This is a genomic window from Pseudomonas sp. AK106 (genome assembly GCF_053903055.1).
Genome location: NZ_CP096426.1, coordinates 57,672 through 115,000, shown reverse-complemented (window position 1 = coordinate 115,000; position 57,329 = coordinate 57,672). Strand labels below are relative to the sequence as shown.

51 protein-coding genes and 1 pseudogene (1 of these 52 only partly in view) are annotated in these 57,329 nt (G+C 59.3%); 34 read left to right on the top strand and 18 right to left on the bottom strand.

Going from position 1 to position 57,329, the window contains the following annotated elements:
- Nucleotides 1–230, bottom strand: the 5' portion of a protein-coding gene (locus M1E04_RS00540) for a CaiB/BaiF CoA transferase family protein (protein WP_369320015.1). It extends 991 nt beyond the left edge of the window; 230 of the gene's 1,221 nt are visible here — the first part of the coding sequence; its start codon is at nt 228–230; the stop codon falls past the left edge of the window.
- A 10-nt stretch (nt 231–240) separates the two neighbouring features.
- Nucleotides 241–1,422 carry an acyl-CoA dehydrogenase gene (locus M1E04_RS00535; protein WP_192130531.1) on the bottom strand — a complete coding sequence of 394 codons (1,182 nt, stop codon included), beginning with the start codon at nt 1,420–1,422 and terminating at the stop codon, nt 241–243.
- 173 nt (nt 1,423–1,595) lie between these two features.
- On the opposite strand from M1E04_RS00535, the gene M1E04_RS00530 reads away from it, so the two are divergent.
- The 10 genes from M1E04_RS00530 (at nt 1,596) to M1E04_RS00485 (ending at nt 11,452) form a co-directional block, all read left to right on the top strand.
- The gene (locus tag M1E04_RS00530) at nt 1,596–2,492 is read left to right on the top strand and encodes a LysR family transcriptional regulator (RefSeq protein WP_410929788.1); all 897 of its coding nucleotides are present in this window, start codon (nt 1,596–1,598) and stop codon (nt 2,490–2,492) included.
- Nucleotides 2,493–2,917: 425 nt separating this feature from the next.
- Nucleotides 2,918–4,039: a Re/Si-specific NAD(P)(+) transhydrogenase subunit alpha gene (locus M1E04_RS00525; RefSeq protein ID WP_456292215.1), complete on the top strand. Its 1,122-nt coding sequence runs from the start codon at nt 2,918–2,920 to the stop codon at nt 4,037–4,039.
- Nucleotides 4,040–4,050: 11 nt separating this feature from the next.
- The gene (locus M1E04_RS00520) at nt 4,051–4,371 is read left to right on the top strand and encodes an NAD(P) transhydrogenase subunit alpha (protein ID WP_065987890.1); all 321 of its coding nucleotides are present in this window, start codon (nt 4,051–4,053) and stop codon (nt 4,369–4,371) included.
- Complete coding sequence (locus M1E04_RS00515) at nt 4,371–5,816, top strand: NAD(P)(+) transhydrogenase (Re/Si-specific) subunit beta (protein ID WP_456292214.1); 1,446 nt, start codon at nt 4,371–4,373, stop codon at nt 5,814–5,816. The genes M1E04_RS00520 and M1E04_RS00515 overlap by 1 nt, the downstream gene beginning before the upstream one ends.
- A 186-nt stretch (nt 5,817–6,002) precedes the next feature.
- Nucleotides 6,003–7,496, top strand: coding sequence for an acetyl-CoA hydrolase/transferase family protein (locus M1E04_RS00510; protein ID WP_192130535.1), 1,494 nt, complete (start codon nt 6,003–6,005; stop codon nt 7,494–7,496).
- 319 nt (nt 7,497–7,815) lie between these two features.
- A complete protein-coding gene (locus tag M1E04_RS00505) occupies nt 7,816–8,031 on the top strand; it encodes a DUF1127 domain-containing protein (protein WP_093466716.1) in 216 nt (71 codons plus the stop codon).
- Nucleotides 8,032–8,396: 365 nt separating this feature from the next.
- Complete coding sequence (locus M1E04_RS00500; RefSeq protein ID WP_133774179.1) at nt 8,397–8,714, top strand: DUF2388 domain-containing protein; 318 nt, start codon at nt 8,397–8,399, stop codon at nt 8,712–8,714.
- A gap of 116 nt (nt 8,715–8,830) precedes the next feature.
- Nucleotides 8,831–9,136, top strand: coding sequence for a DUF2388 domain-containing protein (locus M1E04_RS00495; RefSeq protein WP_192130536.1), 306 nt, complete (start codon nt 8,831–8,833; stop codon nt 9,134–9,136).
- A gap of 37 nt (nt 9,137–9,173) precedes the next feature.
- The gene (locus tag M1E04_RS00490) at nt 9,174–9,494 is read left to right on the top strand and encodes a DUF2388 domain-containing protein (RefSeq protein ID WP_065987895.1); all 321 of its coding nucleotides are present in this window, start codon (nt 9,174–9,176) and stop codon (nt 9,492–9,494) included.
- On the top strand, nt 9,491–11,452 hold the full coding sequence (locus tag M1E04_RS00485; RefSeq protein WP_456292213.1) for a DUF7844 domain-containing protein: 1,962 nt from the start codon (nt 9,491–9,493) through the stop codon (nt 11,450–11,452). Before M1E04_RS00490 ends, M1E04_RS00485 begins: the two co-directional genes overlap by 4 nt.
- A 30-nt stretch (nt 11,453–11,482) precedes the next feature.
- Here M1E04_RS00485 and M1E04_RS00480 read toward each other — a convergent pair whose 3' ends face one another.
- Entirely contained in the window at nt 11,483–11,884 is a 402-nt protein-coding gene (locus M1E04_RS00480; RefSeq protein WP_456292212.1) for a GFA family protein, read from the bottom strand.
- Between the two features lie 321 nt (nt 11,885–12,205).
- Here M1E04_RS00480 and M1E04_RS00475 point away from each other — a divergent pair, with 321 nt between their 5' ends.
- The 9 genes from M1E04_RS00475 to M1E04_RS00435 all read left to right on the top strand — a co-directional run bounded on the left by M1E04_RS00475 (nt 12,206) and on the right by M1E04_RS00435 (nt 22,537).
- Nucleotides 12,206–13,513, top strand: a complete 1,308-nt coding sequence (locus M1E04_RS00475; RefSeq protein WP_065987898.1) for a CitMHS family transporter — start codon at nt 12,206–12,208, stop codon at nt 13,511–13,513.
- 66 nt (nt 13,514–13,579) lie between these two features.
- The gene (locus M1E04_RS00470; RefSeq protein ID WP_065987900.1) at nt 13,580–14,347 is read left to right on the top strand and encodes a TerC family protein; all 768 of its coding nucleotides are present in this window, start codon (nt 13,580–13,582) and stop codon (nt 14,345–14,347) included.
- 260 nt (nt 14,348–14,607) lie between these two features.
- A complete protein-coding gene (locus tag M1E04_RS00465; protein WP_065987902.1) occupies nt 14,608–16,251 on the top strand; it encodes a Na/Pi cotransporter family protein in 1,644 nt (547 codons plus the stop codon).
- Nucleotides 16,252–16,318: 67 nt separating this feature from the next.
- Entirely contained in the window at nt 16,319–17,701 is a 1,383-nt protein-coding gene (locus M1E04_RS00460) for a M16 family metallopeptidase (protein WP_296307511.1), read from the top strand.
- Between the two features lie 104 nt (nt 17,702–17,805).
- Nucleotides 17,806–18,981 (top strand): DUF5924 family protein, encoded by a 1,176-nt coding sequence (locus M1E04_RS00455; protein ID WP_410929780.1) that lies wholly within the window; start codon nt 17,806–17,808, stop codon nt 18,979–18,981.
- A 10-nt stretch (nt 18,982–18,991) separates the two neighbouring features.
- Nucleotides 18,992–20,161 carry an MlaE family lipid ABC transporter permease subunit gene (locus M1E04_RS00450; protein WP_456292211.1) on the top strand — a complete coding sequence of 390 codons (1,170 nt, stop codon included), beginning with the start codon at nt 18,992–18,994 and terminating at the stop codon, nt 20,159–20,161.
- The gene (locus tag M1E04_RS00445; RefSeq protein ID WP_065987911.1) at nt 20,158–20,964 is read left to right on the top strand and encodes an ABC transporter ATP-binding protein; all 807 of its coding nucleotides are present in this window, start codon (nt 20,158–20,160) and stop codon (nt 20,962–20,964) included. Before M1E04_RS00450 ends, M1E04_RS00445 begins: the two co-directional genes overlap by 4 nt.
- The gene (locus M1E04_RS00440; protein ID WP_369320030.1) at nt 20,964–21,902 is read left to right on the top strand and encodes an MlaD family protein; all 939 of its coding nucleotides are present in this window, start codon (nt 20,964–20,966) and stop codon (nt 21,900–21,902) included. The genes M1E04_RS00445 and M1E04_RS00440 overlap by 1 nt, the downstream gene beginning before the upstream one ends.
- Nucleotides 21,899–22,537 (top strand): ABC-type transport auxiliary lipoprotein family protein, encoded by a 639-nt coding sequence (locus M1E04_RS00435; RefSeq protein WP_456292210.1) that lies wholly within the window; start codon nt 21,899–21,901, stop codon nt 22,535–22,537. Before M1E04_RS00440 ends, M1E04_RS00435 begins: the two co-directional genes overlap by 4 nt.
- Here M1E04_RS00435 and M1E04_RS00430 read toward each other — a convergent pair.
- From M1E04_RS00430 to M1E04_RS00405, 6 genes are all read right to left on the bottom strand, one after another.
- A complete protein-coding gene (locus tag M1E04_RS00430; RefSeq protein ID WP_065987917.1) occupies nt 22,510–23,748 on the bottom strand; it encodes a nucleoside recognition domain-containing protein in 1,239 nt (412 codons plus the stop codon). The two genes, M1E04_RS00435 and M1E04_RS00430, sit on opposite strands and share 28 nt — an antisense overlap.
- Before the next feature lie 97 nt (nt 23,749–23,845).
- Entirely contained in the window at nt 23,846–25,177 is a 1,332-nt protein-coding gene (gene gltP / locus M1E04_RS00425; protein WP_065987919.1) for a glutamate/aspartate:proton symporter GltP, read from the bottom strand.
- Between the two features lie 698 nt (nt 25,178–25,875).
- On the bottom strand, nt 25,876–26,343 hold the full coding sequence (locus tag M1E04_RS00420) for an inhibitor of vertebrate lysozyme family protein (RefSeq protein WP_456292209.1): 468 nt from the start codon (nt 26,341–26,343) through the stop codon (nt 25,876–25,878).
- 2 nt (nt 26,344–26,345) lie between these two features.
- Nucleotides 26,346–26,510, bottom strand: coding sequence for a DUF1328 domain-containing protein (locus tag M1E04_RS00415; RefSeq protein WP_002555679.1), 165 nt, complete (start codon nt 26,508–26,510; stop codon nt 26,346–26,348).
- Between the two features lie 88 nt (nt 26,511–26,598).
- Nucleotides 26,599–26,883, bottom strand: a complete 285-nt coding sequence (locus tag M1E04_RS00410) for a hypothetical protein (protein WP_296312170.1) — start codon at nt 26,881–26,883, stop codon at nt 26,599–26,601.
- Between the two features lie 272 nt (nt 26,884–27,155).
- Nucleotides 27,156–28,010 (bottom strand): BON domain-containing protein, encoded by an 855-nt coding sequence (locus M1E04_RS00405; protein ID WP_456292208.1) that lies wholly within the window; start codon nt 28,008–28,010, stop codon nt 27,156–27,158.
- A gap of 255 nt (nt 28,011–28,265) precedes the next feature.
- Between M1E04_RS00405 and algB the strand changes: the two genes are divergently transcribed.
- From algB to M1E04_RS00390, 3 genes and pseudogenes are all read left to right on the top strand, one after another.
- Entirely contained in the window at nt 28,266–29,612 is a 1,347-nt protein-coding gene (algB, locus tag M1E04_RS00400) for a sigma-54-dependent response regulator transcription factor AlgB (protein WP_065987926.1), read from the top strand.
- Between the two features lie 10 nt (nt 29,613–29,622).
- Nucleotides 29,623–31,024: pseudogene (locus tag M1E04_RS00395) on the top strand (KinB sensor domain-containing domain); the annotation flags it as partial.
- A 20-nt stretch (nt 31,025–31,044) separates the two neighbouring features.
- Entirely contained in the window at nt 31,045–31,410 is a 366-nt protein-coding gene (locus M1E04_RS00390) for a sensor histidine kinase (protein WP_407073261.1), read from the top strand.
- Nucleotides 31,411–31,425: 15 nt separating this feature from the next.
- On the opposite strand, the gene M1E04_RS00385 is transcribed toward M1E04_RS00390, so the two are convergent.
- The 6 genes from M1E04_RS00385 to M1E04_RS00360 all read right to left on the bottom strand — a co-directional run bounded on the left by M1E04_RS00385 (nt 31,426) and on the right by M1E04_RS00360 (nt 38,427).
- A complete protein-coding gene (locus tag M1E04_RS00385; protein WP_369320021.1) occupies nt 31,426–33,045 on the bottom strand; it encodes an EAL domain-containing protein in 1,620 nt (539 codons plus the stop codon).
- Between the two features lie 91 nt (nt 33,046–33,136).
- Nucleotides 33,137–33,913 (bottom strand): N-acetylmuramoyl-L-alanine amidase, encoded by a 777-nt coding sequence (locus tag M1E04_RS00380; protein ID WP_296306787.1) that lies wholly within the window; start codon nt 33,911–33,913, stop codon nt 33,137–33,139.
- A 100-nt stretch (nt 33,914–34,013) separates the two neighbouring features.
- Entirely contained in the window at nt 34,014–36,089 is a 2,076-nt protein-coding gene (locus tag M1E04_RS00375; protein WP_456292207.1) for a diguanylate cyclase, read from the bottom strand.
- Complete coding sequence (locus M1E04_RS00370; protein ID WP_369320023.1) at nt 36,086–36,967, bottom strand: endonuclease/exonuclease/phosphatase family protein; 882 nt, start codon at nt 36,965–36,967, stop codon at nt 36,086–36,088. Before M1E04_RS00370 ends, M1E04_RS00375 begins: the two co-directional genes overlap by 4 nt.
- Before the next feature lie 9 nt (nt 36,968–36,976).
- Entirely contained in the window at nt 36,977–37,618 is a 642-nt protein-coding gene (locus tag M1E04_RS00365) for a thiol:disulfide interchange protein DsbA/DsbL (RefSeq protein WP_037017094.1), read from the bottom strand.
- A 191-nt stretch (nt 37,619–37,809) separates the two neighbouring features.
- The gene (locus M1E04_RS00360; protein WP_456292206.1) at nt 37,810–38,427 is read right to left on the bottom strand and encodes a c-type cytochrome; all 618 of its coding nucleotides are present in this window, start codon (nt 38,425–38,427) and stop codon (nt 37,810–37,812) included.
- Nucleotides 38,428–38,660: 233 nt separating this feature from the next.
- Here M1E04_RS00360 and yihA point away from each other — a divergent pair, with 233 nt between their 5' ends.
- A complete protein-coding gene (gene yihA / locus M1E04_RS00355; RefSeq protein WP_065987940.1) occupies nt 38,661–39,296 on the top strand; it encodes a ribosome biogenesis GTP-binding protein YihA/YsxC in 636 nt (211 codons plus the stop codon).
- Nucleotides 39,297–39,535: 239 nt separating this feature from the next.
- On the opposite strand, the gene polA is transcribed toward yihA, so the two are convergent.
- The gene (gene polA / locus M1E04_RS00350) at nt 39,536–42,301 is read right to left on the bottom strand and encodes a DNA polymerase I (RefSeq protein WP_456292205.1); all 2,766 of its coding nucleotides are present in this window, start codon (nt 42,299–42,301) and stop codon (nt 39,536–39,538) included.
- Nucleotides 42,302–42,375: 74 nt separating this feature from the next.
- On the opposite strand from polA, the gene M1E04_RS00345 reads away from it, so the two are divergent.
- Nucleotides 42,376–42,666: a DUF2782 domain-containing protein gene (locus tag M1E04_RS00345; protein ID WP_065987944.1), complete on the top strand. Its 291-nt coding sequence runs from the start codon at nt 42,376–42,378 to the stop codon at nt 42,664–42,666.
- 34 nt (nt 42,667–42,700) lie between these two features.
- On the top strand, nt 42,701–43,651 hold the full coding sequence (locus M1E04_RS00340) for a homoserine kinase (protein WP_296306802.1): 951 nt from the start codon (nt 42,701–42,703) through the stop codon (nt 43,649–43,651).
- 93 nt (nt 43,652–43,744) lie between these two features.
- On the opposite strand, the gene znuA is transcribed toward M1E04_RS00340, so the two are convergent.
- Entirely contained in the window at nt 43,745–44,674 is a 930-nt protein-coding gene (gene znuA / locus M1E04_RS00335; RefSeq protein WP_456292204.1) for a zinc ABC transporter substrate-binding protein ZnuA, read from the bottom strand.
- A gap of 57 nt (nt 44,675–44,731) precedes the next feature.
- On the opposite strand from znuA, the gene M1E04_RS00330 reads away from it, so the two are divergent.
- The 9 genes from M1E04_RS00330 (at nt 44,732) to M1E04_RS00290 (ending at nt 54,912) form a co-directional block, all read left to right on the top strand.
- The gene (locus M1E04_RS00330) at nt 44,732–45,214 is read left to right on the top strand and encodes a Fur family transcriptional regulator (protein WP_074892445.1); all 483 of its coding nucleotides are present in this window, start codon (nt 44,732–44,734) and stop codon (nt 45,212–45,214) included.
- Nucleotides 45,214–46,008, top strand: coding sequence for a zinc ABC transporter ATP-binding protein ZnuC (znuC, locus tag M1E04_RS00325; RefSeq protein WP_065987952.1), 795 nt, complete (start codon nt 45,214–45,216; stop codon nt 46,006–46,008). The genes M1E04_RS00330 and znuC overlap by 1 nt, the downstream gene beginning before the upstream one ends.
- On the top strand, nt 46,001–46,783 hold the full coding sequence (znuB, locus tag M1E04_RS00320; protein ID WP_065987954.1) for a zinc ABC transporter permease subunit ZnuB: 783 nt from the start codon (nt 46,001–46,003) through the stop codon (nt 46,781–46,783). The genes znuC and znuB overlap by 8 nt, the downstream gene beginning before the upstream one ends.
- 157 nt (nt 46,784–46,940) lie before the next feature.
- Nucleotides 46,941–47,654, top strand: a complete 714-nt coding sequence (locus M1E04_RS00315; RefSeq protein WP_296306809.1) for a PA5502 family lipoprotein — start codon at nt 46,941–46,943, stop codon at nt 47,652–47,654.
- A 389-nt stretch (nt 47,655–48,043) separates the two neighbouring features.
- Nucleotides 48,044–52,750 carry an RHS repeat-associated core domain-containing protein gene (locus M1E04_RS00310; RefSeq protein ID WP_456292203.1) on the top strand — a complete coding sequence of 1,569 codons (4,707 nt, stop codon included), beginning with the start codon at nt 48,044–48,046 and terminating at the stop codon, nt 52,748–52,750.
- A complete protein-coding gene (locus M1E04_RS00305) occupies nt 52,750–53,217 on the top strand; it encodes a hypothetical protein (RefSeq protein WP_192130558.1) in 468 nt (155 codons plus the stop codon). The genes M1E04_RS00310 and M1E04_RS00305 overlap by 1 nt, the downstream gene beginning before the upstream one ends.
- A 135-nt stretch (nt 53,218–53,352) precedes the next feature.
- Nucleotides 53,353–53,808, top strand: coding sequence for a hypothetical protein (locus tag M1E04_RS00300; RefSeq protein ID WP_192130559.1), 456 nt, complete (start codon nt 53,353–53,355; stop codon nt 53,806–53,808).
- 87 nt (nt 53,809–53,895) lie between these two features.
- Complete coding sequence (locus M1E04_RS00295) at nt 53,896–54,327, top strand: hypothetical protein (RefSeq protein WP_192130560.1); 432 nt, start codon at nt 53,896–53,898, stop codon at nt 54,325–54,327.
- A 165-nt stretch (nt 54,328–54,492) separates the two neighbouring features.
- The gene (locus M1E04_RS00290) at nt 54,493–54,912 is read left to right on the top strand and encodes a hypothetical protein (RefSeq protein ID WP_192130561.1); all 420 of its coding nucleotides are present in this window, start codon (nt 54,493–54,495) and stop codon (nt 54,910–54,912) included.
- A gap of 242 nt (nt 54,913–55,154) precedes the next feature.
- On the opposite strand, the gene katE is transcribed toward M1E04_RS00290, so the two are convergent.
- Nucleotides 55,155–57,314 carry a catalase HPII gene (gene katE, locus M1E04_RS00285; protein ID WP_456292202.1) on the bottom strand — a complete coding sequence of 720 codons (2,160 nt, stop codon included), beginning with the start codon at nt 57,312–57,314 and terminating at the stop codon, nt 55,155–55,157.
- Between the last annotated feature and the right edge of the window lie 15 nt (nt 57,315–57,329).

Sequence of the window (57,329 nt, the reverse complement as noted above, 5' to 3'; positions counted from 1 at the left end):
GTGACGGACTGTTTGTTACGGTTGGCAGACAGGTAGTAGGCAGCTTCGGACGTGTTTTCTCCGCGCGGATCCTTCAGAAAGGGCGGTCCCCAGGCGCGCGTGTCGTCGCCATTGCCCGGGCGCTCGACCTTGATCACCTCCGCACCCAGGTCAGCAAGAATCTGTCCTGCCCACGGGCCGGCGAGCACCCTAGACAAGTCCAGCACACGCAAATGCGATAAAGCGCCCATTGCAGGCTCCTTAATAGAAGGCCTGGATGCCGGTCTGCGCGCGCCCCAGGATGAGCGCATGGACATCATGAGTACCTTCGTAGGTATTGACCACTTCCAGGTTGACCAGATGCCTGGCGATACCGAACTCATCAGAAATGCCGTTGCCGCCCAGCATGTCACGGGCCATACGCGCGATGTCCAGCGACTTGCCGCAGGAGTTGCGTTTCATGATGGAGGTGATTTCCACGGCTGCGGTGCCCTCGTCCTTCATCCGGCCAAGACGCAGGCAGCCTTGAAGCGCCAACGTGATCTCGGTCTGCATGTCTGCGAGCTTTTTCTGAATCAGCTGATTAGCTGCGAGCGGACGGCCGAACTGTTGGCGGTCCAGCGTGTATTGACGCGCGGTGTGCCAGCAAAACTCGGCAGCCCCCAAGGCGCCCCAAGAGATGCCGTAGCGGGCGGAGTTCAGGCACGTGAAAGGCCCTTTTAGACCACGGACGTCCGGGAAGATGTTCTCTTCCGGCACGAACACGTTGTCCATCACGATCTCGCCGGTGATCGAAGCGCGAAGGCCGACTTTGCCGTGAATCGCTGGAGCAGTCAGGCCTTGCCAGCCTTTTTCCAATACGAAGCCGCGGATGTCCCCAGCGTCATCTTTGCCCCAGACAACGAACACGTCGGCGATCGGGCTATTGGTGATCCACATTTTGCTACCGGTCAGTCGATAGCCGCCTTCGACGGTCCGCGCGCGGGTGATCATCGCGCCCGGATCCGAACCATGATTGGGTTCGGTGAGGCCGAAGCAACCGATCCATTCACCGGAGGCGAGTTTTGGCAGGTACTTCTGTTTTTGCGCTTCAGTGCCGAATTCGTTGATAGGCACCATGACCAGGGAGGACTGCACGCTCATCATCGAGCGGTAGCCGGAATCAACGCGCTCGACCTCGCGAGCGATCAAGCCGTAACACACGTAGTTCAGACCGCTACCGCCGTACTGCTCCGGGATCGTGGCTCCGAGAAGACCTATCTCACCCATCTCGCGGAAGATCGCTGGATCTGTCTTTTCATGCCGGAAGGCCTCAAGCACACGCGGCGCCAGTTTGTCGCTGGCGAACTGCTCGGCGCTGTCGCGGACCATGCGCTCTTCTTCGGTGAGTTGCTGGTCCAGCAACAGGGGATCGATCCAACTGAAACTTGCCTTGCCGCTCATGATTCTCTCCTCACCCAATGCGCTTCCGGACCTGCCGGAAAAGTAATGGAGCGAGCCTAGGCCTGAACCCTTCAAAGGAGCAAACGACGATTTCGCATCATCTTGTGCTAATTTCTCACTCCGAAGCACACCAATTAGCAGTCTGTCCGCCCTTCCGTGTGAGGCAAAGGTACATGCGCCGTAAAATCCCTAGCACCGCTGCGTTGGTAAGCTTCGAGGCAGCGGCGCGGCACGAAAGCTTCACCAAGGCGGCCGAAGAGCTTTCGCTGACCCAGAGCGCGATCTGCCGACAGATCGCCAGCCTGGAAGAGTTCTTGAATGTCGGCCTGTTCCGGCGCTCGCGACGGGGCGTAAAGCTCACAGAGGCAGGCCTTTCCTACAGCCGACGCATTGCGACGCAACTCGATGCCGTTGAACGCGACACCCTGTCAGTGATGGGTCATCAGGGCGTCAATGTGATCGAACTCGCGGTGGTACCCACATTCGGCACGCAGTGGCTGCTGCCGCGCCTGAAGGATTTTCAGAAGAAACACCCTGACGTCACTATTAACCTGACCAACCGCACGCGCCCCTTTTTGTTCGCGGACACCGAATTCGACGCGGCGATCTATTTTGGGGATGCTGACTGGTCCGGTACCGAATCCCACAGACTGATGGGCGAAAACCCGATGCCAGTCTGCAGCCCCGTGCTGCTTGGAGGACGCCACAGCATCAGCGCTCAAGAACTGGCTGAGATGCCGCTGCTGCAACAGACCACTCGGCCGTACGCCTGGAGGCAATGGTTCAACTCGCTGGACATGGGCGTGGCCCGCGACATGACAGGCCCCCGTTACGAGCTATTCTCAATGCTCGCGCAGGCCGCCATGCACGACATGGGTGTGGCGCTCATCCCGCCGTTTCTTATTCAGCATGAACTGGCCGAGAAGCGCCTGGTGATTGCCAACCCGCACCATCTCTCGAGCACCAAGGCGTACTACTTGATGATTCCGGAGCGCAAAACGGAATCGGCGTCCCTGAAAGCGTTTCGCGACTGGCTGATTCAACAGGCCGACACTTACTCGCTGCCTTAAACGCTCATCTGCGTCTTGAAGATTTCATGTAGTGCTCACACCTCAAAACCTACAGATATCCTGATTTGTCGCATTTACTACACACCTCTCAGCTCAGACCCTAACGCCCCAATAGTCATACGAATAGAGCCCTCCAGCCTGTTTTTAGGTCATTTGATAACCTCGTCGTCGGAAGCTATCTGCGGACTCAAAATTCATAAAAGATCATTAGCATCAGACACTTGTGCGACTTAGTGCGTCAAACGGTCACAGGGTGACTTGTAGTACATTTTTCGTTCAGTTACAGAAACCCTTGAAGGCCTCTGACATCCCCTGCAAAATGCCGCGCCCGGCTGCTTTAACGGGCGTAGTGATCGCAATTCCAGCCCCCGGGCCCTAGCGCGCTGGCCTCATTAAAGACAATAAGATCACGCAGGAGATTTGACGTGCACATTGGAGTCCCCCTCGAAACCCAGCTTGGTGAAACCCGGGTCGCCGCCACTCCCGAGACCATCAAAAAGCTCATCGCCCAAGGCCACACAGTAACTGTTCAGAACGGCGCGGGCATTGCGGCGAGCGTGACCGACAGTGCCTATGAGGCAGCAGGCGCCTTGGTGGGCAGCGCCGCCGATGCATTCGGTGCCGAACTCATTCTCAAGGTCTGCGCTCCCAGCGACGCTGAACTCCCGCTGATCAAAAACGGCGCAGTAGTTGTCGGGATGCTCAATCCTTTCAATAACGACATGATCACCAGGCTGGCCGAGCGCGGGATCACCGCCTTTGCCCTCGAAGCGGCGCCACGCACCTCGCGCGCGCAAAGCCTCGACGTGCTGTCTTCCCAAGCCAACATTGCCGGCTATAAGGCTGTCCTGTTGGCAGCGCATCACTACCCACGCTTCATGCCCATGCTGATGACAGCGGCCGGTACGGTGAAAGCAGCGCGGGTGCTGATTCTCGGCGCGGGCGTTGCGGGGCTCCAGGCCATCGCCACTGCCAAACGTCTGGGTGCGGTCATTGAGGCTTCCGACGTACGTCCGGCCGTCAAGGAGCAGATCGAGTCGCTAGGGGCCAAGTTCGTCGACGTGCCGTACGAGACAGACGAAGAGCGCGAGGCTGCCGTGGGCGTCGGCGGTTACGCCCGCCCGATGCCGGCCAGTTGGATGCAGCGTCAGGCAGTGGCCGTGCATGAGCGCGCCAGGCAGGCGGACATCGTGATCACCACGGCGCTGATTCCCGGTCGCAAAGCGCCGGTGCTGTTGAGTGCTGAAACGGTCGCGCAGATGAAACCCGGCTCGGTGGTGATTGATCTGGCTGCAGCGCAGGGCGGCAACTGCCCGCTGACAGTGGCCGACCAAGTGGTAGTCGAGCACGGCGTAACCATCGTCGGCCACACGAACCTGCCTGCCATGGTCGCGGCGGATGCGTCTGCTCTGTATGCACGCAACCTGCTGGACTTCATGAAGCTGCTCTTCAACCAGGAAGGACAGTTCCAGATCAACCTCGAAGACGACATCGTTGCCGCGTGCCTTATGTGCCGCTATGGCCAAGTCATCCGCAAGAACGGCTGAGGATAAAAATAATGGAAGAGTTCATCTCACCCGGTATCTACAACCTGATCATTTTCGTGCTGGCCATTTATGTCGGCTACCACGTGGTCTGGAACGTGACGCCTGCGCTGCATACCCCGTTGATGGCGGTTACTAACGCTATCTCGGCCATCGTCATCGTCGGCGCCATGCTGGCCGCAGCGCTGACAGTAACGCCACTGGGCAAAACCATGGGCACGCTGGCCGTCGCGCTGGCCGCCGTTAACGTCTTCGGCGGTTTTCTGGTCACCCGGCGGATGCTGGAGATGTTCAAAAAGAAAGCGCCCAAGGCAAAAGACGAGGTAGCCAAGTAATGAGCATGAACCTCGTCACATTGCTGTACCTGGTCTCGGCCATCTGCTTCATCCAGGCGCTGAAGGGCTTGTCTCACCCGACCACGTCGCGTCGAGGCAACCTGTTCGGCATGCTCGGCATGGGGCTGGCTGTTCTCACCACGATCGGGCTGGTTTTCAAACTGGCCGCGTTGTCCACCGACGGTGCCAGCGCAGGCATCGGCTACATCCTTATCGGTCTGCTGGTCGGTGGCACTGCCGGTTCGATAATGGCCAAGCGCGTCGAGATGACCAAGATGCCGGAGCTGGTCGCCTTCATGCACAGCATGATTGGTCTGGCAGCCGTGTTCATTGCCATAGCTGCCGTGGTCGAGCCACAGTCGCTGGGCATCGTTCACCACCTGGGCGATCCGATTCCTGCGGGCAACCGCCTTGAGCTGTTTCTTGGCGCGGCAATCGGCGCGATCACTTTCTCGGGTTCGGTTATCGCCTTTGGCAAGTTGTCGGGCAAGTACAAGTTCCGCTTGTTCCAGGGCGCACCGGTGCAGTTTGCCGGTCAGCACAAGCTCAATCTGATTCTGGGTCTGGCGACGCTACTGTTCGGTATCACGTTCATGCTGACCGGCAGCCTGTTCGCGTTCAGCATCATGCTGATCCTGGCTTTCGTAATTGGCGTGCTGCTGATTATCCCGATTGGGGGCGCAGATATGCCTGTCGTGGTGTCAATGCTCAACAGTTACTCAGGCTGGGCAGCAGCGGGTATCGGCTTCTCGCTGAACAACTCGATGCTGATCATCGCCGGCTCGCTGGTTGGCTCCTCCGGCGCGATTCTGTCGTACATCATGTGCAAGGCGATGAACCGCTCGTTCTTCAACGTGATCGGTGGCGGCTTTGGTGGCGCAGCAGATACCGGTGCCGCGAGCGGCACCAAGGAAGCCCGCCCGGTCAAATCGGGATCGGCTGACGACGCGACCTTCCTGCTGACCAACGCTGATACCGTGATCATCGTGCCGGGCTACGGGCTGGCAGTCGCTCGAGCCCAACACGCGCTTAAAGAGCTGACCGAAAAGCTGACCCACGCGGGCGTCACGGTGAAGTACGCGATCCATCCGGTGGCCGGTCGGATGCCGGGGCACATGAACGTACTGCTGGCGGAGGCCGAGGTGCCTTACGATCAGGTGTTCGAGATGGAGGACATCAACTCCGAATTCGGTCAGGCGGATGTCGTCCTGGTGCTTGGCGCCAACGATGTGGTCAATCCGGCGGCCAAGAACGATCCAAAGTCGCCGATTGCCGGCATGCCGATCCTTGAGGCGTACAAGGCCAAGACCATCATCGTCAACAAGCGCTCCATGGCCAGCGGCTATGCAGGCCTGGATAACGAACTGTTCTATCTGGACAAAACCATGATGGTTTTTGGTGACGCCAAAAAGGTTATCGAGGACATGGTCAAAGCGATCGAATAACCGCTGCAAACCGCAATAAAACAACCCTCGGCGCAGGCAGTGGTCGAGGGTTTTTTACAGCCTGGGTAAAAGTGTTTCTCGCGCAGAGGCGCTAATTAGAGCCTTTATTGCGACCTTGGTAGCGGGACGAACAAGCTTCAACTCTCTAGACTTCGCTCACGCATCTTTGTCATGAGATCAAACAACATGCACCGTGAACGAATCCGTCTGCCCTCGCTGATGAGCAAGATAATGAGCGCGGCCGACGCCGCCTCCTTGATCAAGGACGGCATGACCGTCGGCATGAGCGGCTTCACCCGCGCCGGCGAAGCCAAGGCCGTGCCCCAGGCGCTGGCTGAACGCGCCAAGACAGTTCCGCTGAAGATCAGCCTGATGACGGGCGCCAGCCTGGGCAACGATCTGGACAAGCAACTCACCGAAGCCGGCGTGCTCTCCCGGCGCATGCCGTTTCAGGTCGACAGCACCCTGCGCAAGGCCATCAACGACGGCACCGTGATGTTCATCGACCAGCATCTGTCGGACACCGTCGAGCAGTTGCGCAATCGCCAGATCAAGGCCGTGGATATCGCCGTGATTGAATGTGTGGCGATCACCGAGGAAGGGCACCTGGTGCTCAGCACGTCCGTAGGCAACTCGGCGAGCTTCGCCATCCTTGCCGAACACGTGATCATCGAGATCAACCTCGCCCAGCCTCTGGAGCTCGAGGGACTGCATGACATCTATATACCCACTTACCGACCAACACGCCTGCCGATCCCGGTGCTGAAGACGGACACCCGAATCGGCAGCCAGGCCGTGAAGATCGATCCGGCCAAGATCGTGGGGATCGTGATCAGCAATCAACCGGACTCGCCGTCGACGGTATTGCCGGCAGACACCGACACTCAGGCTATCGCGGGCCACTTGGTCGAGTTTTTCAAGAACGAAGTGCGGCTGAACCGCCTGACCAATCAGCTGATGCCGCTGCAGGCCGGGGTAGGCACGATCGCCAATGCCGTCATGACAGGGCTGATCGATTCGCCCTTTCATGGCATGACCATGTATTCGGAAGTGCTGCAGGACTCAACGTTCGACCTGTTCGAGGCGGGCAAGCTGGATTTTGCTTCGGGCTGCTCCATGACGCTGTCGGAACGTAAGCATGCTGCGGTCTATGAAAACCTCGAGCAGTACAGATCCAGACTGTTATTGCGGCCTCAGGAAATCTCGAACCATCCAGAGGTTGTCCGCCGCTTGGGCATTATTGGTATCAACACCGCCCTGGAGTTCGACCTGTACGGCAACGTCAACTCCACACACGTGGGTGGCACGCGGATGATGAACGGGATCGGGGGTTCGGGGGATTTCGCGCGTAACGCCCATCTCGCCATTTTCGTGACCAAGTCCATCGCCAAAGCCGGGGCGATCTCAAGTGTGGTGCCTATGGTCAGCCATGTAGACCACACCGAGCACGACGTGGACATTCTGGTGACTGAGATCGGACTGGCAGACCTGCGCGGCCTGGCGCCCCGCGAACGCGCCCGGGTCATCATCGACAACTGTGTGCACCCGGCCTATCGCGAGGCGCTGAATGACTACTTCCGCCGCGCCTGCGCAATTGGCGGTCACACTCCGCACGTTCTGCGCGACGCACTCAGTTGGCACCTGAACCTGGAAGAAACCGGCCGCATGTTGGCGATCTGAACACACAGTTTCAACGTGGCGGCGACCTTTCGTCGTCACAGTTCGCGAACTGAACGCAAATCCGGCAAAAACTGTACTGCTGTACGGGTGATTTGGCTGATGTAAAACCGCAAATCATCCGTGCGAGTATCCAAAAAGCACACTTCTGGTGCAGACCCGTACAGTTGCCCCACTTCCGAACAAAACAGTGGTCTTTAACAGTTAACTGGAGCAGCACAATACAAATGAACTGTGTCTAGCGAGAGAAGGGCAATGAGAGGAATATTGTCACCAATCAAGTCACTCTCTAATCCCGCCACAAGCGGAAGGAAGAAGCATCATGGAACGCACCGTCAGTTCCGAACTGTTCTACGAAGACACCGCAAAAACCGCACAAGCCTCGTTGCCGCTGCGCATGTTCGCCAACCTGATGCTCTGGCAGCGTCGCCTGTCCAGCCGTCATCAGCTGGCTCGTCTGGATGCACGCTTGCTGGCTGACGCCGGTATCAGCGAATCCCAGCGTTACGAAGAGCTGAGCAAGCCGTTCTGGCGCTAATCTAGCGTCTGCTGGTCGCAGGCTACGTGCCTCTCACCAGCATCCTGAATTGTTCAAACAAAACCCGTCAGCAGGTTACTGCTGACGGGTTTTGTCGCTTCAGGCCGGGAGAAATAGCAAGGCAACCCCAACCAGTACAGTTTCCACAACCTTTTCAAAACACCCATACAGCCTAATAGTTACGGGCGATTTAGGCAGGTATTGGCTGTATCGCGGCAACTGGCATAAGGCCGGGATGGTTCGCGCGCCCGCTTATAAGCTAATCTTGCGCCACCTTGAGCACGCACTCGCGAGACAGCTATCGCTGAGCTTCCGATTTAAGCGTCAGTGGTTTTCGAATCCCGTTATTTTGGAGTGCCTACATGATGTCCCGCGTTCGTCTGTTAAGTGCCGCTTTCCTGATCGTTGCCGCCACTGGAGCCCAGGCTTCCAGTTTCGTGGTCACCACCGACACCATTGTCCGTGCGCTCGATGCTTCGTCCAATGCCACGTCAAAAATTTCCTCCTCCTTTCATGACGACAAGATCGTCCTGGCCGCCCGCGACGACGCTGCAAGCTTCGTTGCCAGCGAAGGCGAGATCCGTGGCGTGAAGCTTCAGGGCGCCTTGCAACACATCCGCGAGGTTGCACCGGGCCTGCAAGCGTCGGATGCGCAACTGGCGCAGGCGATTCTTGCCATCTGATTCAGTACCGCGACAGATTTATCCAGCCCACGCCCGGGCCTTTGCACTAGCTCTGGCCCGGGTGTTGCGCTAGCCTTGCAACCCATACCGCAGACCCCGAACAGCCCTGAATAGCCATGCATCCGTTGTCTCGCCCAGTGCTTGCCGTCATCGCCACCTTGAGTATTTCCACTCAGGTTCTGGCGTTTGACGTGACCACACAGAGCCTGGTCAAAACCGGATACGCCACCAGCCAGGTGACGACAGGGCCGTTCGATAGCAAGTTGATAATTGCCGCCCAGGATGATGCTGCAGTGTTTGTCGCCAGTGACGGCCAACTGCGAGGAGCACGACTGGAATCGGCGCTGGCGTACCTGCGTCAATCCCATCCAAAACTTCATGCAAGCGACCTTGAACTGGCGCAGGCAATCCTCGTCCAATAGTCACTTTTTTGTAACTTCCGTATTTTGGAGACGTTCCATGCGTACCCCGTTGATCGCTGCCGCCCTCGGCCTGCTCTTGCTGACTGACATGGCACAGGCGCAAACCCTCAAGGCCACCAGTAACATCGTCGTTCGCGCCCTCGGCCGCAGCATCGATTTCACCTCCGACACCACCTCATCCGTGCGCAACTGGAAACTCGTGCTTGAAGCCCGTGACGACGCCGCCAGCTACGTCGCCAGCAACGGTGATATCCATGGCGCACTGCTGGACGCAGCCTTCATGACATTGCGCGATCGTTTGCCTGAAGCGCGCAACGCCAGCGATCAGGACCTCGCCGAGGCCATCCTCGCACTGTGAAACACCTCGCTGTCTGGCTGCTGACGTCGGCGCTCACGCTGATCTGCACGAGCGCCTTCGCCGACCTCAGCCTGTCGCTGCATACCGACGGGCTCAGTCCTGCTCAACAAAAGGCCAGCCAGACATTGCTCGACGAAGCCATGGCGCACCTGCCGCCACTGTTTGTCAGCAAGCTTGATAGAAAGGTCGAAGTGCATTGGACCGACGACATGCCGTCCAATGCCTACGGTCGTGCAGACGGCCCTTACCGTCTGGACCTGAATCAGCACCTGCTCGCAGGCCTGACCGACGGCAGCGCTGCAACGACCCGAACCAACCGTCCTCATGGCACCGTGCGCGAAGAAATGCTCGCCACGGTGCTGCATGAGCTGACCCACATTTATGATCACGCGCAGCTCTGGTCCACTGAAGACCGCAAGCTGATTGTCGCGTGTACCCGGCAGGGCAAGAGCGTGGGCAAAGTCGGCCTGCGTGACAGTTGCCGGGGGCAGACCGACCGACGCTTCACGTTGAGTGATGATCCGCGCCTTCTGGATCTGGCGGGATGGCCGCAATACGTCGGCCGCCGCGGTGACAGGGAAGAGCGCAATGGCCAGGTCGCGCGCAGCCCCGACATCTACGAAATCAGCAGCCCGCTGGAATTCGTTGCGGTGAACATGGAGTATTTCCTCCTCGATCCCGCCTACGCCTGTCGCCGTCCGGCGCTGTACGACTATTACAAGGCTCGTTTCGACTGGGCGCCCGCGACGAAGGATCAGTGTCCGACGTCCTATCCTTACCTCAACGCCGGAAACGACTTCGCCCGACAGCCGTTGGGCAAGCTCGACCCCGAGCGGGTGTACGAAGTCGATTACCTGCTGGCCGAGGCCAACCAGAATCTGGCGAGCCGTTGGGGCCATAGCATGTTGCGGCTGGTGATCTGCAAGCCCGGTCGCCCGCGTGGCCCCGACTGCCGACTCGACCTTGATCAGCATTTGGTGCTGTCGTATCGCGCTTTTGTCAACGACCTGCAACTGTCCAGCTGGAGCGGCCTGACCGGCAAGTATCCGTCGCGCCTGTTTGTCCTGCCGCTGGGTCAGGTGATCGATGAGTACACCAAGACCGAACTGCGCGGCCTGGCCTCGGTCCCGCTGAAACTGTCCCGTGAAGAGATCAACGGTCTGGTTCAGCACGCTGCGGAGATGCACTGGGCCTATGACGGGGATTACTGGTTCCTGTCCAATAACTGCGCGGTGGAAAACCTGAAGTTGCTGCGCAGTGGCACTAACGATCCGCGGCTTGTCGGGCTGGACAGCATCATGCCCAACGGACTTCTGGAAGTGCTGAAGGGCAGGGGGCTGGCGGAGACCAGCGTGCTGGACGATCCCAAGAAAGCGCTGCGCATGGGCTACCGCTTCGACTCGTACCGCGACCGTTATCAGGCGATGTTCGATGTGCTGCGCAAGACCACCAGCGTCAAGCAAACCACAGTGGAAGACTGGCTGGCTCTGACACCGCAAGAGCGACGCCCTTACTTTGCGCAGGCCGATTTGCGCACCAGCGCTGCAATGTTGCTGTTGGAGCAGGCCGGGCTGCGTCGTCAATTATTGCTGGCGCAGGATGAGGTCAAGCAGCGATACCTCAGTGCCGTGGAGCAGAAGGACAACGGCGTGTCCAAAGCGACCGGCACGCTGCAGGATATTCTGGCCAACAGCGGATTTTTGAGTCGCCCCGCAGAATTGCTCGGCAGCGGCGGCTACGGTCTGCCGCAGGAAGGCGAGTGGGAGCGTCTGGAAAACGAGAGCAGCCAGCGGCAGAAACAGCTGCAACGGCTCAGCGGCGATCTAGACACAGAGGTGAGGGCGCTGCTTGATCCCGACCGCGCCGCCGAGATTGCAGCGACCGAAGACAACCTCAAGCAGGTCGGCGAGCACCTGCGGGCATTGCACAAGGCAGCGGGCGGGCTGGAGCTGCCTTGATCGTTGCGCAGCGGCACGGCCCGCAATGATTCAGGCAGTTTCCCCGGGCTCACCCGGCAAATGCTCGTCCAAGTGCAGCCAGGGCAGGCGGCCGTGGGTCCAGATGTGTCGATCGGCAGGCGTCAGCTCCGGATGATCAAGAGTCGCGATGGTCACGTCCATGGTCTCCGGACTGTTGCGGCTGAACAGTGCGATCTGCGCCCCACAGTTATTGCAGAAATACCTCACACACGTCGCACCTGAATCATAAGTAGTGGGACTGCCCGCCAGCCATTTGAAGGCTTCGACCGGCACGCTGGTCCACGTCATCACGATGCCGCCTGACGTGCGCCGACAAATCGAACAGTGGCAGTGGGCAACGTCATCCACGGGGCCATCGAGTTGGTAACGCAGATTGCCGCAATGGCATCCACCGGTATGCAATTCACTCATGAGCATTCTCCAGGTTATGTAGGGGTCTGACCGCATCCGAGGTCGATAACTCAAATTCCCGATCGTCAACTCGCGAAGTGCAGCGAAAGCTGGCTGAAAGCTTCCCCGTTTAGCATCACCTCACCGCCGGCGACAGACCGGTCGGCCAGGACGAACGCGCTTGACGTTCTCCGGCCCATCTACAACAACAATTAGGTGATTCCCGATGCTTGCATGTGCCCTGCAGTACCCCCTCCGTAATCCCCGACTCCACGCGCTGCTCGTTTTGAGCTGATCGATTCGTCTCGTCTGTTCCCCGCCGCGTAACGCTGGAGTATTGCTATGTTGACCTTCCTCGGCTTCGCCATGGTCGTCGCCTTCATGTACCTGATCATGAGCAAGCGCCTGTCAGCGCTGATTGCCTTGATCATCGTTCCTATCGTATTTGCCCTGTTCGGAGGCTTCGCCTCGGAAATCGGCCCAATGATGCTTGCGGGCATCACCAAGCTTGCGCCAACGGGCGTGATGCTGATGTTCGCCATCCTTTATTTCGCACTGATGATCGACTCCGGGCTGTTCGACCCGGCCGTGCGCAAGATCCTCAAGCTGGTGAAGGGCGACCCGGTAAAGGTGTCGGTCGGTACGGCGGTGCTGGCGCTGGTTGTCTCGCTGGACGGTGACGGCGCCACGACGTACATGATCTGCGTGGCCGCCATGTTGCCGCTGTACAGCCGTCTGGGCATGAGCCCGCGCATCATGGCCGGCTTGATCATTCTGGCCGGCGGCGTGATGAACATGACGCCATGGGGCGGCCCGACCGCGCGTGCGGCGAGCGCCCTGCATGTCGATCCATCCGACATCTTCGTGCCAATGATTCCGGCAATGCTGGCGGGCGTCGTGGCAATCCTGGTGATCGCCTACTTCTACGGCAAACGCGAGCGTGCGCGCCTGGGTGAACTGCACCTGCCCGGTGACGAAGTCGACCACAGCGACATCAGCGTTTCGCAGTTTCCCGAAGCCCGTCGTCCCAAGCTGATCTGGTTCAACGCTGCTCTGACGCTGGTATTGATGGTCGCGCTGATCATGGGCTTGCTGCCACTGCCGGTGCTATTCATGATCGCATTCAGTATCGCCATGATCGTCAACTACCCGTGCCTGCAAGCGCAGAAAGACCGCGTAGCGGCCCACGCCGGCAGCGTGCTGGCGGTGGTCGGACTGATTTTTGCTGCGGGGATCTTTACCGGTATCCTGTCCGGCACCGGAATGGTCGACGCGATGTCGAAGAGCCTGCTGGCAGTGATCCCGGACGCGATGGGCCCTTACCTGGCCGTGATCACTGCCGTTGTCAGCATGCCGTTCACCTTCTTCATGTCCAATGATGCGTTCTACTACGGCGTGCTGCCGGTCCTCGCCGAAGCTGCTTCGCATTACGGCATCAGCCCGGTGGAAATGGCACGTGCCTCGATCGTCGGCCAGCCCGTCCACCTGTTGAGTCCGCTGGTGCCGTCGACGTATCTGCTGGTGGCACTGGCGGGCATCGAGTTCGGTGATCACCAGCGCTTTACCCTCAAATGGGCCGTGCTGGTGTGCGTGTGCATTCTGATCGCTGCGCTGCTGATGGGGATTTTCCCGTTCTTCAGCAGTCTATAACGCAACTCAACGCTCCCTCTGGCGCCGCCGCGCCAGCGGGAATACGAACGCTTAAAGGAATACGTAATGGAATGGCTGACCAACCCTGAGATCTGGGTTGCTTTCTTCACGCTGACTGCCCTGGAAATCGTGCTGGGCATCGACAACATCATCATGATCTCGATCTTGGTCAGCCGCATGCCCAAGGCGATGCAGCCGCGCACCCGTATCTTCGGTCTGGCGCTGGCGATGGTGACGCGGATTCTGCTGCTGCTGTCGATCACCTGGGTCATGCGCCTCACCGACGACCTGTTCGTGGTATGGGGGCAGGGCATTTCCGGACGCGACCTGATCCTGTTCTTCGGTGGTCTGTTTCTGTTGTGGAAGAGCTCGCAGGAGATCTATCACGGCATGGAAGGCGAGGAAGAGTCGCTGGACGAGCCGAAAGGCAAGGGCGGCATGTTCCTGTACACCATCCTTCAGATTGCAATCATCGACATCGTATTCTCGCTGGATTCGGTCATCACCGCTGTCGGTATGGTGTCCCATGTACCGGTGATGGTCGCGGCGATCATCGTGGCGGTACTGATCATGATGCTGTGCGCGGGCGTCATCAGCGACTTCATCGAGAAGCACCCATCGCTGAAGATGCTGGCGCTGTCGTTCCTGATCGTCGTGGGTACCGTGCTGATTGCCGAGTCGTTCGATGTGCATGTGCCGAAGGGCTACGTCTACTTCGCCATGGCGTTCTCGCTGGCGGTCGAAGCGATCAACATCAAGATGCGCACGTCGATGGCGAAGAAGCGCAAGATGCAGGACCCGGTGAAACTTCACAAAGACGTGCCGGGTCAATAACGTCCGCCGCACAGACGTCAAAGCAACGGGGCTGTGAATGCCCCGTTTTTTATTGGCAAGGCGTGAAGGTGCTGCGTCCAAACACCTGATTTATTACAGATTTGTTTCAAGAAATAATCCGCTGTGCCATGCTGGCATTAAGGCCACAGGCCGACTAAAGCTTAGTTGAGCGCGCTGTTGATGCACCTCAAGCGCTTACGCTCGCTACACGCTGGACCTTTTAACTTTGCCCGATGGGCAACCTACAGGGGGCTCTCCATATGCTGACCCTGCTCGATTTGCTTTCCGCCGTCGCGCTATTGATCTGGGGCACACACATCGTTCGGACCGGCATTCTGCGCGTCTATGGCTCGCAGCTGCGCCGGGTCATTGGCCAGAACATGTCCAAACGCCCGCTGGCCTTTGTCGCGGGGATTTTGGTCACCGCCGTGGTGCAAAGCAGTAACGCCACTGCGATGCTGGTGACGTCCTTTGTCGGCCAGGGCTTGATGGGCCTGACGCCAGCGCTGGCCATTATGCTCGGTGCCGACGTCGGTACTGCGGTGATGTCGCGAATCCTGACATTCGACCTGTCGTGGCTGTCGCCACTGCTCATTTTTCTGGGCGTGGTCTTCTTTCTGTCGCGCAAACAAACCCGTGTGGGCCAACTGGGCCGTGTCGGCATCGGGCTGGGCCTGATCATTCTCGCCTTGCAGTTGATCGTCACTGCCGCCGCGCCGATTACCCAGGCCGCCGGGGTGAAAGTGCTTTTCGCGTCACTGACGGGCGACCTTCTGCTGGACGCACTGGTCGGGGCCATGTTCGCGCTGATCTCGTATTCAAGCCTTGCGGCGGTGCTGCTGACCGCGACGCTTGCAGGCGCGGAGATCATCAGCCTGCCGGTGGCAATCGGCCTGGTGATCGGCGCCAACATCGGCAGCGGCCTGTTGGCATTTCTCAGCACCAGCATGCAAAACGTGGCCGGCCGGCAAGTGGCGCTGGGCAGCCTGTTGTACAAGCTGATCGGCCTGTTGCTGATCACTCCGGTGTTGACCCCGCTGGTGGCCTGGATGGACACGCTGAACGTCAGCCCGTCGAGCCTGGTCATCAGCTTCCACGTGATTTACAACTCGCTGCGTTGCCTGATCATGCTGCCGACGGTAGGACCGATGGGGCGCCTGTGCGCGTCGATTCTGCCGCAGCAGGCCGAGATCAACGGTCAGACCAAGCCTCGCCATCTGGACCTGACCGCACTCGCCACGCCGAGCCTGGCGCTGGCCAATGCCGTGCGCGAAACCCTGCGCATGGGCGATCTGATCGACAGCATGCTCAATGCCATGCAAGAGGTGCTGCGTGGCAACCAGACGGCGGTCACTCAGGAAGTGCGTCGGCTCAACGATGATGTCGAGGTGCTCTACAACGCCATCAAGTTGTACCTGGCGCAGATGCCCCGCGACGACCTCAGCGATCAGGACAATCGCCGCTGGGCCGAGATCATCGAGCTTGCGATCAACCTGGAGCTGGCCAGCGGGCTGATCGAGCGCATGCTGCGCAAGGTCCAGCAGCAGAAGACGTCGCAGCGCCGGTCGTTTTCCGACGTCGGCCTGGAAGAACTGTCCGGGCTGCACGAGCAACTGATGGCAAATCTGCGTCTTGGCCTGTCGGTCTTCCTCAGCGGCGACCCGGAAAGCGCGCGCCAGTTGTTGCGCGAGAAACGTCGTTTCAGGGCACAGGAGCGGCGCCTGGCCCACGCCCATGTCAGCAGGCTGCAACGCAAGATCGTGCAGAGCATCGAGACCAGTTCCCTGCACCTGGAGCTGATTTCCGACATGAAACGCTTGAACTCGCTGTTCTGCAGCAGCGCCTACGCGGTCCTTGAAACCACTGACACAGGCGCCTTGTCCAGCGAGGGCAACGCGGATTAATCGTGGTGAACGCAGGGGCCGCTGCGAAGTCTGTTACACATACCGGCCCGCAAGGAAGCCCGTTTTTATGCGTTGCCTGCTGTTCGTTTGTCTGGTTCTGACATCCCTTTCTTCCATGGCCCTTGACCGGTTTCAGGTCGAGGGCTATGTGCTGCCCAACGGTTTGCAGTTGCTGCTAAAGCCTGCGGACAAAGGTCACGTCTCTATTCGTCTCGTTGTGGGTATTGGCTTCGATGACTTCAAATGCGAAGACAAAGAGTTGCCGCACTTGCTTGAGCATCTGCTTTTCAGCGGGATCGACAACAGCGGTGAGGGCGGCCTTGAGCAGCAGATGCAGGCACTGGGCGGCGAGTGGAACGCGTTCACCAGCAACACCGACACCACGTTTGTCATCGAGGCGCCGGCGCAAAACCAGCGCAAGGTGCTCGATCTTCTTCTCAATCTGCTGACCCACACGCAAATCAATCAGGCCAATCTGGACACTGCCAAGCGCATCGTCGCCCGTGAAGACGGTGGCCATTATTCGCATTTGCAACGCTGGCTGGACAAACGCGATCTGGGCCACAGCGCTAGCAGCCAGCTTGCCGTGGAGCTCGGCCTCAAATGCCCGGAGCGGGCCGAGGTTGATCACCTCACGCTGGAGCAAGTCGAGCATATCCACGACAACTGGTACGCCTCCAACAACATGACGCTGATCATCGTGGGCGAACTCGACAAGTTGCTGCCGGCGTATCTGGAACGCACCTTCGGCCAGCTTAATGCGGTCGATCCAACCGAACATCCGCCGCTTCGCTCGATGACCGAAAAGGCCGAGCCTGAGCGGACGCTGATCCGCGGCGCGTTGGGCGATGGCGCGAAGCTGCATCTGCTGTTCCCCGAGCCGGACATGGGCGAGCAGCACGATGAAACCTGGGATCTGGTGAAGGCTTATCTGGACTGGGCGCTGTACAGCGAACTGCGTCTGGACAAGGGTTATTCCTACGGTCCATGGGCTGATCGCGAAGCGTTCGGGGATACCGGTTTTCTCAGCCTCAACGCCGACCTGAACCGCGAAGACGTCGATTCGGCCACCGCCGCCGTGCGTTCGATGCTCCAGCGGCTGCGCAAGGAAGGCATGGACCCGGCGACCTTTGCGCGGCTGCAGCAGGCATCCATTGCCAGGCAGGCCTGGGCGGTTCAGGGCAATAGCGCGCTGGCCGACTACTACTGGGGTGCGTTGAATGATTACGACGATGGTCGTTTCCAGGACCCGGCCAGGCGGACCCGTGGTGTAAGCCTGGATCTGGCCAATCAGGCGATGCGTCAACTGCTGGCGCAACCCGGGTATCTTCGCGTTGAAGAGCCACTGCTCAGCTACGATGAGCTGTACGCTGTCGGATGCCTGCTGACAGCGCTGGTGGCGCTGCTGATTCTTTGGCGGTGGCGGGTTTACAAGAAGCGGCCTTTATAAGCGAGGCGCGTGGCGTTAAAAATTTCGTCGCGGTGGGCGCCGTCCAATTTTGGTTATTTTTATTCACCCAGATCCAGACCCATACCTAAGAGCGACGCGCCACGATGCCGGACATTAACGCAATCATTCACCACTCGCTGGTCCAGCGCGTGCTGGAGTTCATCAAGCGCTACCCCGGGCTGATTGCGTTCTTCGGGTTCTGTTCAGGCATTGGCAGCTTCATTCTGGTGGATCGACAGGCGAAGCTGGCCACATGGATTGCGGTCATTCTGCTGGTGAGCTGGATCTGGCTGATGGTGGAAAACAGCGCCGTCGCCCTGTTCGCGAAGATGTTCAAGCGAGAGATACCGCAGCCGCTGTTGCGCTACGCCACCCAGATGATCCACCAGGAAAGCCTGTTTTTCGTGCTGCCGTTCTTTTTCGTGACGACCACGTGGTACAGCGGACAGCTGGCGTTCACGGGGCTGCTCGGGGCTGCAGGACTGATTTCGATCATCGACCCGCTGTACTACAAATGGCTGGCCCCGCGCCGCTGGGCGTTCATGGCGCTGCATACCCTGACGCTGTTTGCCGCATTGCTCACGGCGCTGCCGATCATCGTTCACCTGACCACCGCCGAGAGCTACAAACTGGCGCTGGGCATTGCGATGCTGCTGTCGTTCCCGAGCCTGGCGTCGGGTTATCCGATCAACAGCTGGAAACGCGGCGTTGGCCTGGTGGCGATGACGCTGGCGATCGGAGGGGTAGGCTGGATGGCACGATTCTGGGTACCGCCGGCGACGCTCTGGCTGACCGAGGCGGCGATCAGCACGCGCTTCGATAACCAGAATCGGACCCCCGGCGAGAGTATTCAGGAAATCGGCGTCAACCAGCTGCGCAGTGCCGGTCTCTACGCCTACACATCGATCAACGCCCCGCGCGGCCTGAACGAGCGGATTTATCACGTGTGGCGCCACAACGGCGAGGAAGTGGAGCGTATTGCTCTAGACATCAAGGGCGGCCGTGAGGAAGGTTATCGGGCCTGGACGCACAAGCAGAATTTCCCGCCGGACGTGCTCGGCAAATGGCAGGTGAGGGTGCTCACTGAGGACGGGCAGATGATCGGTGTGCTGCGCTTTGACGTCACTGAGCGCGACCAGCCGGCCGTCACTCGCAACAAGATCAAGCCCGCAGGCCTGAAGCCAGGCACCGACGCTGCGGCTCCGGATGACTCGGACGCGAAAAAACCCGCGGACAGCGCGCCAGCCGAGAGCCCGTCTGCCCCGGCCAACACCAACTAAGCTCGTCGCTATGACCCCACTGACCACGCAGGCTTCCTCCGCGCCCAAGGATCCAGGGCGCGTGTTGATGGACACTTCGAGCAATCCGGCTCAGTTGCGGATCGCCGGAGACTGGACGCTCGCGCATTACCGCGAACTCAAGCGCCAGACCGACGCATTAAGCGCCGGATTCGGCCCAACCACCCTCGTGGACATGGATGAGCTCGGCGCGCTAGACACCGCTGGCGCGTCGTTGCTGGTAGAGCTGCTCGGCGTGCAGCGCCTGCGTTTGCTGGCCGTGCAAGCGCCCAACCTGCCGGAATCCAGCCGCGCGCTGATGCAGACCATCCAGAGCGCACTGGCTGACTACTGCCAGCCCGTCCGAGAGCCCGAAGCGGCCGTGGGCATGCAGCTGCTGGCGCGAATTGGCGCGGCGGTGGAGGTGATCTGGAAGGATACGCTGCAACTGCTCGGCTTCATCGGGCTCATCCTGCAGACCTTCGCTTCTACGCTGTTTCGCCCTCGGCGCTGGCGCACCACATCCGTTATCGCCCACATCGAGCAAATCGGTCTGGACGCAGCACCCATTGTGGCGCTGCTGACGTTCATGGTTGGCGCCGTGGTGGCCTTTCTCGGCGCCACGGTGCTAAAGGCTTTTGGCGCGACGATTTTCACCGTTGACCTGATCGGCTTCTCATTCCTGCGGGAATTCGCCGTGTTGCTGACCGCCATCCTGCTCGCCGGTCGTACGGCCAGCGCATTCACCGCGCAGATCGGCTCGATGAAAGCCAACGAGGAGCTGGATGCGCTGCAAACCCTGGGGCTGAGTCCTACAGAACTGCTGGTGCTGCCCCGCGTGCTTGCGTTGCTTATCTCACTGCCCATGCTGACCTTTCTCGCGATGATCTGCGGCATTGTTGGTGGTGGCGTGGTCTGCGCTCTGTCGCTGGGCATCTCGCCAGCGATGTTTTTGTCGCTGATGCAGGCCGATATCGGCGTGCAGCACTTCCTCGTGGGTATCGCCAAAGCGCCGATATTTGCGTTCTTCATCGCCGCCATTGGGTGCCTGGAAGGCTTCAAGGTCGAGGGCAGCGCCGAATCGGTCGGGGCTCACACGACCTCGAGCGTGGTGCAGTCCATTTTCGTGGTCATCGTGCTGGACGCCTTAATCGCGATGTTCTGCATGGAGATTGGCTGGTGACCCGCCGCTGCGTACAACCCGTCGAGACGGTGATTGAGGTTCGCGGCCTGAGCAATCGCTTCGGCCCGCAAGTGGTGCACGAGAACCTCGATCTGGATCTGTATCGCGGAGAGATCCTTGGCGTGGTGGGCGGCTCCGGCGCCGGCAAGTCGGTGTTACTGCGCAGCATTGTCGGGCTGCAAAGGCCTGCCGCAGGAAGCGTCCGTGTGCTGGGTCAGGATTTGCTGAATCTGCCCGACAACGCGCGCTCACAGGTTGAACGACGTTTCGGTGTCCTGTTCCAGAAAGGCGCGCTGTTCTCTTCGCTGACCATTACGGAGAACGTCGCGCTGCCGCTCATCGAACACGCCGGGCTGAGCCGGGAGGAAGCCGAGCATCTGGCCGGGATCAAAATGGCGCTGGCCGGACTGCCGCTGTCAGCGGCTCATAAATACCCCGCGTCGCTCTCCGGTGGCATGATCAAGCGCGCGGCGCTGGCGCGAGCACTGGCGCTGGATCCGGACATTCTGTTTCTGGACGAACCCACTGCCGGGCTCGATCCGATCGGCGCCGGCGCGTTTGACCAGTTGATCCTGACGCTGCGCGACGCCTTGGGACTGAGCGTGTTCATGGTCACCCACGACCTCGACACGCTTTATACAATCACCGACCGCGTCGCCGTGCTGGCGCAGAAGCGTGTACTGGTCGCGGACAGCATCGACAGGGTGTCTGCGACCAAAGACCCGTGGATTCACGAATACTTCCATGGCCCGCGCGGCCGCTCGGCCTATTCAGCGGCCACTTACCCACACGAGGTCTCATGATGGAAACCCGCGCCCATCACGTTCTGATCGGTCTGTTCACGGTCATCGTGGTCGCCGCCGCACTGCTGTTCGGTCTGTGGCTGGCGAAATCCAGCGTCGACTCGGCCTTCAAGGACTATCAGGTTGTCTTCAACGAGGCGGTGACCGGTTTGTCTCGCGGCAGTCCGGTGCAGTACAGCGGTATCAAGGTCGGTGACGTCGTGCAGTTGCGCCTCGATCCCCAGGACCCGCGCCGGGTGCTGGCACAGATCCGTGTTGCCGGGGAAACCCCGATCAAGCGTGACACCTACGCAAAACTGGCACTGGCCGGCATCACCGGTACATCGCTCATCCAGCTCAGCGGTGGCACACCGCAAAGCGAGGCGTTGAAAGGCGAGGGCGGCAACCTGCCAGTGATCATCGCCTCGCCGTCGCCCATCTCCCGCCTGTTGAACGACAGCGACGACTTGCTCAGCGGCACCAACACATTGCTGCATAACGCCAACGCGATGTTTTCTTCGAATAACGTGGAGACGCTGTCGCGCACGTTGCAGCATCTGGAGCAAACCACTGGAGCGATCTCCGATCAGCGCGACGACATTCGTCAGGCCTTAAAGCAGATGACGCTCCTGAGCAAGCAGGCCGGCGCGACCCTGGAGCAAACCTCTACGCTGATGCGCAACGCCAACCAGCTGCTGACCAGCGATGGCAGGCAAACCATCGCCAGCGCACAAGAGGCGATGAAGTCCCTCGAACAGAGCAGCAATACCATCAATGTGTTGCTCAAGAACAACCAGAATTCGGTGAACGAGGGGCTGCAAGGGCTGGGCGAACTGGGCCCGGCAATCCGCGAGCTGCGTGAGACCCTCAGCTCACTGAAAACCATCTCGCGCAGCCTGAATGCCAACCCGAGCGGCTACTTGCTGGGCAACGAGAAGAATAAGGAGTTCGAGCCATGAGGCGTGTCGGTCAATCCATTACTCGGCTGTTGTTGGCGGCAACGCTGTTGTCGCTCGGCGCCTGCTCGATCCTCCCCGAGCAAGCGCCTTCAGACGTCTACCGGTTGCCAACGGCATTGCCTGCGAGCAAAGGGACGTCGCCCGTGTCGTGGTCCTTGCGGGTGGTACGGCCCAAGTCCAGCGAGACACTGGACAGCCCGCGCATCGCCGTCATCCCCCAGGGCAATGTGATCAGCAGCTACAAGGGCGCGCGCTGGAGTGATCCGGCGCCGGTCCTGCTGCGCAACCGTCTGACCGATGCTTTCTATCGCGATGGGCGAGTGCAGTCGATCAGCACTGATGACAGCAATCTGCAGGCTGATTATGAATTGGGCGCGGAGTTGCAGGCGTTCCAGAGCGAGTATCGGGGAACCGCCATTGAAGTGGTGATCCGCCTTGATGCGCGGCTGGTCGACGATCGCCAGCGGATTGTGGCGAGTCGGCGCTTTGAAGTGCATCAGCCGGTGGCCGACAAGCAGGTGCCGGCGGTGGTCTCGGCGTTCGGCCAGGCCAGCGATACCCTGGCCGCCCAAGTGTTGCAGTGGACCGTTGAGCAGGGCGAGAGGCGTTACACCGCCGAGCCGAAGAACCAATAGCAGACGGCAATCGCAGCGACCACACCGGCGAATTCGGCCAGCAGCGCGCAGCCCACTGCGTGTCGCGCGCGCTGGATGCCCACGGCACCGAAATACACCGCCAGTACATAGAACGTGGTTTCGGTGCTGCCTTGAATGGTCGCCGCAACGAGGGCCGGGAAGCTGTCGACGCCTTGGGTTTTCATGGTCTCGATCAGCATCGCCCGCGCCGCGCTGCCGGAAAACGGCTTGACCAGTGCAGTCGGCAGGGCATCGACGAAACGGGTGTCCATGCCCATCCATTGAATGCCGTGACGAATCCCCTCAAGAATCAGATCCAGCGCGCCTGATGCTCGCAGTACCCCAACAGCGCAGAGCATCGCGACCAGATAGGGCAGCAGGTTCTTGGCGACGTCGAAGCCTTCCTTCGCGCCCTCAACGAAGGTTTCGTACACCTTCACCTTGCGAAGCGCGCCAACCACCAGGAACAGCATGATGATGCCGAACAGCGTTACGTTGCCCAGCACCGACGACAGGCTCGACAGCGCAGCGGCAGACAACCCGGCCAGTACGGCCATGAAGCCGCCCAGCAGCAACGCGCCGGGGATCAGGTAGGCGAGCACCACCGGGTCCCACAACTTGAGGCGCTGCATGAACGCCACTGACAGCAGACCGACCAGCGTCGAGGCGCTGGTGGCGAGCAGGATCGGCAAGAACACCATGGTGGGGTCAGCCGCGCCTTGCTGGGCGCGGTACATGAAGATGGTCACGGGCAGCAGCGTCAGCGAAGAGGCGTTGAGCACCAGAAAAAGGATCTGCGCATTGCTGGCGATGGTCTTGCTGGGATTGAGCTCTTGCAGCGAGCGCATGGCCTTGAGGCCGATGGGCGTGGCGGCGTTGTCCAGACCCAGCGCGTTGGCGGCGAAGTTGAGGGTGATCAGGCCCAGCGCCGGGTGGCCGCGCGGCACTTCGGGCATCAGGCGATGAAACAGCGGCGCCAGGACCTTGCCCAGCCAGTCGACGATCCCGGCCTTTTCGGCGATGTTGAGAAAGCCCAGCCACAGGGTCAGGGTGCCGAACAACAGCACCATGACTTCCACCGACAACTTGGCCATGGCGAAGATGCTCTCGACCATGGCGGCAAAAACGCCGGCATTGCCCCCGACCAGCCATTGCGCCAGCGCAGATATCGCCGCGACCACGAAAAACCCAAGCCATAGGCCGTTCAGCATACAAATCCCCTCGCAAGATGCGGCGATGATAACGGCGGGGGCAGAAACAACAAACCCCGGCCGGGGCCAGGGTTTGATGATTCACGCCAGACAGTGATTACTCGACCGTCGATTGACCCGCCGGCAGAGGGTCCTTGCCACGCCAGTGTGGCAGGGAGTTCCAGTAGCGCTCGCCTTTGGCGTCGTCGTACATGCCTTCCCAGCGCGAGATCACCAACACAGCCAGTGCGTTGCCGATCACGTTCAGCGCTGTGCGCGCCATGTCCATGATGCGGTCGACGCCGGCAATGAACGCCAGGCCTTCCAGCGGAATGCCCACGCTACCCAGGGTTGCCAGGAGCACGACAAACGATACGCCCGGCACACCGGCGATGCCTTTGGAGGTCACCATCAGGGTCAGGACGAGCATCAATTGCTGGCCGATCGACAGATCAATGCCGTACAGCTGCGCGATGAACAGCGCTGCGATGCTTTGATACAGCGTCGAACCGTCGAGGTTGAACGAGTAGCCGGTGGGCACCACGAAGCTGCTGATGGCTTTGGGCGCGCCGTACGCCTCCATCTTCTCGATCACGCGCGGCAGCACGGTTTCGGAGCTGGCGGTGGAGTAGGCCAGCACCAGTTCGTCTTTGAAGATGCGCATCAGCTTGAGCACCGAGAAGCCGAACAGGCGCGCAATCAGGCCCAGCACCACGAAGGCAAAGAAGGCGATGGCGACGTACACCAGAATCACCAGCTTGGCCAACGGCAGCAGCGAGGCGAAGCCAAAGTTGGCGACGGTCACGGCGATCAGTGCGAATACGCCGATTGGCGCGTAGTTCATGATCATGTGGGTGACCTTGAACATGGTCTCCGAAACACCCTGGAAGACCTTCACCAGCGGATCCCGCACTTCGGCATTCAGGCTCGACAGACCCAGCCCGAAGAACACCGAGAAGAAGATGATCGGCAGCATGTCGCCACGGGCAACCGCCGCGAAAATGTTCGACGGAATGAGGTTGAGGATCGTCGCAACGAAGGCATGGTCATGCTGCACTTCAGCGGTGGTCTTCTGGTACTGCGAGATGTCCACCGTGCCCAGGGTGCTCATGTCGATGCCAGTGCCGGGATGGAAGACGTTGGCCAGCAGCAAACCGACGACAATGGCAATCGTGGTGACGATTTCAAAATAGAGAATGGTCTTCAGACCGATACGGCCGAGCTTCTTGGCGTCGCCAACGCCTGCGATGCCGACGACCAGGGATGAGATCACAATCGGGATAACGATCATCTTGATCAGGCGGATAAAGATGTCGCCCGCTGGCTGCAGCACGTTGCTGATCCACCAGGCTTTCTCGGTGCTGAAATGGTTCAGAACGGCGCCAATGGCGATGCCGAGTACCAGGCCGATGAGGATCTGCCAGGCGAGGCTCAGTTTTGCCTTCTTCATGTCATTACCTTGTTGTCGATGCCGGGACATCCCCCAACCACACGTTCATCATTGCGCTTGCCAGCAAGCGCGACGCCGCGGTCGCTGTCAGGACTGTCTCGTGAGTGGCCGCAGGCGAGCATCCGAGCTCTGAGCAGGCGAAAAAGGCGCAACTATTCCCACGGTGACCGCCATCGTCTAATGCCGTAAACGACTACCCCATGCCGAATCGGCATGATGAAAATCAATCACTTACGCTGCATTGCGCCAAAAGAGGGCGGATTTGCCTGACACAGGAATGCTGAGAAGTGGCTAATACGTCGCCTGCAGCGGATTCGCTTACGGTTTTGTGGCGAGGGTAGGGATTGCGCACGGACGGCAGACAGCCGTTCAAAAGAGGGATTTCCGGGCGATATACGGTCGTAGGAAACGTGGAAGAGGCTATGTAGGACGCTTGAGGGCGGGCGACTTTGGAGTGAATAGCGATCGTTTGCGCCTCACAAGTCCACGGTCGATAGAGGCTAAGACCGTATCGGACGATGGACCTGTGTTGCGGCTTGCCTGACCCGGCCCACGCGTGGGAGTACTCCTTGTACACCTAGGACGCTTCAATCACTCCGTTGATCGTAACGCCCCGGCCCCTTGGTCATACGCGCACCGTCTTCGGGCTGCGCGTCTATCAGGAAGGTCTGTCAGGGACAGGTCTCCCGTCATTCGAATCAATACCAGTTCGGATCTTTCTTGAGCTGTTCTTTCAGAAGGCCTTGCATGCCTTCATCCGGCTTGCCCAAAAACCGGTAGTCCGCATGGCGCGTGGGTGATTTGTCCGCGGGAAGTCCCGCAGGCACTTCGACCAACATCGCGTACGCATGGGACTTGTTCAGGCTGAACGCCACGATGAGTCGCTTGGTGCGGCAAGTGTCCTGGGTTTCGCAGAGCGGCCCTACCAAGTACTTGTCGCCGTCTTCGGTCACGGCATTCATCTGCTCAGCGGCACCGGAGAGATTGATCACCCAATCGGGCAGTCGCTCTTCCTTCTTCACTACGCTCGACCACGTTTCGCGGTACTCAGAATCCGAGCTCAAAAGCTCGTTCACCCGAGATTGACCGTCGTTGGCCGCCATAGCTGTAATACTGGCGCTCCCAAGGAGCGCCAGTATTAGTGCATGGAAATGCTTGAAGCCCATATTTAGCCTCGGCCGCGACGGCCAAAGAAGAACGACACCACGAACATAACCAAGAAGACCACGAACAGGATCTTGGCAATACCGGTAGCAGTACCTGCGATACCACCAAAACCAAGGACGGCTGCAACGATAGCGATGATCAGAAATGTGATTGCCCAACTCAACATGGTGAATCTCCTTACTGTTTATTGATTTTTTGCTACGTCGAGGCGTCGGGATGACCCTCGGGGTAGATCGCGTCTTCGACCCGGAGGATCAGAAAACCCAGCTTTGCTGACGTGGCGCTTCATCAGTAGTAGCGGCCGCGTCATCAACTTGCATGCTCAGGGCCACATCCGAGGCTTTCAACGCACTTGCCTTGGCAAAGGGTACGGTGTAAGCATGGGAATAGTGCGCCTGAGTCACTTCATGATTCTGATTCCAGTGATTGAACTGTTGCACAACAATGAGCGTAATCATCAACGCCAGACTGGCAAACAGACCTTGCTGCAAATGCAGAGGGGAGATACGCAGTTTGTTGGCGAGATGTTGAGCGTTCATTCAGCTGACTCCTGGCAATCTTGTCGGCCGTCTGTCCGGGCCTTTGTTATCAGGGATATTGCACGCTGTGTGCCAGCTTTCAGATAACCAATAAATCCTTATAAATCAAATAGTTAAATTGCCTACTCAGAAGTGTCGTACACGCAAGCTGCACGATTGAACGTTTGCCATCGTGCGGAATGCACGAATGTGCCGACACCACGTGTGCGACCGAATTCATTCCGGATGCGAATTATGTTCTGACATCCGTCGTTCGGCCGCCGTGCAAGGCTCTAACCCGCACTGCGCGCTGTCACGCGCAGAGTGTCGGCGTCTACGCCTTTGACCCCGCGGATGTTGCGCGCGATCTCGACCGCCAATTCCTTCTCGGCGTAGTTAGCCACCACACCGTCCAGCGTCACTACACCGTTTTTGGTCTCAACCTTGATGTTCAAACCGTCGAGAGTGCGGCTATATATAAGACTGGATTTCACTTTGCTGGTGATCCATGCGTCGCTGAACTCTTCGCGAACACTGTTGGCCTGCTGCTCGCTTTGCTCCTTGATCGCCTGAGTATCCCGCGCGCTGACGCTGATGAGGTTGTTCACCTCCGTCACGCCGTCCGTGTTGGTGGCCAGGCTTCCGGCCAACAGCTTGGCCTCCGCGTCTTTCGCCTGGCCCTTGAGGGTGACGACCCCCTGGGCGGCGCTGACGTCGATATTCAACGCCTCTGTCACGCTGTTCCACAGCAGCTTGGATTTGATGGTTGCAGTCAGCGTCGCGTCGTCGAAGCGCTGAGCCATGGTGGCTTTGGTGCCCGGATCGGCAGCGACCTGCGGGTCGATCTCAAGCTCGTTATCGACCTTGTTGATTCCCTGAATGTCGCCCGCTATCTGCGCCGCCAGATCCTTGTCGACCTGGTTCTCGACCTTTCCCTTGAGGATCGCAGTGCCTTGTTCCACGTCCACGCTGATCTTGAACGGGCTCAAATGCCGGTTAAGGGCAAAGGCGGTCCAGATCGAACCCTCCTGGCGCGCCTCGGCCAGCTGGGTCTGCAGATCGGCGGCTGCTGCGTGGGCGATGACGGGCGTCAGTCCGAGCAGGCTGGCAGTGGTAATGGCCAGGGCGATCTTCTTCAACGTGGGCATGGGAATCTCCAGACAATTGCAAAAAGGTACCCCTGGACAGACTGGTCTTTCGCCCAGATGTTCGGCGTGGCCTGATTTTGCCTGAACAAGGATCCGTGTTGACCACTGGGGACATGAGCTGTCATGGATCAGCGCATGACGGCTTTTTCAGAAGATCGCTACCATGCAGCGCAAAGAATCAATCAGAATGAACCATGCAACTTGCCCGATGTTTCCGGGACTAACACAGACTATTCATTGAGGAGCGTAGGAAACATGGAAGCAGCCGCTGAGAATCAGGGCCGTATTCTGCTCGTGGATGATGAGTCCGCCATCCTTCGCACCTTCCGTTATTGCCTGGAAGATGAAGGCTACAGCGTAGCCACCGCCAACAGCGCGGCGCAGGCGGAATCGCTGTTGCAGCGTCAGGTATTCGACGTATGTTTCCTCGACCTGCGTCTGGGTGAGGACAACGGGCTGGATGTTCTGGCGCAAATGCGCGTGCAGGCGCCCTGGATGCGCGTGGTGATTGTCACCGCGCACTCGGCCGTCGACACCGCCGTGGATGCGATCCAGGCCGGCGCTGCCGATTATCTGGTCAAGCCCTGCAGTCCGGATCAACTGCGCCTCGCCACCGCCAAGCAGCTCGAAGTCCGCCAGTTGTCCGCGCGACTTGAAGCCCTTGAAGGCGAAGTTCGCAAACCAAAAGACGGCCTGGATTCCCACAGCCCGTCGATGATGGCGATCCTCGAAACCGCCCGCCAGGTCGCCAACACCGACGCCAACATCCTTATTCTCGGTGAATCCGGTACGGGTAAGGGCGAATTGGCCCGGGCGATTCACGGCTGGAGCAAGCGCGCCAAAAAGGCCTGCGTGACCATCAACTGCCCATCCCTCACCGCCGAGCTGATGGAAAGCGAGCTGTTCGGCCATAGCCGCGGCGCCTTCACCGGTGCCAGCGAGAGCACACTCGGTCGGGTGAATCAGGCAGACGGCGGCACATTGTTCCTTGATGAAATCGGCGACTTCCCGCTCACGCTGCAGCCAAAATTGCTGCGTTTCATTCAGGACAAGGAATATGAACGCGTCGGTGACCCGGTGACCCGTCGCGCTGACGTGCGCATTTTGGCGGCGACTAACCTGAACCTCGAAGACATGGTCCGCGAAGGGCGCTTCCGCGAGGATCTGTTGTATCGCCTGAACGTGATTACCCTGAATCTGCCCCCTTTGCGCGAGCGAAGCGAAGACATCCTGACGCTGGCAGACCGCTTCCTGGCGCGCTTCGTCAAGGAATACAGCCGCCCGGCGCGCGGCTTCAGCGAGCAGGCCCGCAGCGCGCTGCTCAACTACCGCTGGCCCGGCAACATCCGCGAGCTGCGCAACGTGATCGAGCGGGCGAGCATTATCTGCCCGCAGGAAAAAGTCGAAATCACCCACCTCGGCATGGCCGAACAGCCAGCCAACAATGCCCCGCGCGTCGGCGCAGCGTTGAGCCTTGATGAGCTGGAGAAAGCCCACATCGGCGCGGTACTGGCCACCAGCGATACGCTGGATCAAGCCGCACGCACACTGGGCATCGACGCATCGACGCTGTACCGAAAACGTAAGCAGTACAACCTGTGACAGGGCGCCGATGATGTTTGCGATGAAGTTGCGCACCCGACTCTTTCTGAGTATTTCGGCCCTCATCACCGTCGCCCTCTTAGGGTTGGTGCTGGGGCTCGTCAGCGTTATGCAGATGGCCAAATCTCAGGAATCGTCGATTCGGCACAACTTCACCACACTCGATATCGGCCTGAAGCTGCGACAGAACCTGGGCGATCAGTTGGTCCTGCTGCTTCAGGAAAGCCCTGATCAGGCGGATATCAAGCGCAATCAGGAGCAGTTCCAGAACCTGCTTGATCAGGGCATCGAACATGATCAGCAAACCGGCGTTCCCAGCGGGTTCGAAACCGCCCGGGTGAACTACGCCCGCTTCGTCAAAACCATCGAGCAGTCCAGCGCACATGGTGACGCGATCCGCGACGATGAGGCTGTGACCGAGGCGTTTAACACGTTGCGCAATGGTCTGCTCGACGCCCACCGCCAGGCGCTTGAGAACATCAGCCAGGCAGAAAGCGCCTCAAGATCGCGAGCGCTCTGGGTCTCGGCGTTGCTGGGATTGGTGGGGCTGGCAGTGCTGGTTATCGGTTTCGTCACCGCCCACGGCATCGCCCGGCGCTTCGGTGGTCCGATCGAGCAGTTGGCCAAGGCGGCGGACCGGATTGCCCAGGGTGATTTCGACGTCACGCTGCCCACGTCCTCATCTGACGAAATGAACCTGCTGACCCACCGTTTCGGCATGATGGCCGACGCCCTGCGCCAACATCAGAAAACCAACGTCGATGAGTTGCTCGCCGGTCAGCAGCGTCTGCAGGCGGTGCTGGACAGCATCGACGACGGCTTGCTGATGATCGACCGCCAGGGGCGGCTTGAACACCTGAACCCGGTTGCGCAACGGCAGTTGGGCTGGGAAGAAAGTCGCTTGGGCCAGGGGCTCGGCGAAGCGCTGCAACGTCCGGAACTGGACGAACAGCTTTACCTGGTATTGCGCGGTGGCACGCTGGAACGGGCGCCCGATGACCTATCCATCGAGATCGACGGCGAAGTTCGTCTGCTCACCTATAGCCTCACGCCGGTCAGCCACACCAAAGGGCACATCGTCGGCGCCGTGATGGTGCTGCACGACGTCACCGAACAGCGGGCGTTCGAGCGCGTGCGCAGTGAGTTCGTGCTACGGGCCTCCCACGAGTTGCGCACGCCCGTCACCGGCATGCACATGGCCTTCGGCCTGCTTCAGGAACGCGTGCATTTCCCGCCGGACTCGCGCGAGAAGGACCTGCTCGACACCGTTAACGAAGAAATGCAGCGGCTGATGCAGCTGATCAACGACCTGCTCAACTTCTCGCGCTATCAGAACGGTCTGCAAAAGCTGGCACTCGAGCCCTGTGATATCAGTGAATTGCTCGAATCGGCGCGTCAGCGCTTTGCCGACACCGCCCACGACCAGGACGTCATGGTGCTATTGGAAACCCAAGAGCCGCTGCCACGGGTACAGGCGGACAAAGCGCAGCTCGACCGAGTGCTCGACAATCTGCTTGATAACGCCCTGCGCCATACCCCGAAATCCGGCCTGATCCGCCTGCAGGCAAGGCGTCATGGGGAGCGCTTGATCATCAGCGTGGAAGACAACGGCGAGGGCATTGCCTACGGCCAGCAGGCCCGGATCTTCGAGCCGTTCGTTCAGGTTGGACGCAAGAAAGGCGGCGCAGGCCTGGGGCTGGCGTTGTGCAAGGAAATCGTTCAGTTGCACGGCGGACGCATGGGCGTTTACTCCCGACCGGGGCAGGGCACGCAGTTTTACATGGCGCTGCCGCTGTAATACGGTCTCGCTGGACTACGCCACGTCATCCGCACGACGCCCGGCGCTGCGCCTGCCCCCGGTGATCAGTTCGGTGAACTTGGTCGCGCTCAGCGGCCGTGCGAACAGCCAGCCCTGGCCGTAAATCACCCCTTCGCTTTTCAGCAGCATTGCTTGGGACTCAAACTCGATGCCTTCGGCGATCACCCGCAGTTGCAGCGCATGGGCCATGCGAATGATGTGCGGCGCCACGCCACTGCTGGCGGCATCGTGACCGAGGGCGTCAATGAACGCTTTGTCGATTTTCAGGCAATCCACCGGCAACGTCTGCAGATAGGCCAGGCTGCAATAGCCGGTGCCGAAATCATCGATCAGCACCTGATGGCCCCGATCGCGCAGCGCCTGAAGATGGTTGCGGGCGACCACCACGTCCACCAAACCGCGCTCGGTGACTTCAAACGCGATCTGCCGAGGCGCTACCCGGTGCAACGCCAGCAGCTTCGCCGTCACCCGACCGATGCGTGGGGCCATGACGTCGCACGCTGCCAGATTGACCGATACGTACAGGTGCGGATTGGCGCGTAACAGATGGCCCAGCTGTTCAAGCAACTGCTGAAGCACGAAGTCGGTGATCTGGCGGATCTGCCCGGTGTTTTCCGCCAGCGGGATAAAGAGGTCAGGGCTGGTCAGCGTGCCGTCCGGTCGACGCCAGCGCACCAGGGCCTCAGCGCCCACGCACAGCCGGGTATTGAGGTCGAAAATGGGCTGATACAAAACCTTCAGCTCGCCGCGGCGCAGTGCTCCATGCAGCTCACCGCCCAGCGACTGACGCTGACGCACCAGTTGCAGAACGAGAATGCCGATGAACAATGAAATCAACAGACTGGCCGGGACCAGCAGCCACCACGCACCGGTGATCTTCTGTTGCAAGGCACTGCGCGGCGTTATCAAGACCAGTTGATACTCCGGGCTCTGGGTCGGCATCCGGTAGACGAGTTTGTCCTGAGTGGTCATCAGCGTTTCGGTGGAGGTCGGCGACCAGTCCGGTGTGGGCGGCCATGCCTGAGCGGGGCCCAGGACCGGGACTGCTTTGGACCCGCGATCGAGCACCACCACCAGACTGCCGCCCGCCGGCAGGTCGACGACGTCAGTCAAATGGCCGCGGGAGGTGGACACACGAAACTCTCCGCGCCCAAGCATCAATGAAGCCAGGTTGTCGTCAGGCTGGGTGGAGGTGTTGAGCCAGTAGTCGTAGGTAGGGCCGCGAATGTCCGGTGGCCTGGGCTTGCCAATCAGGCTCTGCCGCGTCCAGCTGGAGCAGAACTGGCTTTCGCTGACGTACGCCGCTTCGTAGATAAAACGGTAGCGCGAGTTCACCTGACGCAACTGCCCGATCATCTCAGGGCTGCACCCGCGCAGCGATTGCGCTTCAAGCTGATCGAGCCCGGCCCTCAACTGGCCAAACAACTGCTCCAGCCGCACCAGAAAGCGCTCGCCCTGAGCATTCATCTGCGCACGTTCGTCCTGCCGGGCCTGATGCATCGCCAGCCCGAAGCTGCCCGCCAGCAGGATGGCCGCGCTTAACAGCGCGGCCATTAATGCCAGAAGCCAGGGACGATAAAGGAAAGAGCGCAGTCGCGGCGTCGCCGTGAGCATCGACAGTCATCCAGAGGGTGGGATTTCCATAACCACTGCGGTATAGCAACAAGCGCAGCAATAGCCCGGAAAAAAGCGACATTAGCGGAATTTAGTGCTTGAAGTTAAGTACTTGCAGAATAGCCGCACTTTGCAGATCCGGCTCACCGTCAAATTTCTGTGGTCGGTAGTGCATCTGGAACGCAGCCAGCGTGTGACGTGTCGCAATGTCCAGCTCTCCGGTCTGCGGCGTCGGGTAACCCAGCAGCGCCAATTGCTGCTGAAACCACACGATATTTGGCACGACGCCCATCAGCTGCGTCTGACGCTGTGCGACTTGCTGTTCATCCGGCCAGATTCCCAGACCTTCCTGGGCCAGCCGCTTCCAAGGGAACAACGGGCCCGGATCGAGCTTGCGCAGGGGCGCGATGTCACTGTGGCCAATGACGTGGCGCGGTTCGATGTGATTGCGTTTGACGATGTCTTTGAGCAGCACGATCAGCGCTTGAATCTGCGCCTCGCTGTAGGGATACCAAAGCCGGCCGGTGGGCGTGTCGCGGTAGCCCGGGTTGACGATCTCGATGCCGATGCTGCTTGAGTTGAGCCAGGTGCGCCCGTCCCATTCGCTTTCGCCGGCATGCCACGCGCGCTGGGATTCGTCGACCAGCTTGTAGGTGGTGGCTGGACCGTCGCCGATCAGGTAATGCGCGCTGACCTCACCGTGGGTCAGCAATGCCAACGACCGATCGAGGGAGGCAGAGGTGTAATGGACCACAACAAACTGCACGCGACTGTCGAAATTGACGGAAGGATGGCTGGTATCGATCTTCGGACCGCTGCTGCAAGCGCTCAGCAGCAACAACAGAAACAGGGCAGAAATAGACTTCATGGGGGCACGACGTGTAGGCAAATAATGCAACAGTGTAACGTAACGTCGGTGACGCATTCAAAAATGCATCATCCCCACGCAGCCAACCAGACGAACCGTCTCAGCCCTGCTCGATGCGGTTTCGCCCCTCGTCCTTGGCGCGGTACAGCGCCTGGTCAGCACGCTTGAGCACAACATCACTGCGCTCACCCTGGGAGAACGCCGTGATGCCCATGGACACCGTGACCGTCACCCGCTCGCCCTTGAAGTGAAACGGGCACTGTTCGATGCCTTCGCGCAGACGCTCCAGCAGCGCCAACCCCTCATCCATCGGCGTGGTCGGCAGCAGGAGCACGAACTCTTCCCCGCCAAATCGCGCAATGAAGTCCGAAGCCCGCAATCGCTTTCGCAGCTGCCCGGCGATGATCTTCAGCACCTTGTCACCCGCCAGATGCCCGTAGCCGTCGTTGATACGCTTGAAGTGATCCAGGTCGAGAATGCCGAGCAGCAGGCTTGATTGCTTACGCTGCAGCTGGTCAATCTCTCGCTCCAGCCGCTCATTCCATGCCGCGCGGTTTGGCAGGCCTGTCAGCGTATCGATCAGGGCCTTTTGCCGTTGCTCTTCCAGATGAACCCGGAAGCCCAGCGCCTCCTGCTCCATGGTGGCCACGCGACTGGAGAGGGCTTGCAGGCGGGTAGCGACTTCCTGCTCGCGTTGATCGCGTTGCTGCTGATGATGATCCATGGTGCCAATCAGCCCTTCGAGGCGCCTCTCCAGCACCTGCTTCAAGCTGTCGAGATCGGCCGCCTGCTGCACGCTGATTTGCAGGTCATCGACGTGCTCGCGCAGTTGATGGTCCAGTTGCCGTGACGCCGATTGCTGATCGGCATGGTTTTCGCTGGCTGCCAGCAAGCCACTTTGGAACGACTCCAGCCGCTCATTGAGCTGTTTGAGATAGGCCTCGAATTCATGCTGGCCGCTGTCAGTGACGGCGAGCATCAGCACAGCAAGGTCGTCGAGGATCGGCAGCAGTTCGTACCAGTTCAGCCCATGCTCCAGCCGGACGCGCATGGCATCGGCTTGCGCACGATGGTGTTCGGGCAGCGTCAGTTCATCGAGCAGACCCAGCAGCGTTTCTTCGATGTGGGCGGCGACCGAGCTGTAACTTGGTTCGGGCGAGGAGGGCAGCGCGTAGGGGCTGTCTTCTTCGGCGGCGGTCTCATCAGGCTCGTCGTCTTCAGCGAGGATATCGATGTCGTCGGTAATAGCGACGGTTTCGTCGGTCTCTTCAGGGTCGGGAGAGGGCGCTTCAGCCGCAGGCTCGGAAGCTTCGGCGTGTGAAGACTCGGCGGCGGAGGGCTGCGGGACGTCAGCGGTGTGGAGCGGCGCCTCGGGCTCTTCGTCTGACTGGGCCGGCTCGGGCTCGGACATTACCCGCTCGACTGCAACTTCCGGGTGGGACTCCGGGATGGCGCGCTCAGGCTCTTGGGCGACAGGCTGGGGAACCGGCGGGACGGTGCTGCGAAGTTCCGCCTCCAGTTCGGTGTTCTCTGGGGCAGCCTCCGGCATGGCGGATGAATGCTGCAGCGCATCATCAGAAACCTGCACCCCGGCCGGTTCGTTAACTGGATGGGCCAACGGGGCTGAATCATCACCTTCGCTGCCAGCCTCACGGTGACTGCCGAACAATCGCTGCAGAAAACCCGGACGGGACGCTTCATCCGGGTGTTCGATCTGCGACAGCGCCTGCCCTTGAAGTCCGCTCAACTCGCTTAACAGCAGCGGCAGCTCACGGGCCTGATTGATGCGATCTTCCAGGCCCTTGGCGAATCGCTTGAGCGGCTTGCTGACGTCCTTCGGCAACGGCAATGCCTGCAGTTGCGCGACCAACGACGTCAACGCCGTGCCCATTTGCTCGACGCGCTGCTCGCGACGCTGCTCGGATTCCAGCACCGCTTTTTCCAGGCGCGGAATCAAGGCGGCCAGGCCTGCGTCCATGTCGTCCTTGCGAACAATCTCACGCATTTCCTTCATGCATGCATCAACGGCCTTGTCGGCACCTTCGGCCGCCAGGCTGCTGCGCACGAGGCCTCGACGCAGCAAGTCGAGCCGCGCATTCCAGCGCCGCTCCAGTTTGTCTTGCTGCTCGATGCCCTTGAGGTACTTTTCTTTCCAGCGCTGCGCTTCGTCGGTCATTCCACAGGTCCGCGAGGAGATGTGCTTGTTATCGGCAGCGAGTCACCGATTAATGAGGCCGGCAAGCGAATCTCCACCGCGACGGGCAGATGATCGGAAATGGGCTGGGCCAGCACCTGCACTTTTTCAAGGGTCAGGGTCGGGCTCAGGAGGATGTGGTCCAGGCATCGCTGGGGACGCCAACTGGGGAAAGTCGCCTCAACCTGCGGGGCAAGCAAGCCGAGATCGCGCAGTGGCGAGGTTTGCAGCAGGTCGTTGGCGTGGGTGTTCATGTCGCCCATCAGCACCTGATGCCGATAGCCGCCAATTAGCTCGCGAATGTACGCCAGCTGCCGTGTGCGGGTCCGTGCGCCCAGTGCCAGATGCATCACCACCACGACCAGTGCATCCGGGCCTTCGCCGAAACGAACGAGAATGGCGCCACGCCCGGCCGGGCCCGGTAGCGGATGGTCTTCGATGTCCCACGGACGCAAACGGCTGAGCACGCCATTGCTGTGCTGGGCGAGGCGCCCGAGGTTTCGATTGAGTTGCTGGTGCCAGTACGGAAACGAACCGAGCTGGGCGAGGTGTTCGACCTGATTGATGTAGCCCGAGCGCAGGCTGCCACCATCGGCTTCCTGCAACGCGACCAGATCATAGTCACGCAGCAGATCGCCGATTTTCTGCAGGTTCCCGGCTCGACCGTTGTGGGGCAGCAGATGCTGCCACCCCCGGGTCAGGTAGTGCCGGTAGCGTTCGGTGCTGTTGCCCACCTGGATGTTGAAGCTGAGCAGGCGAAGCCGACCGTCGGCCGGCAGGCCCGTCTCGTGAAGATGATGCTCGTTGACCTTCGGCGTGTGCCGGGCAACGACCCGTCCAGTAGTTCCCCAGCGCGCCATGGTCAGCCCTTACTTGGCGGTCAGCGTCGCGCGTTCTTTGGCGATCAGCTGATCGGCCACTTGCAGCGCCTGCTCCGGACCACCGGCAGTGCCGAGGTCAAAGCGGTACTTGCCGTTGACGATCATGGTCGGGACGCCCGTGATTTCGTACTTCTTGGCCAGTTCCTTGTATTGGGCGATCTTGCCCTTCACAGCGAACGAGTTGAAGGTTTCGAGGAACTTGGTCTTGTCGACGCCCTGGGTGGCGACGAACTCGGCCATGTCATTCGGGTCGGTCAGACGCTTGCCGCCTTTCTGAATGGCGTCGAACACGGCGGTGTGGACTTTCTTCTCTACGCCCATGGTGTCGAGGGTAATGAATAGCTGGCCATGAGCGTCCCAAGGGCCGCCGAACATGGCGGGGACGCGGATGAAGTGCACGTCAGCGGGAAGTTTTTCAGCCCATGGATTGATGACGGGCTCGAAGGCGTAGCAGTGCGGGCAGCCGTACCAGAACATTTCGACGACTTCGATCTTGCCCGGCTCGGAAACAGGAACAGCGCTTTTCAGCTCGACGTATTGCTTGCCGGCTTCGATGGGCTCTGCTGCTTGAGCGGTCAAACCGAACAGGCTGGTAAAAATCAGAGCGGCGCTGAGAATCAGATTACGCATGCTTAACTCCTGGGCATGGAAGGTCACTTCGGTGGCCGCGGTTCGACCGGCCGAGGTGATATGAGTTCGCAAGTGTAACGCCTGCGGCCACAAAAAAGGGCAGCCGTTCGCTACCCTTTTTGGCCCGTCCGGGCAGGTCTGCCGGCAATTTGTTTTACCAGCCGTGTCCGTCAGGATCGCGCGCCAGACGCTCAATGCAGCCCTTGAATGTACGCCGCCAGCGCCTCGATATCCTTATCGTTCAGCTTTGCGGCGATGGTGCGCATGACCAGGGTGTCGCCGTCATTGATCCGGTCACCTTTGCGGAACGCTGTGAGCTGTTTCTTGATGTACTCGGCGTGCTGCCCGCTCAGGTGCGGAAAGCCTGCCGTTGCAATGCCCGCGCCGTTTGGTGAATGGCAGCCGATGCAGGCCGGCATGCCCTGATCGAGCTTGCCGCCGCGAAACAGCGCTTCACCAAGCGCGACGAGATCGGGATCGGCAGTGCCGACGCTGCCTTTCTGACCGGCGTAATAAGCGGCGATGTCGGCCAGGTCCTGATCGGTGAGCGGGTTCAGCTGGCCGGTCATTTCCAGCACAACCCGCTTCCCGTCCTTGATGTCGTGCAGTTGCTTGAGCAGATACCGCTCGCCCTGGCTGGCGAGCTTCGGGAAGATGGGCACCAGGCTATTGCCATCGGGTCCGTGACAAGCGCCGCAGACAGCCGTCTTTGCTTGCCCGGCGACCGGGTCGCCCACTGGCGAGTCAGCGGCCTGCGCCAAGCCATTCAGGCTCAGGGTCAACAGCAGACTCGAGAGAAATGCGTTCATGGGTTGATCCGATGCGGCTGAGAGGGTCGCCTTCAGGGCTAACTGTCTTGGGGGGGGGGCGGCCTGTATTTGTGGGTCTGAGGCTACGCGCCATGGGGGTTTCGCTTCGGCAATGCCCTCACTTGGGTCGGACAAGGCACACATGAAATCTGCGGCATTATATACTCGCGCCCATTGAACGGAAAACGACACCCCGTTGCCGCGCACGCCGCAACGCCCTCACCGGATATCCCATGCAACTCAAGAACCCAATTCTCGGCCTGTGCCAACAAGCCAAGTTCATGCTCAGCGCTGCCAAAGTCGACCAATGCCCGGATGACGAAGGCTTTGAAGTCGCCTTCGCCGGCCGCTCCAACGCCGGCAAATCCAGCGCGTTGAACACCCTGACCCATGCCAGCCTGGCGCGCACCTCGAAAACCCCGGGCCGTACCCAGTTGCTGAACTTCTTCAGCCTGGATGACGACCGCCGCCTGGTCGACTTGCCGGGCTACGGTTACGCGAAGGTGCCGATTCCGCTGAAGCTGCATTGGCAGCGCCACCTGGAAGCCTATCTGGGCGGCCGTGAAAGTCTGAAGGGGTTGATCCTGATGATGGACATCCGCCACCCGATGACGGACTTCGATCTGCTGATGCTGGATTGGGCCATCGCCAGCGGCATGCCGATGCACATTTTGCTGACCAAAGCCGACAAGCTGACCTTCGGCGCGGCGAAGAACACCCTGCTCAAGGTCCAGTCGGAAATCCATCGGGGTTGGGGTGACGCCATTACCATCCAGCTGTTTTCGGCACCCAAGCGCATGGGCCTGGAAGAGGCTTATACCGTGCTGGCCGACTGGATGGAGCTGGAAGACAAGGCACCGGCGGCCTGAATCGCAGGCAAAAAAAACCCCGGACTTCATGTGGGGAGGGGAAGTTCGGGGTCCAAGTCCAGACCTCTCGGGAGGGATCCGGATATCTGCCAACACTTAACACAACATAGGAGCATGAATGGCTACGTCAGCCATTCGCAAACTCAGACCGGAGTTTGTCCGCCGAAGTTCAAAACCGGCGGAAATTTTATGGATGCCGCAGTTCCGATTCCGAACAGAATCGGAACGACAAGGCCGTATTAATGCGCCTCGTCCCAGTTATTCCCCACACCCACTTCGACCAGCAGCGGAACATCCAGCTCGGCTGCGCCGCTCATGTGCACGCGGATGTCTTTGCTGATCTGCTCGACCAGATCTTCACGCACTTCCAGCACCAGTTCATCGTGAACCTGCAGGATGACGCGAGCATCCAGCCCTGACGCTTCCAGCCAGCCATTCACCGCTACCATCGCTCGCTTGATGATGTCCGCCGCCGTACCTTGCATCGGCGCGTTGATCGCCATGCGTTCGGCACCTTTGCGCAGCGCCTGGTTCTTCGCGTTGATGTCCGGCAGGTAAAGGCGACGACCGAAGATGGTCTCGACGTACCCTTGCTCCGCCGCCTGAGCACGGGTGCGCTCCATGTAATCCAGCACGCCCGGATAGCGCGCGAAATAGCGATCCACGTACGCCTGGGATTGCTTGCGATCGACACCAATCTGCTTGGCCAGCCCGAATGCGCTCATGCCGTAGATCAGACCGAAGTTGATCGCCTTGGCGCTACGGCGCATGTCATTGGTCACGTCCGTCAGTTCGACACCGAACACCTCGCCCGCCGTTGCACGGTGGACGTCCAAGTCATTACGGAAGGCGTGCAGCAAGCCTTCGTCTTTGGCCAGATGCGCCATGATCCGCAGTTCGATCTGCGAGTAGTCCGCCGCCAGCAGTTTGTAGCCCTGGGGGGCAACAAACGCCTGACGAATGCGACGACCCTCGGCGGTCCGGATCGGGATGTTCTGCAGGTTCGGGTCGCTGGAGGACAGACGCCCGGTCACCGCCACCGCCTGATGGTAGGAGGTGTGAATTCGCCCGGTGCGCGGGTTGATCTGCTCCGGCAGGCGGTCGGTGTACGTGCTCTTCAGCTTGCTCATCGAGCGGTACTGCATCAGCACTTTCGGCAGCGGATATTCCTGCTCGGCCAGTTCCGCGAGCACCGCTTCAGCCGTGGACGGCTGGCCGGTGGCGGTCTTGCTGATGATCGGCATGCCGAGCTTTTCGTAGAGAATCACCCCGAGCTGCTTGGGCGATCCGAGATTGAATTCTTCACCGGCGATGGCGAACGCTTCGCGCTCAAGCTCTGTCATTTTGTTGCCCAGCTCGACGCTCTGATTGCCCAGAAGATTGGCATCGACCAGAGCGCCTTGACGCTCGATACGCGCCAGCACAGGCATAAGTGGCATCTCGATGTCGTTCAGCACTGGCGCCAGACTCGGGGTCTTGGCCAATCTGTCCTGCAGCACCTCGTGCAGACGCAGCGTCACGTCAGCCTCTTCAGCCGCATACGTACCCGCCTGCTCCAGCGCGATCTGGTCGAAAGTCAGCTGTTTTGCGCCCTTGCCCGCGATGTCCTGAAAATTGACAGGTGTGTGATCCAGGTACTTGGCGACCAGGCTGTCACGGTCGTGACGCGTCGCAGTGGAGTCGAGCACGTAGGATTCGAGCATCGTGTCGAACTTGACGCCCTGCACGTTGATGCCCTGGCTCTGGTCACCATCAATGGCGCAGTTGGCCAGCAGGTTGATCGCAAACTTGGCGTGCTGGCCGACCTTGATTTTGCTCGCGTCCTCCAGCATGGGCTTGACCGATTTCAGTACCGCGTCGCGATCCAGTTGCTGCTGCACGCCCATATAGGAATGGGTGAGCGGGATGTAACAGGCTTCGTGGGTCTTGATCGCAAACGACAGGCCGACGACTTGCGCGCGTTGGGCATCGGTACCGTTGCTCTGCACCACAAAAGCGAACAACTGAGCGGCTTTCAGCTTTTTCAGCCAGTCGTCGAATTGGGTTTGCTCGAGAATGAGTTCGTAGTTGGCCTCGATGACAGGCGCCGGCTCGGCAGCAGGGACGACTTCCGCGCCTTCCTGGCGAGCGTCACGCTGCAGATCAGTGATCCAGCTCTTGAATTCCAGCTCGGTGTAGAGCGCCATCAGCGCCTCACGGTCAGGCTCGCCGCAGTGCAGGGCGTCGAGCTCGATGTCTAGCGGCACGTCGATCTTGATGGTCGCCAGCTCGTAGGACAGGAAAGCCATTTCCTTGTGTTCTTCGAGCTTGGCCGGCAGGGATTTAGCGCCCCGAAGCGGCAGCGCTGCCACTTTGTCGAGGTTCGCGTAAAGCTCTTTCAGGCCACCGTTGATGCCCACCAACAGGCCCGCTGCGGTTTTCTCACCGACACCGGGTACGCCGGGGATGTTGTCGACCTTGTCGCCCATCAGCGCCAGGTAATCGATGATGTGTTCCGGGCCAACACCGAACTTCTCCTTCACGCCGGCGACGTCCAGCACGCTGCCGGTCATGGTGTTGACCAGCGTGATGTGGCCATCGACCAGCTGCGCCATGTCCTTGTCACCGGTAGAGATGACCACCGGACGGTCGGCGGCCGCGCTGCTGCGCGCCAAGGTGCCGATCACGTCATCGGCCTCCACGCCTTCAACGCACAACAGCGGATAGCCGAGGCCTCGCACGCAGTTGTGCAGGAAGTCGATCTGCACGCGCATGTCGTCCGGCATGCTGGGGCGGTTGGCTTTGTATTCGCCGTACAGCGCGTCGCGGAACGTTCCGCCCTTGGCATCGAAAACCACGGCAAACGGGCTTTCGGGGTACTGCCTGCGCAGGCTTTTGAGCATGTTCAGTACGCCCTTGACCGCACCGGTGGGCAGGCCTTTGGAGGTCATGAGCGGCGGCAGCGCATGGAACGCGCGGTATAGATAAGAAGAACCGTCCACCAGGACGAGGGGCGCAAGACTCATGTGCAAGATCAACCTTTTCGGCGGGGTCGGCGCTAGAATGCGCGGACCGTTGACGACAAAGGCACAAGGTTATCATGCGCGCGCTGAATCGCCTGTTACTGCTCGGCGGGTTGATCGCCTGTCCGTGGCTGGCGGTCGCGGCGGACGATGAAGCGCCGTCGGCAGAGCCTGATGTGACGATTCGTCAGGACAGCGATGGCTTCATCAAGGAGTATCGTGCGAACGGATTCGTGTACGCCGTGAAGATCACGCCCAAACACGGCAAGCCGTATTATCTGGTGCGCGCCGATGGCACAAGTGGTCAATTCATCCGTTCGGATCAACCGGACATGCTGATACCCCAATGGGTACTATTCAGCTGGTAACGCCCTACATTCACTCTCTTGCTGGCAGTCTTCTATGTCCGTTTTTACTCCCCTGGCTCGGCCTGAGCTGGAAGCTTTTCTCGCCCCGTACGGGCTTGGCGCCCTGCGTGATTTTCAGGGCATTGCCGCTGGAAGTGAAAACACCAATTTCTTCATCAGCCTGGAGCAGGGCGAATTCGTGCTGACCCTGGTCGAGCGCGGTCCGGTTCAGGAGATGCCGTTCTTCATCGAACTGCTGGACGTTCTCCACGACGCCAACTTGCCCGTACCCTACGCGCTGCGCACCACCGACGGGCAGGCCCTGCGCGAGCTGAAAGGCAAACCGGCGCTGCTGCAACCGCGTCTGTCCGGCAAGCACCCGGCCCAGCCCAACACCCAGCACTGCGTGCAGATCGGCGAATTCATGGCGCACATGCACATGGCGACGCGCAGCGAGACTGTCGAGCGCAAAACAGATCGTGGTCTGGACTGGATGCTGGAGGAGGGCGGTAATTTCATCTCTCACCTAGACGAGGCCCAGGGCGCGCTGCTGACCAAGGCGATCGAGGAAATTCAGCGTCGCAAGGCGGCAATCATGGCGCTGCCGCGGGCCAATCTGCACGCCGACCTGTTCCGCGACAACACGCTGTTCGAAGGCACCCACCTGACGGGCGTGATCGATTTCTACAATGCTTGTTCCGGACCGATGCTGTACGACGTGGCGATTGCCGTGAATGACTGGTGCTCGTTTGAGAACGGCACCATCGATGCGCCGCGCGCCCGGGCGTTTCTGGGTGCTTACGCTGCGCTGAGGCCATTCACGGCCGCCGAAGCCGAGCTGTGGTCGACGATGCTGCGTGTGGGTTGCGTGCGCTTCTGGCTGTCACGCCTGATCGCCGCCGAAACCTTCGCCGGTCAGGACGTGCTGATCCATGATCCGGACGAATTCCGCAAACGCCTGGAACAGCGGCAGGAAACCCACATTCCGTTGCCGTTTGCGTTGTAGACATCATAAACGCTTCGTGAGCAAGCTCACTCCCACAGGGACCGTGGTTCAACTGTAGGAGTGAGCTTGCTCGCGAAGGCGTTGGCACAGGAGTTAAAGACTCTCCAGACACCCCGCCAGGTCATCCGCCAGCTTGCTCAGCAATTGCTCGTAACCCTCGGCAGTGGCGGGTGTGTAGCCGCCTAATCCGTCCAGTTCAGCCAGTTTGACCGGCAAGCCCGCACTCAACGTGTCGGCCAGACGCGGGCGAAGGGGCGGTTCGCTGAACACGCAGGTCTTGCCGAATTCGGTCAGCCGCGCACGCATGGCGGCGACGTGCTGGGCGCCCGGCTGAACCTCGCTGCTGACGGCAAATACGCCCGCATGCTTGAGCCCGTAGGCTTCTTCGAAATAATCAAACGCCTCGTGGAAGACGAAATACTGCTTGCCTGAAATGCCGGCGACACGCTGTTTGATCTTGGCGTCCAAAGCGTCAAGGCGTGCGTCGAAGGCCTTCGCGTTGCTCTCATAACGTGCCGCATTGGCGGGATCTGCCTGACTCAAGTCAGCGGCCATCTTTGCCGCAATCACCCGCGCGTTGACCGAAGACAACCACAAATGTGCATCGACGCTGCCCGGGCGGTGATCGTGGTCATGCTCGTCTTCGTCATCATCGTGGTGCTCGGCGCTGGCGGTGAAATGGCGCAGGTGCATACCGGGCAACGACTCGACCGGGACCGATGCCTTGCTGCGCCCGGACAGCACGCGAGGCAGGAATGTCTCCATATCAGGGCCGATCCAGTAGAGCAGATCGGCTTCCTGCACGCGCCGTACGTCGGACGGGCGCAGCGCATAGTTATGCGGTGAGGCGCCCGGCGGAAGCAGGACTTCCGGCACAGCAATCCCGTCCTGTACGGCAGCAGCGATCAACTGCAGCGGCTTTATGCTGGTCAGTACGCGGACGCTGGCTTCGGCGGCAGTGACGGTTGAAAAACCGGTAATAAATACGACAAAAAGTAAAAAAAGTCGGAACACGATAACCACTCATGGGGGCAGGAACGGGTAACATAATAACGTCTCTCTCAAAGGCCGTCGCCGCTCATGTCTAAAACACCCCTGGCCAGTCGCCCCCACGATCACTCTCACTGCGTGCACAGTGCGCTCACTGAAGCCGACACGCTGTGCGCGGGCAAAGGCCTGCGGCTGACGGCCCTGCGTCGTCGCGTGCTGGAACTGGTCTGGCAGAGCCACAAGCCGCTGGGCGCCTACGACATCCTCGCCGTTCTCAGCGAAGAAGATGGCCGCCGCGCCGCACCACCTACGGTGTACCGCGCGTTGGACTTCCTGTTGGAAAACGGCCTGGTGCACCGCATTGCGTCGCTGAACGCCTTCGCCGGCTGTAACCACCCGACCCACGCGCATCAGGGCCAATTTCTGATCTGCCGCGAGTGCCACGCCGCCATTGAGCTGCAGCACGGCAGCATCAGCTCGGCCATCGTCGACGCTGCCAATGAGGTCGGCTTTGACGTCGAAGCCCAGACCGTTGAAGTGGTCGGCGTCTGTGCCGGGTGCAAGGCCGCCTGATGAGCGATGCACTGATCCGCCTGAAGGACGTCAGCGTGACGCGCGCCGGCCAGAGCGTGCTGGAACATATCCAGCTGAGCGTCAGCTCAGGCGAAATCGTCACCCTGATCGGCCCCAACGGCGCGGGCAAGACCACTCTGGTGCGCGCCGTTCTGGGGCTGCTCAAGGCAGACTCGGGCGAAATTTGGCGCAAACCGAAACTGCGCGTCGGTTACATGCCGCAGAAGCTGCACATAGACGCCACGCTGCCGCTGTCGGTCCTGCGTTTCCTGCGTCTGGTCCCCGGCGTTGATCGGGACACCGCGCGGTCAGCGCTGATCGAGGTCGGCGCAGAGAAGGTCATCGACAGCCCGCTGCAAGGGATTTCCGGCGGCGAGATGCAGCGCGTGTTGCTGGCGCGAGCGCTGCTGCGCAAGCCAGAGCTGCTGGTGCTCGACGAGCCGGTGCAAGGCGTTGATGTCGCCGGGCAGGCCGAGCTGTACGCGCTGATCACTCAGCTGCGCAATCGGCATCAATGCGGCGTGCTGATGGTTTCCCATGACCTGCATCTGGTCATGAGCACCACCGATCAGGTGGTCTGCCTCAATCGCCACGTGTGCTGCTCCGGTCACCCCGAGCAGGTGAGTAATGATCCCGCCTTCGTGGAGCTGTTCGGCCTGAACGCCCCGAATCTGGCGATCTATCACCATCACCACGATCACGCCCACGACCTGCATGGCGAAGTCTGCCAACCCGCGCCGGCTCACGTCCACACCCACAATCACGACCACGGGGACAGCTGCAAGCATGGCTGATTTTCTTCTTTACGCCTTGCTCGCAGGCCTCGCGTTAGCGGTAGTGGCAGGTCCTCTGGGGTCTTTCGTGGTCTGGCGGCGCATGGCCTATTTTGGCGACACGCTCTCCCATGCCGCGTTGCTCGGCGTGGCCTTGGGCTTTCTGCTGGACATCAGCCCGACGATCGCCGTGACCGTAGGCTGCCTGCTGCTGGCGGTGTTGCTGGTGACCCTGCAGCAGCGCCAACCGCTGGCGTCCGACACACTGCTGGGGATTCTCGCACCAAGCACTTTGTCGCTGGGTCTGGTGGTGCTGAGCTTCATGCGTGACGTGCGTATCGACCTGATGGGCTATCTGTTCGGCGACCTGCTGGCTATCAGTCCGAACGATCTGGCGTGGATTCTCGCGGGCAGTGCGTTGGTGCTGGTGCTGATCTGTGCGCTGTGGCGGCCGCTTCTGGCCATCACCGTGCATGAAGAGCTGGCGACGGTCGAAGGGCTGCCGGTGGCGGCCCTGCGCATGACGTTGATGCTGCTGATCGCCGTGGTCATTGCGGTGGCCATGAAGATCGTCGGCGTTTTGCTGATTACCTCACTGCTGATCATCCCCGCCGCTGCGGCACAACGTCACGCCCGTTCGCCGGAGCAAATGGCTGTGGGTGCGAGCATCATTGGCGTGATTGCGGTGTGCGCGGGTCTGGCGCTGTCCTGGTTCAAGGACACCCCGGCAGGCCCGTCTATCGTGGTCTCGGCGGCGGCGCTGTTTCTGCTCAGCTTCCTTTTGCCCAAGCGGTAGAACCTTGGGTAGCAGGCAGAGTCATACTCCGCAATAATCCAATGGCGGCAATGTGCAACGACTCCTTGCGCGGCCACCGATAGTGATCAGTTATTTTCGGTGCAAGTCAGTTGTGTGTAGACTTGCTCGTTTTTTGCGCAAATAGAGAATCGCAGGAATGAAGCCGTTCGCATCCCGTTATCTGCTGCTTGCTGCATTTTCCATCCTGTTGGGTGCTTGCCAGAGCAAGCCCGTCGAGCAGCCCGCATCTGTGGCTGCGCCCGATGCCTATCAGCAGCTGGAACAGAACATCGCCAGCAGCGAGTTGGCAACCGCCGAAGATCAATTGGCGGCGCTGCAAAGCAAATCTCCGGACGATCCCCGACTCGAGCAGTACCAGCGTCAATTGGCTGAGGCCTATTTGAGCCGCAGTCAGATCGTGCTGCAAAAAGGCGACATGAATGCCGCCGCGACCGCGCTCAGTCGTGCTCGTGCCCTGATGCCAAAGGCTCCGGCGCTGACCAGTGGCGTCAACGGCGCTATCGCCCACGCGCGTAAGGCCGAGCTGGAAAAGGCCGAGGCTGATCTGCGGGCTGCGGAAGCCAGGCGCAAGGCGAAAGTGATTGACCCGAGCGCCGAGAGCACGACCATCGAGTTGAAGCTCAGTGACATGAAACAGCTGCGCCGTCAGTTGAGTGACATCGCTGAAGACGTCACTGCCTTCAACTGCGACGTCACGGTGCAGGTGCCGCGCACAGACGACTACCCTTGGCTGGCAACGCTGCTGACCAAGCGAGTGACGAAGATCAACCCGGATTTCGAGTTGCAGATGCAGCGTGAAATCGAGCGGACCGAACCTGCGAAGATCGTGTTGAAGCCCGCTCAGCCCTGATCGGTCTTTGATCAAAAGAAAAGGCGTTGCCCTCGCGGGCAACGCCTTTTTTGTTTGCGCTCCTTTCATGGCTTCGGAAAGGGCCGCAGCGATACAACTGCGCAAGAAGTTGCGCACTCATTTGTTGAAAATTGGGGGGATAGTGCTCTGCAGGCCACGTCGTTTGTGGTCTGTACGCGAGTGCGCAAGACGTTGCGCAGGGGTGCGCAACTCCTTGCGCACTTTTTATAGGGTTTCGGGTTTAGCGTTCGCTAAAACCTGTCGTTTTATTTCTTAAGCTGTTGTTTTTGTTTGGCTAATTTGTAGCTGGCACAGCCCTTGATATCTCCGTGGCCCCCGGATTGGCATTCACGTCATTTCGGATGGTTTTTTAAGCACGGAGAGCATCCTTGGCAAGCCCCGCAATTACACCCGGCAGCGACGACAAACGCGAACCTCAAGTGGCGGTTGTTCCGCTTGATCTGATCCAGGTCGAAGACGTTGGTCTTGGTGCGGCCAATGTCGATGCCTGGCTGCGGGAGATCAGCGGCGGGGTTATCACGCTTGAGCGGATCAAGACGGTGGCCGGCGGGCTGCCGGTGGTCGGTAACATCATGGCGCTGGTTGATGCGCTGAATGACATCGTTCGGCTGGCGACCAGTGACAAGCGCGATCCGCTGGACTGGGTGAGTCTGGGCATCAACCTGATCGGCATGATCCCTATTCCGCCGGGCATGGCGGCAGCGCGGATGACCTTGCGGCCGATGCTGTTTCTGGTGCGTCAGGAGATGCGCCAGGCGGGGAAGATGGTGCTGGGGGATGCGCTGATCGAGGTTCTGATCGGGCACCTGAATGCAACCATCGTCGGGACCCTTGATGACTTTGTGAGTCAGGCGCAGGCCAAGCTTCCCGGGATTCTTGAAGATGCGGGGAAGCTTGGGGAAGGCGTGCTGTTTGAGATCGCTGCTGGCCTTGAAAGGCTGGTTAAGCCGGACCTCAACGCCAAGGCTGATTTTCTGGAAGCGGAGCAGTTGGTCCATGCCGCTGGGGATCTCTGGGCTTACGACCCTAAGGCGGCGATTGGGAATATTTTTGCGGCGGCTGCGGAGGTTTGCGTTGCGGCGGGCAAGGGTGCGGTGAATGGCGCCGTCGAACACCTTGTACCTGAAGCAGTTAAAGATGAGGTGGTCAGACAGGCCAAATTGTTGCGTGCCATGGGGCCGGAGCTTCGGACCCAGATTAAAGGTCTGGCAGATCCTGGGGTTCAGAACTCGCTTGGTTCTTTGCTGCTGACGCTGGACGGCGCAGTCTCAAGCTGGCGGTCGCGCAACGGGCATGGTCAATCGTTCAACATCAAGCCTGGGGTGACTAATCAGGCCAAGCGCAGGGCCGGGGAAGGCAAGCTTGAGAAGGTTCAGCATGAGACGCCTGCCAAGGGCCAGCCCAACCCGAAGATAAATTGTGCCTGTGCTTATACGGGCCACAGCATCAGTTTTGCGATGGGCTCGGAGTCCGTCAGTCATACCGATTTCAGTTTGCCGGGGCCGTTTCCCATTGAGTGGACCCGGACTTACTGTTCGAGTCTGGATGCTTACGATCAGGACGTTATCGGCGCACGCTGGATCACGCCGTTTACCACGCGGTTTGATCTCGTCGGTGATGGTTTGGTGTTTCATGACGCCGATGGCCGCTCCCACGAATTTCCTCTGCCCAAGGTCAAGCTGTTCCATTTCAATGCCATCGAAAATCTGACCGTCATCCGCCTTAGCAAGGATCGGCTGTTGCTGATGCGGGGGCTTGAGCACAGGGAAACCTATGTTCGGCGGGGCAAGCGCTTTGTTCTGATCAACAAGATGCTGCCTAACGGCGCCGGGGTCATGCTGCATCATGAGCATCGTCATGATGGGCGGTTGGTGCTCTCAGAGTTGGTGACTTACTCGGAGAAAGATGCCAACAAAGTCCATCTGCGACTTGGCACTCTGACTGATGATCGGGGGCGGTTGACGGGGCTTTGGGAAGTCCGGGACGGCGACGTCAAACGCCAACTCTGCGCGTATCAGTACGATGATTTCGGCGATCTTGTTCTGGCTCAGGACGAGAACGGCGCTGCCTGGCGTTATCAGTATCAAGACCACCTGATCACGCGCTATACCGACCGCACCAATCGCGGTTTGAACTTGCAATGGCAGGGCTCCGGTCCCGATGCCAAGGCCGTGCGCGAATGGGCCGATGACGGGAGTTTTGATACTCGTCTGGCGTGGGATGAAAACATTCGTCTGACCTATGTCACCGATGCTCTCGGTCATGAAACCCGGCACTACTACGACAGCCTGGGCTACACCTACCGCATTTGCCACGCCGACGGCCGCTCGGAGTGGTTCTTCCGTGATGCGGCGAAAAACATCATTCGGCATGTCCACACCGACGGCAGCACCGATCGTTATCGCTACGACAAACTGAGCAACCTCACAGAACACATTCGCGCTGACCACAGCGTGATGAATTACGCATACGACGATAAAAGCCATCTGATCAAGATCAGCGATGGCGAGGGCGGCTTGTGGAAACGGGACTACGACCACCGCGGCAATTTGACTGAGGCGATCGATCCGCTAGAGAACGTTACCGAATACGCCTACAACAAGTTTGGTCTTCCTACAGCGATCAAAGACGCTAACGGCAATACCAAAGCGTTGGCCTACAACGAAGCCGGACAGCTCGTTAAGTACACCGACTGCTCGGGCAAGGTAAGTGCGTGGGAGTACGACGAGCGCGGCCAGATGGTCCGCTTCACCGACCCTGCTGGCCACGCGACTACGTATGAATACAAGTCAGGCCAGTTGGTCCTGATAAAACACCCGGACAAAACCGAAGAACGTTTTAGCCGCGACGCCGAAGGCCGTTTGCTCGCCTACTCCGATGGTCTGGAACGCTGCACGACGTGGCGCTACACCGCTGCGGGCTTCATCGCCGAGCGCGTCGACGCCGCCGAGCAAACCCTGCGCTATCGCTGGGACAAACTCGGCCGTCTCGTTGCGCTGGAAAACGAAAACGAACGCCGCGCCCATTTTCACTACGACCCGGTCGGCCGGCTGCTGGAAGAACGCGGCTTCGACAATCGCTCGACTCGCTATCAGTACGACCCGGAAACGGGACGGCTCGCTTATACGGTTAACGGCCAGCGCACGATCGCACTGACTTTCGATCCGATGGGCCGCCTGACCGAACGCCGCGCCATCCTCGGTGAAAAGTCCCAAAGCGAAACCTTTGCCTATGACGGCAATGGCCATCTGGTCATGGCGACCAACGCCGCCAGCCGCCTGCAATGGTTTCACGACCCGGCTGGCAATTTGCTGCGCGAGCACCAGCATTACTCGAATCTGGATAAACCCCTGGTTGCCGTCTGGCAGCACGAATACGACGCCCTTAATAATCGGGTCGCGACCATCCGCCCGGACGGGCATCGCGTCAGCTGGCTGACCTATGGCAGCGGTCATCTGATCGGTCTGAAGCTCGACGAGCACGAACTACTCAGTTACGAACGCGATGACCTGCATCGCGAAGTCGCCCGGCATCAAGGCAATAGCTTGCTGCAAACCCAAAGCTGGGACCCAGCGGGGCGTCTGCACGAACAACTGCTAGGACGCAGCGACGACAAATCCACGTTCATCAAACGCGCCTACACCTACGACGCCGCCGGCCAGCTCACCGACATCCACGACAGCCGTCGCGGCCCGTTAAGTTACCGCTACGACCCAGTCAGTCGCTTGCTCAGCGCCACGAGTCGCCTGGGTACAGAAACCTTCGCCTTCGATCCGGCCAGTAATCTGCTCGACGACAGCGCAACACCCGTCCGCCGTCCACTCGACCCCGAGCCGACTCAAAACAAACTCGTCGACAACCTGCTGCGTGACTACGGCGGCAACCACTACGAATACGACGAACGCGGCAACCAGACAGTCCGCTGGACCAACGGACTGCGAAGCGAACTGCACTGGGACCTCTTCGATCGCCTCGCGCATTTCCGAGATTCGCGCCTGACTGTCGACTTTGGCTACGACCCCCTCGGACGGCGCCTCTACAAGTTCTCAAAAGCCCACTACCGCCCGCGTCCTGAAGCCGGCACCGGCTGGAACGAAAACGAACACGCCCGCAAAGAACGCGAACTCGGCTGCGGATTCACCTTGTACGGCTGGGACGGCGACAACCTCGCTTGGGAAAGCAGCCCGCCGCCGTACGCAGGTGCCCTCGGCCGCACCGTCCACTACATCCACGAACCCGGTACTTTCGTGCCGGTGGCCCAGGCCATCCGCCACGAAACCATCCGCCTCGTAAGCCAACCCACTTACGAAGGGCGCTACAACTTCAAAGAAGACCCGCTTTGGAACTACAAACCCGTCGCACTAAAAGTCGACGCCTTGGCCTGGTACCAATGCGACCACCTCGGCACCTCACAGGAAATCACCGACCAAAACGGCAACACCGCCTGGAGCGCGCAATACAAAGCGTGGGGCGAGGCGCAAGAACAGCGCTCCGAATTCGCCCAACAGATCGGCCTGACCAACCCGATCCGATTCCAGGGCCAATACCACGACCACGAAACCGGCCTGCACTACAACAGGCATCGGTATTATGATCCAAGGGTCGGGCGGTTCATCAGCAAGGATCCGATTGGCTACAGTGGTGGGCTAAACCTCTATCAATACGTACCGAATCCGACGGGGTGGTCTGACCCGCTGGGACTTGCTCGTCTAAAGGGGATTACACCCAATAATCAGGGCGCCCGTACAACTGGTGAAAAGGGGCCACTTCCAGCACCGGAAGTTGGTTACAGCAAGCGAGCCGGCGGCACCGGGGCGGAGCACCCTGTAGTGAGGGCGCTATATGATTCGGTGCCACCCGATAAACGTTCTAAAATATTTCACGGCGATTGTGGAGAGGCCGACGTGCTCAGCAAGATCGCGCGCGAGAATGACGTCCAGAATGTTGGAGAATTGCGGGTCCTTGTTGAAGGCGCCACCTTTACCACCCTCCGGAATGATGGCAAACCGCTGACTTTTTGCGATTCGTGCTCTCCAGTTATGAATACCCTCGGTATAAGGGACGGAGTTTTATAATGATAAGTGATAAGGACGCCCGGGAAATTGACTGTCTTGAAGAATTATTGGTCCTACGCGGAGTGTCAATAGACCAGCTGAGACGTTGCTATGCGAGATTTCTGCTAAAGCTCGTAAATAGTGGGATTTTTAGAGATGTGTCCAATGATACGATGAAAATAATAGATTCATGCCTGAATAGCGCAATTGCTCGGGAAACAATTGATAAAGCCGACTGCTCAACGAAAAAACATATCTCGGAACTATGGGAGATCGAAGAGAGGAGAGAGGCGCAAAACGAAACGGGCTCAAGACTAGCAAGATGCGTGATCATGTGCTTTGCAACAGAGAAAGAATGGATAGAATCGGATTCTGGAGAACCTACGCCTCTCGACTATTATCTGTTCCTGTTGGCAAGATGCGCTCCGGATATCCCGCAACAGTTCATAATGTTTTTTAGAGGACTTTTGGATGCAAAAAAGGGCTGATTGGTTGAGGGGCGGCGCTATTGTTCTGTCCGAGGAGCTATTAGTGCGATAAAAATAGTTAAAGGGGACGGCCCCCTTTAGCTCTTCATGTGCTCAGGTGATGAGCATCCTCGGCATTAAAGATGGAGTCTCTAAATGATCAGCGATCAAGATGTTCTTGATATCGATAACTTGGAAAGTATGTTGCTTGAGCAAGCTATTTCATATGATCAGCTTAGAAGGCATTACGCGATTTTATTGCTTGATATGCTGGACAAAAAGCGCTATCCAGATACAGATGAAAAAGACTTGGAAGCCCTGGCACTTTATCTAAAAGACGCTGCTGCCACCGCACGGATTAATAGGGATTCTGATGAGTTGGTTAAAGTTATCGGCGAACTGTGGACCATTGAAGGGCAGTATCGGACGTTGAGTCCGGATCTGTCACGCTTCGCTCGGTGTTCAATTCTCTGCTTCAGTACAGAGCAAAAATGGATTGAGGAGGATTCAGGTGATCAGACGCCCCTGTTGCTGTATCTCTATCTTTTAAAGAAGATAGATCCAGAAGTGTGTCCCGCATTGGTAGGTTTTTTTAAAAGACTGTTAGATTGATGTTGAAGGGGTAGAAGGCTGTCAGGGCAAAAAAGACGCTGCCCCTTTATCTCTTGGCACAGCACGAGCAAACTTCGAAGTTAAAATATGAACCGCGAAAATTTAAAAAAATACAGCACCAACTCGATTGTTCGACCTACCGACGATATTGATGCATTTAAGCATCAGCTTGGTTTTTTTGTCAGCGTTTTGGAAGCATTGGGAATCTCTTTTCCCGACGGCGAAAACAATCCGCTGCAGTTGATAAAGGACTACATTGAAGACAGCATCCCTGTTGAAAAGCTCACGGCTAATGCTCCAGCTTGGTGGTCAATCATTGATACTCCAGCAGCAGTGCGTGACTTCCGGGAGCGCAATGTATTAATGGCAAGACTTGCTATCTGTCTTCTTTATTACGACGAGACCAATAGTTCGGAGCTAGGAGATAATCTGTCATGGTTCTTTGAGGTGCTTGAGTTCTTGGAGGTGGATACGAAAATACCAAATGACATGATGATAAAATATTTTGAATATCGATAGATAGTAGTAAGTTGCACGCCCCCCCTGGGACTCTAAGGGGAAAAACCCCTTTAATCTGGCAAGTAGTCGACCAGTGAACATTGGAGTGTCTGGAGAAGGACACAAAACGCCCAAAAAAGCGTGTGGCTCGTGTCGCGAACTTTTGGGCTATTTCGGAGTTGGTGAATGAGTCTATCAATTAATTCTATTATTTGGCCCAAAGATAATTTGGCTGCACAAAGGCACTACGTTTCTTACATGATTAAAGTCCTGAGTTCTTTAGAAATCGAGTATGCCGGATGGGAAAGAAACCCGGTGCACTTTGTTGAAGGCTATATCGCTGGAAGGTGCACAAGCGAGCAGTGTAGAGCTGAAGCCATCGCGTGGTGGAGCTACATCGACTCTCGAGGAGAAAGTAGGGAGCTGAGGGATCCCCAAGTATTAATGGCCAGACTGGCAATTTGCTTGCTATCAATTGATGAAGACAAAGTTGGTAGTTTAGGGGAATCATTATCATGGTTCATCGAAGTGCTCGGGTTCATGGGTAAAAACACTAGAACTGCCATAACTATAATGGCGGAGCACTTCGAGTTTCAGCAGCGATAGCTTGCCTGAGGAACCAAAGGGAAAACCCTCTTCGAGTTAAGCTGGCAATACCGCCGGGGCACGCACTAAAACGTGTCACGAAGATCAACCCCGATTTCGAGTTGCAGATGCAGCGCGAAATCGAGCGCACCGAACCCGCGAAGATCGTGTTGAAACCCGCTCAGCTCTGATCGATTTTTGATCAAAAGAAAAGGCGTCGCCCTCGCGGGCAACGCCTTTTTGTTACGCGCTACTCCTGCAAATTACGCAGGAATTGCCTTCGCTTTCGGCTCACGAGCCCAAACGCGGTGCTGCTGAATCGCATCGAAGAACGCCTTGAACGAGGCGCTGTCTGAAACGGTCAGCAAGCCGGCATCGGCTTCCAGTCGCAGCAGGTCGATCAATTTCTGCGCGTCGCCCGCGTAGGCGATGGCTTTGAGGTGCTTGTACGCCTCAAGCACGTAGTGCAGTGCCACGCCATCGCCGCTCAGGGCCTTGATCGAAGCTTCGCCGCCCGGGATGAACACAGCGTCGAACGCGACCGATGGCAAACCTTCCATCGAAGCATCCACTGCCAGGGAAGCGCCGCTCGCGGTTTTGACCGGCGCGGAGGTAGGACCCAGCACCTTGGCGTGTGCGCCTTTGGCTTCCAGCGCCGATTTCATCGTCGCTACAGCTTTGTCGTCAACACCGTTCGCGACGAGGATAGCGACTTTGCGCGAAGCAATGTCAGCAGGCAGCAGGTTCGCCTGGCTCAGCAGAGGCGAGCTGTCGACGCTCAACTTGCCGTTGCCTTGCGCCTTGACGGTAGCGGCTTTCGGCGCCGGCAAGCCAAGATTTTCAGCCACACGTGCGGCCAGGGTGAGGTCGATATTCGCGAGAATCTCGTTCACCTGACGTGCGCGAATGTGCTCACGTTCAACCTTGCCCAGCTCGAAGCTGTAAGCCGCGATGATGTGCTCTTTCTCGTGCTCGCTCATGCTGTTGAAGAACAGCGTGGCTTGGGAGAAGTGATCGCCAAACGACGGGCTGCGTTCACGCACTTTGTGCGCTTCGATGCGTTCTGGATACGTCTCGAAGCCGCCATCCTCTGGACCTGCAGGGGTTTCTTTCGGCCAGCCGCCGTCGATCGAGTTCGGCTCGTAGGAAGCGCGACCCTTGTCGATGGTGGTGCGGTGTTGAGCATCACGCTGGTTGTTGTGGTTCGGCGAGACCGGACGGTTGATCGGGATCTCGTGGAAGTTCGGCCCGCCCAGTCGGCTGATCTGCGTATCGGTGTAGGAAAACAGCCGACCTTGCAGCAGCGGATCATTGGAGAAGTCGATACCCGGCACGACGTGGCCTGGGCAGAACGCAACCTGCTCGGTCTCGGCGAAGTAGTTGTCCGGGTTACGGTTGAGCACCATCTTGCCCAGCGGTGTTACCGGCACCAACTCTTCCGGGATGATTTTGGTCGGGTCCAGAATGTCAAAGTCGAACTTGTGCTCGTCTTCCTCGGCAACGATCTGAACGCCCAGTTCCCATTCCGGGTAGTCGCCCATCTCGATGGACTCCCACAGGTCGCGGCGGTGGAAATCGGTGTCCTTGCCCGCAAGCTTCTGCGCTTCGTCCCACACCAGAGAGCACGTACCGTACTTAGGCTTCCAGTGGAATTTAACGAAAGTGGATTTACCTTCGGTGTTGATCATGCGGAACGTGTGAATGCCGAAACCCTGCATAGAGCGCAGGCTTTTCGGAATCGCACGGTCGGACATGGTCCACAGCACCATGTGCGCGGATTCCGGCACTAGGGATACGAAGTCCCAGAAGGTGTCGTGGGCCGAGCCGCCCGTAGGGATTTCGTTGTGAGGCTCTGGCTTCACCGCGTGTACGAAATCGGGGAACTTGATGGCGTCTTGAATGAAGAACACCGGCATGTTGTTACCGACCAGGTCGTAGTTACCTTCGCCGGTGTAGAACTTGACCGCGAAACCACGTACGTCACGCACGGTATCGCCGGAGCCGCGTGGGCCTTGAACCGTGGAGAAGCGTACGAAGACCGGGGTTTTCTTGCCCGGGTCACGAAGGAATTCGGCTTTGGAAAGCGCCGAATGGTTTTCATAGGTCTGGAAGTAACCGTGAGCCGCAGTACCGCGCGCGTGGACGATACGCTCCGGGATACGTTCGTGGTCGAAGTGGGTAATCTTCTCGCGCATGATGAAGTCTTCAAGCAGCGACGGGCCGCGCGAGCCGACTTTCAGCGTGTTTTGGTTGTCGGAGATCTTTACGCCCTGATTGGTACGCAAAGCCTCGCCGGTGGCGTCGGAGCGGAAGGTTTCAAGGCTTTCGATCTTGGCGTTGGTATTGCCACGATCCAGCGTGTCAGTGCCAGCCAGTTCACTGTTGGCGGTGGCGCTAACAGGCGGATTGGTGTTCTTACTCATCAGACAAAACTCCTC

What these genes read in the sequence shown, in the direction of transcription:
- M1E04_RS00410 (WP_296312170.1), bottom strand. Translation starts at nt 26,883, where the DNA reads ATGAACGCTCAACATCTCGCCAACAAACTGCGTATCTCCCCTCTGCAT.
- M1E04_RS00415 (WP_002555679.1), bottom strand. Translation starts at nt 26,510, where the DNA reads ATGTTGAGTTGGGCAATCACATTTCTGATCATCGCTATCGTTGCAGCC.
- znuC (WP_065987952.1), top strand. Translation starts at nt 45,214, where the DNA reads ATGAGCGATGCACTGATCCGCCTGAAGGACGTCAGCGTGACGCGCGCC.
- yihA (WP_065987940.1), top strand. Translation starts at nt 38,661, where the DNA reads ATGCAACTCAAGAACCCAATTCTCGGCCTGTGCCAACAAGCCAAGTTC.
- M1E04_RS00370 (WP_369320023.1), bottom strand. Translation starts at nt 36,967, where the DNA reads ATGGCGCGCTGGGGAACTACTGGACGGGTCGTTGCCCGGCACACGCCG.
- M1E04_RS00475 (WP_065987898.1), top strand. Translation starts at nt 12,206, where the DNA reads ATGTTGACCTTCCTCGGCTTCGCCATGGTCGTCGCCTTCATGTACCTG.
- polA (WP_456292205.1), bottom strand. Translation starts at nt 42,301, where the DNA reads ATGAGTCTTGCGCCCCTCGTCCTGGTGGACGGTTCTTCTTATCTATAC.
- M1E04_RS00510 (WP_192130535.1), top strand. Translation starts at nt 6,003, where the DNA reads ATGCACCGTGAACGAATCCGTCTGCCCTCGCTGATGAGCAAGATAATG.
- M1E04_RS00465 (WP_065987902.1), top strand. Translation starts at nt 14,608, where the DNA reads ATGCTGACCCTGCTCGATTTGCTTTCCGCCGTCGCGCTATTGATCTGG.
- M1E04_RS00440 (WP_369320030.1), top strand. Translation starts at nt 20,964, where the DNA reads ATGGAAACCCGCGCCCATCACGTTCTGATCGGTCTGTTCACGGTCATC.
- M1E04_RS00430 (WP_065987917.1), bottom strand. Translation starts at nt 23,748, where the DNA reads ATGCTGAACGGCCTATGGCTTGGGTTTTTCGTGGTCGCGGCGATATCT.
- M1E04_RS00290 (WP_192130561.1), top strand. Translation starts at nt 54,493, where the DNA reads ATGAGTCTATCAATTAATTCTATTATTTGGCCCAAAGATAATTTGGCT.
- katE (WP_456292202.1), bottom strand. Translation starts at nt 57,314, where the DNA reads ATGAGTAAGAACACCAATCCGCCTGTTAGCGCCACCGCCAACAGTGAA.
- M1E04_RS00515 (WP_456292214.1), top strand. Translation starts at nt 4,371, where the DNA reads ATGAGCATGAACCTCGTCACATTGCTGTACCTGGTCTCGGCCATCTGC.
- M1E04_RS00315 (WP_296306809.1), top strand. Translation starts at nt 46,941, where the DNA reads ATGAAGCCGTTCGCATCCCGTTATCTGCTGCTTGCTGCATTTTCCATC.
- znuB (WP_065987954.1), top strand. Translation starts at nt 46,001, where the DNA reads ATGGCTGATTTTCTTCTTTACGCCTTGCTCGCAGGCCTCGCGTTAGCG.
- M1E04_RS00520 (WP_065987890.1), top strand. Translation starts at nt 4,051, where the DNA reads ATGGAAGAGTTCATCTCACCCGGTATCTACAACCTGATCATTTTCGTG.
- M1E04_RS00490 (WP_065987895.1), top strand. Translation starts at nt 9,174, where the DNA reads ATGCGTACCCCGTTGATCGCTGCCGCCCTCGGCCTGCTCTTGCTGACT.
- M1E04_RS00300 (WP_192130559.1), top strand. Translation starts at nt 53,353, where the DNA reads ATGATCAGCGATCAAGATGTTCTTGATATCGATAACTTGGAAAGTATG.
- M1E04_RS00495 (WP_192130536.1), top strand. Translation starts at nt 8,831, where the DNA reads ATGCATCCGTTGTCTCGCCCAGTGCTTGCCGTCATCGCCACCTTGAGT.
- M1E04_RS00385 (WP_369320021.1), bottom strand. Translation starts at nt 33,045, where the DNA reads ATGCTCACGGCGACGCCGCGACTGCGCTCTTTCCTTTATCGTCCCTGG.
- M1E04_RS00390 (WP_407073261.1), top strand. Translation starts at nt 31,045, where the DNA reads ATGGTGCTATTGGAAACCCAAGAGCCGCTGCCACGGGTACAGGCGGAC.
- M1E04_RS00365 (WP_037017094.1), bottom strand. Translation starts at nt 37,618, where the DNA reads ATGCGTAATCTGATTCTCAGCGCCGCTCTGATTTTTACCAGCCTGTTC.
- M1E04_RS00530 (WP_410929788.1), top strand. Translation starts at nt 1,596, where the DNA reads ATGCGCCGTAAAATCCCTAGCACCGCTGCGTTGGTAAGCTTCGAGGCA.
- M1E04_RS00405 (WP_456292208.1), bottom strand. Translation starts at nt 28,010, where the DNA reads ATGCCCACGTTGAAGAAGATCGCCCTGGCCATTACCACTGCCAGCCTG.
- gltP (WP_065987919.1), bottom strand. Translation starts at nt 25,177, where the DNA reads ATGAAGAAGGCAAAACTGAGCCTCGCCTGGCAGATCCTCATCGGCCTG.
- M1E04_RS00470 (WP_065987900.1), top strand. Translation starts at nt 13,580, where the DNA reads ATGGAATGGCTGACCAACCCTGAGATCTGGGTTGCTTTCTTCACGCTG.
- M1E04_RS00505 (WP_093466716.1), top strand. Translation starts at nt 7,816, where the DNA reads ATGGAACGCACCGTCAGTTCCGAACTGTTCTACGAAGACACCGCAAAA.
- M1E04_RS00500 (WP_133774179.1), top strand. Translation starts at nt 8,397, where the DNA reads ATGTCCCGCGTTCGTCTGTTAAGTGCCGCTTTCCTGATCGTTGCCGCC.
- M1E04_RS00375 (WP_456292207.1), bottom strand. Translation starts at nt 36,089, where the DNA reads ATGACCGACGAAGCGCAGCGCTGGAAAGAAAAGTACCTCAAGGGCATC.
- algB (WP_065987926.1), top strand. Translation starts at nt 28,266, where the DNA reads ATGGAAGCAGCCGCTGAGAATCAGGGCCGTATTCTGCTCGTGGATGAT.
- M1E04_RS00535 (WP_192130531.1), bottom strand. Translation starts at nt 1,422, where the DNA reads ATGAGCGGCAAGGCAAGTTTCAGTTGGATCGATCCCCTGTTGCTGGAC.
- M1E04_RS00340 (WP_296306802.1), top strand. Translation starts at nt 42,701, where the DNA reads ATGTCCGTTTTTACTCCCCTGGCTCGGCCTGAGCTGGAAGCTTTTCTC.
- M1E04_RS00455 (WP_410929780.1), top strand. Translation starts at nt 17,806, where the DNA reads ATGCCGGACATTAACGCAATCATTCACCACTCGCTGGTCCAGCGCGTG.
- M1E04_RS00435 (WP_456292210.1), top strand. Translation starts at nt 21,899, where the DNA reads ATGAGGCGTGTCGGTCAATCCATTACTCGGCTGTTGTTGGCGGCAACG.
- M1E04_RS00330 (WP_074892445.1), top strand. Translation starts at nt 44,732, where the DNA reads ATGTCTAAAACACCCCTGGCCAGTCGCCCCCACGATCACTCTCACTGC.
- M1E04_RS00450 (WP_456292211.1), top strand. Translation starts at nt 18,992, where the DNA reads ATGACCCCACTGACCACGCAGGCTTCCTCCGCGCCCAAGGATCCAGGG.
- M1E04_RS00360 (WP_456292206.1), bottom strand. Translation starts at nt 38,427, where the DNA reads ATGAACGCATTTCTCTCGAGTCTGCTGTTGACCCTGAGCCTGAATGGC.
- M1E04_RS00460 (WP_296307511.1), top strand. Translation starts at nt 16,319, where the DNA reads ATGCGTTGCCTGCTGTTCGTTTGTCTGGTTCTGACATCCCTTTCTTCC.
- M1E04_RS00305 (WP_192130558.1), top strand. Translation starts at nt 52,750, where the DNA reads ATGATAAGTGATAAGGACGCCCGGGAAATTGACTGTCTTGAAGAATTA.
- M1E04_RS00295 (WP_192130560.1), top strand. Translation starts at nt 53,896, where the DNA reads ATGAACCGCGAAAATTTAAAAAAATACAGCACCAACTCGATTGTTCGA.
- M1E04_RS00480 (WP_456292212.1), bottom strand. Translation starts at nt 11,884, where the DNA reads ATGAGTGAATTGCATACCGGTGGATGCCATTGCGGCAATCTGCGTTAC.
- M1E04_RS00345 (WP_065987944.1), top strand. Translation starts at nt 42,376, where the DNA reads ATGCGCGCGCTGAATCGCCTGTTACTGCTCGGCGGGTTGATCGCCTGT.
- M1E04_RS00420 (WP_456292209.1), bottom strand. Translation starts at nt 26,343, where the DNA reads ATGGGCTTCAAGCATTTCCATGCACTAATACTGGCGCTCCTTGGGAGC.
- M1E04_RS00380 (WP_296306787.1), bottom strand. Translation starts at nt 33,913, where the DNA reads ATGAAGTCTATTTCTGCCCTGTTTCTGTTGTTGCTGCTGAGCGCTTGC.